At 71.6% G+C, this 55,162-nt stretch carries 51 protein-coding genes and 5 pseudogenes (1 of these 56 running past the window's edge); 21 read left to right on the plus strand and 35 right to left on the minus strand.

Annotated elements, in window-relative coordinates; all coding sequences use genetic code 11:
• A protein-coding gene (gene glgX, locus ACFY0P_RS21320) for a glycogen debranching protein GlgX (protein WP_388915119.1) crosses the window boundary here: on the minus strand, nt 1-768 show its 5' portion. The gene continues 1,341 nt to the left of window position 1, outside the view; only the first 768 of its 2,109 coding nucleotides appear in the window; its start codon is at nt 766-768; its stop codon lies off the left edge, out of view.
• 196 nt (nt 769-964) lie between these two features.
• On the opposite strand from glgX, the gene ACFY0P_RS21325 reads away from it, so the two are divergent.
• From ACFY0P_RS21325 to ACFY0P_RS21340, 4 genes are all read left to right on the plus strand, one after another.
• Nucleotides 965-1,780, plus strand: coding sequence for a Tat pathway signal sequence domain protein (locus ACFY0P_RS21325; protein ID WP_388915123.1), 816 nt, complete (start codon nt 965-967; stop codon nt 1,778-1,780).
• A gap of 58 nt (nt 1,781-1,838) precedes the next feature.
• Nucleotides 1,839-3,179, plus strand: a complete 1,341-nt coding sequence (locus tag ACFY0P_RS21330) for a copper amine oxidase (protein ID WP_388915126.1) — start codon at nt 1,839-1,841, stop codon at nt 3,177-3,179.
• A 102-nt stretch (nt 3,180-3,281) separates the two neighbouring features.
• Nucleotides 3,282-4,523 carry an SAV2148 family HEPN domain-containing protein gene (locus tag ACFY0P_RS21335; protein WP_388915129.1) on the plus strand — a complete coding sequence of 414 codons (1,242 nt, stop codon included), beginning with the start codon at nt 3,282-3,284 and terminating at the stop codon, nt 4,521-4,523.
• Nucleotides 4,524-4,638: 115 nt separating this feature from the next.
• Nucleotides 4,639-5,358, plus strand: coding sequence for a 3'-5' exonuclease (locus ACFY0P_RS21340; protein WP_388915131.1), 720 nt, complete (start codon nt 4,639-4,641; stop codon nt 5,356-5,358).
• 115 nt (nt 5,359-5,473) lie between these two features.
• On the opposite strand, the gene ACFY0P_RS21345 is transcribed toward ACFY0P_RS21340, so the two are convergent.
• Nucleotides 5,474-6,337, minus strand: a complete 864-nt coding sequence (locus tag ACFY0P_RS21345) for a phosphotransferase enzyme family protein (protein WP_388915134.1) — start codon at nt 6,335-6,337, stop codon at nt 5,474-5,476.
• Between the two features lie 292 nt (nt 6,338-6,629).
• Nucleotides 6,630-6,998: an IS200/IS605 family transposase gene (tnpA, locus tag ACFY0P_RS21350; RefSeq protein ID WP_388915403.1), complete on the minus strand. Its 369-nt coding sequence runs from the start codon at nt 6,996-6,998 to the stop codon at nt 6,630-6,632.
• Between tnpA and ACFY0P_RS21355 the strand changes: the two genes are divergently transcribed.
• Together ACFY0P_RS21355 and ACFY0P_RS21360 are read left to right on the plus strand one after the other, a co-directional pair.
• Nucleotides 6,987-8,228: an RNA-guided endonuclease InsQ/TnpB family protein gene (locus tag ACFY0P_RS21355; protein WP_388915137.1), complete on the plus strand. Its 1,242-nt coding sequence runs from the start codon at nt 6,987-6,989 to the stop codon at nt 8,226-8,228. The genes tnpA and ACFY0P_RS21355 overlap by 12 nt on opposite strands.
• 38 nt (nt 8,229-8,266) lie before the next feature.
• Nucleotides 8,267-8,725 (plus strand): annotated as a pseudogene (locus ACFY0P_RS21360) (extracellular solute-binding protein); the annotation flags it as partial.
• An 88-nt stretch (nt 8,726-8,813) separates the two neighbouring features.
• Here ACFY0P_RS21360 and ACFY0P_RS21365 read toward each other — a convergent pair.
• Entirely contained in the window at nt 8,814-11,060 is a 2,247-nt protein-coding gene (locus ACFY0P_RS21365; protein WP_388915140.1) for an MMPL family transporter, read from the minus strand.
• A gap of 393 nt (nt 11,061-11,453) precedes the next feature.
• On the opposite strand from ACFY0P_RS21365, the gene ACFY0P_RS21370 reads away from it, so the two are divergent.
• Together ACFY0P_RS21370 and ACFY0P_RS21375 are read left to right on the plus strand one after the other, a co-directional pair.
• Nucleotides 11,454-12,005 (plus strand): DUF1697 domain-containing protein, encoded by a 552-nt coding sequence (locus ACFY0P_RS21370; protein ID WP_388915143.1) that lies wholly within the window; start codon nt 11,454-11,456, stop codon nt 12,003-12,005.
• A gap of 60 nt (nt 12,006-12,065) precedes the next feature.
• Nucleotides 12,066-13,076 carry a ketopantoate reductase family protein gene (locus ACFY0P_RS21375; protein WP_388915145.1) on the plus strand — a complete coding sequence of 337 codons (1,011 nt, stop codon included), beginning with the start codon at nt 12,066-12,068 and terminating at the stop codon, nt 13,074-13,076.
• Nucleotides 13,077-13,266: 190 nt separating this feature from the next.
• On the opposite strand, the gene ACFY0P_RS21380 is transcribed toward ACFY0P_RS21375, so the two are convergent.
• The 15 genes from ACFY0P_RS21380 to ACFY0P_RS21450 form a co-directional block, all read right to left on the minus strand.
• Nucleotides 13,267-14,007, minus strand: coding sequence for a sirohydrochlorin chelatase (locus ACFY0P_RS21380; RefSeq protein WP_388915147.1), 741 nt, complete (start codon nt 14,005-14,007; stop codon nt 13,267-13,269).
• Between the two features lie 5 nt (nt 14,008-14,012).
• The gene (locus tag ACFY0P_RS21385) at nt 14,013-14,891 is read right to left on the minus strand and encodes an ABC transporter permease (protein WP_388915149.1); all 879 of its coding nucleotides are present in this window, start codon (nt 14,889-14,891) and stop codon (nt 14,013-14,015) included.
• The gene (locus ACFY0P_RS21390) at nt 14,878-15,663 is read right to left on the minus strand and encodes an ABC transporter ATP-binding protein (RefSeq protein WP_388915152.1); all 786 of its coding nucleotides are present in this window, start codon (nt 15,661-15,663) and stop codon (nt 14,878-14,880) included. The genes ACFY0P_RS21385 and ACFY0P_RS21390 overlap by 14 nt, the downstream gene beginning before the upstream one ends.
• Before the next feature lie 35 nt (nt 15,664-15,698).
• The gene (locus ACFY0P_RS21395; RefSeq protein WP_388915155.1) at nt 15,699-16,808 is read right to left on the minus strand and encodes an aliphatic sulfonate ABC transporter substrate-binding protein; all 1,110 of its coding nucleotides are present in this window, start codon (nt 16,806-16,808) and stop codon (nt 15,699-15,701) included.
• Nucleotides 16,809-17,039: 231 nt separating this feature from the next.
• Nucleotides 17,040-18,377: a sulfate adenylyltransferase subunit 1 gene (locus ACFY0P_RS21400; protein ID WP_388915158.1), complete on the minus strand. Its 1,338-nt coding sequence runs from the start codon at nt 18,375-18,377 to the stop codon at nt 17,040-17,042.
• A 2-nt stretch (nt 18,378-18,379) separates the two neighbouring features.
• Nucleotides 18,380-19,318: a sulfate adenylyltransferase subunit CysD gene (gene cysD / locus ACFY0P_RS21405; protein WP_388915161.1), complete on the minus strand. Its 939-nt coding sequence runs from the start codon at nt 19,316-19,318 to the stop codon at nt 18,380-18,382.
• The gene (gene cysC / locus ACFY0P_RS21410) at nt 19,315-19,890 is read right to left on the minus strand and encodes an adenylyl-sulfate kinase (RefSeq protein WP_388915164.1); all 576 of its coding nucleotides are present in this window, start codon (nt 19,888-19,890) and stop codon (nt 19,315-19,317) included. Before cysC ends, cysD begins: the two co-directional genes overlap by 4 nt.
• Nucleotides 19,887-20,606, minus strand: coding sequence for a phosphoadenylyl-sulfate reductase (locus tag ACFY0P_RS21415; protein ID WP_388915167.1), 720 nt, complete (start codon nt 20,604-20,606; stop codon nt 19,887-19,889). The genes cysC and ACFY0P_RS21415 overlap by 4 nt, the downstream gene beginning before the upstream one ends.
• A complete protein-coding gene (locus ACFY0P_RS21420) occupies nt 20,603-20,782 on the minus strand; it encodes a hypothetical protein (RefSeq protein ID WP_351328653.1) in 180 nt (59 codons plus the stop codon). The genes ACFY0P_RS21415 and ACFY0P_RS21420 overlap by 4 nt, the downstream gene beginning before the upstream one ends.
• The gene (locus tag ACFY0P_RS21425) at nt 20,779-22,476 is read right to left on the minus strand and encodes a nitrite/sulfite reductase (RefSeq protein ID WP_388915169.1); all 1,698 of its coding nucleotides are present in this window, start codon (nt 22,474-22,476) and stop codon (nt 20,779-20,781) included. Before ACFY0P_RS21425 ends, ACFY0P_RS21420 begins: the two co-directional genes overlap by 4 nt.
• 126 nt (nt 22,477-22,602) lie before the next feature.
• Nucleotides 22,603-22,686 (minus strand): putative leader peptide, encoded by an 84-nt coding sequence (locus ACFY0P_RS21430; RefSeq protein WP_309500612.1) that lies wholly within the window; start codon nt 22,684-22,686, stop codon nt 22,603-22,605.
• Nucleotides 22,687-22,790: 104 nt separating this feature from the next.
• On the minus strand, nt 22,791-23,369 hold the full coding sequence (locus ACFY0P_RS21435; RefSeq protein ID WP_388915171.1) for a GNAT family N-acetyltransferase: 579 nt from the start codon (nt 23,367-23,369) through the stop codon (nt 22,791-22,793).
• Nucleotides 23,370-23,411: 42 nt separating this feature from the next.
• A complete protein-coding gene (locus ACFY0P_RS21440; protein ID WP_388915174.1) occupies nt 23,412-24,746 on the minus strand; it encodes a hypothetical protein in 1,335 nt (444 codons plus the stop codon).
• 173 nt (nt 24,747-24,919) lie between these two features.
• Nucleotides 24,920-26,191 (minus strand): GAF domain-containing protein, encoded by a 1,272-nt coding sequence (locus tag ACFY0P_RS21445; RefSeq protein ID WP_388915177.1) that lies wholly within the window; start codon nt 26,189-26,191, stop codon nt 24,920-24,922.
• 444 nt (nt 26,192-26,635) lie between these two features.
• Complete coding sequence (locus ACFY0P_RS21450) at nt 26,636-28,273, minus strand: acyl-CoA dehydrogenase family protein (protein WP_388915180.1); 1,638 nt, start codon at nt 28,271-28,273, stop codon at nt 26,636-26,638.
• A 127-nt stretch (nt 28,274-28,400) separates the two neighbouring features.
• On the opposite strand from ACFY0P_RS21450, the gene ACFY0P_RS21455 reads away from it, so the two are divergent.
• Together ACFY0P_RS21455 and ACFY0P_RS21460 are read left to right on the plus strand one after the other, a co-directional pair.
• Nucleotides 28,401-29,546 (plus strand): YihY/virulence factor BrkB family protein, encoded by a 1,146-nt coding sequence (locus ACFY0P_RS21455; RefSeq protein ID WP_388915183.1) that lies wholly within the window; start codon nt 28,401-28,403, stop codon nt 29,544-29,546.
• A gap of 118 nt (nt 29,547-29,664) precedes the next feature.
• Nucleotides 29,665-30,339 carry a helix-turn-helix domain-containing protein gene (locus ACFY0P_RS21460; RefSeq protein ID WP_388915186.1) on the plus strand — a complete coding sequence of 225 codons (675 nt, stop codon included), beginning with the start codon at nt 29,665-29,667 and terminating at the stop codon, nt 30,337-30,339.
• Here the strand turns inward: ACFY0P_RS21460 and ACFY0P_RS21465 are convergent.
• On the minus strand, nt 30,325-30,723 hold the full coding sequence (locus tag ACFY0P_RS21465; protein WP_388915189.1) for a VOC family protein: 399 nt from the start codon (nt 30,721-30,723) through the stop codon (nt 30,325-30,327). The two genes, ACFY0P_RS21460 and ACFY0P_RS21465, sit on opposite strands and share 15 nt — an antisense overlap.
• 264 nt (nt 30,724-30,987) lie before the next feature.
• On the opposite strand from ACFY0P_RS21465, the gene ACFY0P_RS21470 reads away from it, so the two are divergent.
• The 4 genes from ACFY0P_RS21470 (at nt 30,988) to ACFY0P_RS21485 (ending at nt 33,505) form a co-directional block, all read left to right on the plus strand.
• Nucleotides 30,988-31,542, plus strand: coding sequence for a membrane lipoprotein (locus tag ACFY0P_RS21470; protein ID WP_388915192.1), 555 nt, complete (start codon nt 30,988-30,990; stop codon nt 31,540-31,542).
• Between the two features lie 31 nt (nt 31,543-31,573).
• Nucleotides 31,574-32,224: a ThuA domain-containing protein gene (locus ACFY0P_RS21475; protein ID WP_388915194.1), complete on the plus strand. Its 651-nt coding sequence runs from the start codon at nt 31,574-31,576 to the stop codon at nt 32,222-32,224.
• 160 nt (nt 32,225-32,384) lie between these two features.
• Nucleotides 32,385-33,251 carry an oxaloacetate decarboxylase gene (locus tag ACFY0P_RS21480; protein WP_388915197.1) on the plus strand — a complete coding sequence of 289 codons (867 nt, stop codon included), beginning with the start codon at nt 32,385-32,387 and terminating at the stop codon, nt 33,249-33,251.
• The gene (locus tag ACFY0P_RS21485; RefSeq protein WP_388915200.1) at nt 33,248-33,505 is read left to right on the plus strand and encodes a hypothetical protein; all 258 of its coding nucleotides are present in this window, start codon (nt 33,248-33,250) and stop codon (nt 33,503-33,505) included. The genes ACFY0P_RS21480 and ACFY0P_RS21485 overlap by 4 nt, the downstream gene beginning before the upstream one ends.
• A gap of 108 nt (nt 33,506-33,613) precedes the next feature.
• Here ACFY0P_RS21485 and ACFY0P_RS21490 read toward each other — a convergent pair whose 3' ends face one another.
• The 3 genes and pseudogenes from ACFY0P_RS21490 to ACFY0P_RS21500 all read right to left on the minus strand — a co-directional run.
• On the minus strand, nt 33,614-33,820 hold the full coding sequence (locus ACFY0P_RS21490; protein ID WP_388915203.1) for a hypothetical protein: 207 nt from the start codon (nt 33,818-33,820) through the stop codon (nt 33,614-33,616).
• A gap of 30 nt (nt 33,821-33,850) precedes the next feature.
• A complete protein-coding gene (locus ACFY0P_RS21495) occupies nt 33,851-34,915 on the minus strand; it encodes a LacI family DNA-binding transcriptional regulator (RefSeq protein ID WP_388915206.1) in 1,065 nt (354 codons plus the stop codon).
• A gap of 209 nt (nt 34,916-35,124) precedes the next feature.
• Nucleotides 35,125-35,343, minus strand: a pseudogene (locus ACFY0P_RS21500) (glycoside hydrolase family 43 protein); the annotation flags it as partial.
• A 16-nt stretch (nt 35,344-35,359) separates the two neighbouring features.
• On the opposite strand from ACFY0P_RS21500, the pseudogene ACFY0P_RS21505 reads away from it, so the two are divergent.
• Nucleotides 35,360-35,845: pseudogene (locus ACFY0P_RS21505) on the plus strand (cell wall anchor protein); the annotation flags it as partial.
• Nucleotides 35,846-35,904: 59 nt separating this feature from the next.
• Here the strand turns inward: ACFY0P_RS21505 and ACFY0P_RS21510 are convergent.
• Nucleotides 35,905-36,117 carry a zinc ribbon domain-containing protein gene (locus ACFY0P_RS21510; RefSeq protein ID WP_388915406.1) on the minus strand — a complete coding sequence of 71 codons (213 nt, stop codon included), beginning with the start codon at nt 36,115-36,117 and terminating at the stop codon, nt 35,905-35,907.
• Between the two features lie 318 nt (nt 36,118-36,435).
• Here ACFY0P_RS21510 and ACFY0P_RS21515 point away from each other — a divergent pair, with 318 nt between their 5' ends.
• Nucleotides 36,436-38,013, plus strand: coding sequence for a carboxylesterase/lipase family protein (locus tag ACFY0P_RS21515; RefSeq protein WP_388915209.1), 1,578 nt, complete (start codon nt 36,436-36,438; stop codon nt 38,011-38,013).
• Here ACFY0P_RS21515 and ACFY0P_RS21520 read toward each other — a convergent pair.
• Together ACFY0P_RS21520 and mmuM are read right to left on the minus strand one after the other, a co-directional pair.
• Nucleotides 37,987-38,267, minus strand: a pseudogene (locus ACFY0P_RS21520) (substrate-binding domain-containing protein); the annotation flags it as partial. The gene ACFY0P_RS21515 and the pseudogene ACFY0P_RS21520 overlap by 27 nt on opposite strands.
• A gap of 217 nt (nt 38,268-38,484) precedes the next feature.
• Nucleotides 38,485-39,402, minus strand: a complete 918-nt coding sequence (mmuM, locus tag ACFY0P_RS21525) for a homocysteine S-methyltransferase (protein ID WP_388915212.1) — start codon at nt 39,400-39,402, stop codon at nt 38,485-38,487.
• Between mmuM and ACFY0P_RS21530 the strand changes: the two genes are divergently transcribed.
• Nucleotides 39,401-40,333, plus strand: a complete 933-nt coding sequence (locus ACFY0P_RS21530; protein WP_388915214.1) for a PhzF family phenazine biosynthesis protein — start codon at nt 39,401-39,403, stop codon at nt 40,331-40,333. The genes mmuM and ACFY0P_RS21530 overlap by 2 nt on opposite strands.
• Before the next feature lie 4 nt (nt 40,334-40,337).
• Here ACFY0P_RS21530 and ACFY0P_RS21535 read toward each other — a convergent pair whose 3' ends face one another.
• Complete coding sequence (locus ACFY0P_RS21535; RefSeq protein WP_388915217.1) at nt 40,338-41,198, minus strand: hypothetical protein; 861 nt, start codon at nt 41,196-41,198, stop codon at nt 40,338-40,340.
• 216 nt (nt 41,199-41,414) lie between these two features.
• Between ACFY0P_RS21535 and ACFY0P_RS21540 the strand changes: the two genes are divergently transcribed.
• Nucleotides 41,415-42,824 (plus strand): RICIN domain-containing protein, encoded by a 1,410-nt coding sequence (locus tag ACFY0P_RS21540; protein WP_388915219.1) that lies wholly within the window; start codon nt 41,415-41,417, stop codon nt 42,822-42,824.
• 7 nt (nt 42,825-42,831) lie between these two features.
• On the opposite strand, the gene ACFY0P_RS21545 is transcribed toward ACFY0P_RS21540, so the two are convergent.
• Nucleotides 42,832-44,511, minus strand: a complete 1,680-nt coding sequence (locus tag ACFY0P_RS21545) for a rhamnogalacturonan lyase B N-terminal domain-containing protein (RefSeq protein WP_388915222.1) — start codon at nt 44,509-44,511, stop codon at nt 42,832-42,834.
• A 189-nt stretch (nt 44,512-44,700) separates the two neighbouring features.
• Here ACFY0P_RS21545 and ACFY0P_RS21550 point away from each other — a divergent pair, with 189 nt between their 5' ends.
• Together ACFY0P_RS21550 and ACFY0P_RS21555 are read left to right on the plus strand one after the other, a co-directional pair.
• A complete protein-coding gene (locus ACFY0P_RS21550) occupies nt 44,701-45,759 on the plus strand; it encodes a rhamnogalacturonan acetylesterase (RefSeq protein ID WP_388915225.1) in 1,059 nt (352 codons plus the stop codon).
• A gap of 81 nt (nt 45,760-45,840) precedes the next feature.
• The gene (locus ACFY0P_RS21555; protein WP_388915228.1) at nt 45,841-47,538 is read left to right on the plus strand and encodes a DUF2264 domain-containing protein; all 1,698 of its coding nucleotides are present in this window, start codon (nt 45,841-45,843) and stop codon (nt 47,536-47,538) included.
• A gap of 247 nt (nt 47,539-47,785) precedes the next feature.
• Here the strand turns inward: ACFY0P_RS21555 and ACFY0P_RS21560 are convergent, their stop codons facing one another.
• The 4 genes and pseudogenes from ACFY0P_RS21560 to ACFY0P_RS21575 all read right to left on the minus strand — a co-directional run bounded on the left by ACFY0P_RS21560 (nt 47,786) and on the right by ACFY0P_RS21575 (nt 51,100).
• Nucleotides 47,786-49,159: a hypothetical protein gene (locus ACFY0P_RS21560; RefSeq protein ID WP_388915231.1), complete on the minus strand. Its 1,374-nt coding sequence runs from the start codon at nt 49,157-49,159 to the stop codon at nt 47,786-47,788.
• 60 nt (nt 49,160-49,219) lie between these two features.
• A pseudogene (locus tag ACFY0P_RS21565) lies at nt 49,220-49,636 on the minus strand (alpha/beta hydrolase fold domain-containing protein); the annotation flags it as partial.
• 200 nt (nt 49,637-49,836) lie between these two features.
• Entirely contained in the window at nt 49,837-50,517 is a 681-nt protein-coding gene (locus tag ACFY0P_RS21570) for an alpha/beta fold hydrolase (protein WP_388915234.1), read from the minus strand.
• Nucleotides 50,510-51,100: a TetR/AcrR family transcriptional regulator gene (locus ACFY0P_RS21575; protein WP_388915237.1), complete on the minus strand. Its 591-nt coding sequence runs from the start codon at nt 51,098-51,100 to the stop codon at nt 50,510-50,512. Before ACFY0P_RS21575 ends, ACFY0P_RS21570 begins: the two co-directional genes overlap by 8 nt.
• A gap of 129 nt (nt 51,101-51,229) precedes the next feature.
• Between ACFY0P_RS21575 and ACFY0P_RS21580 the strand changes: the two genes are divergently transcribed.
• The gene (locus tag ACFY0P_RS21580; protein ID WP_388915240.1) at nt 51,230-52,522 is read left to right on the plus strand and encodes an MFS transporter; all 1,293 of its coding nucleotides are present in this window, start codon (nt 51,230-51,232) and stop codon (nt 52,520-52,522) included.
• On the opposite strand, the gene ACFY0P_RS21585 is transcribed toward ACFY0P_RS21580, so the two are convergent.
• From ACFY0P_RS21585 to ACFY0P_RS21595, 3 genes are read right to left on the minus strand one after another with little or no spacing between them, the layout of a single operon-like run.
• Nucleotides 52,501-53,301 carry an ABC transporter permease gene (locus ACFY0P_RS21585; RefSeq protein ID WP_388915243.1) on the minus strand — a complete coding sequence of 267 codons (801 nt, stop codon included), beginning with the start codon at nt 53,299-53,301 and terminating at the stop codon, nt 52,501-52,503. The two genes, ACFY0P_RS21580 and ACFY0P_RS21585, sit on opposite strands and share 22 nt — an antisense overlap.
• 5 nt (nt 53,302-53,306) lie before the next feature.
• Nucleotides 53,307-54,110 (minus strand): ABC transporter permease, encoded by an 804-nt coding sequence (locus tag ACFY0P_RS21590; RefSeq protein WP_388915246.1) that lies wholly within the window; start codon nt 54,108-54,110, stop codon nt 53,307-53,309.
• Between the two features lies 1 nt (nt 54,111).
• Complete coding sequence (locus tag ACFY0P_RS21595; RefSeq protein ID WP_388915249.1) at nt 54,112-55,113, minus strand: ATP-binding cassette domain-containing protein; 1,002 nt, start codon at nt 55,111-55,113, stop codon at nt 54,112-54,114.
• Nucleotides 55,114-55,162: the final 49 nt, after the last annotated feature.

The raw sequence follows: 55,162 nt of genomic DNA on the forward strand, positions 1-55,162 counted from the left end.
CAGCGCTCGGACCGCCGACTTGAACTCCAGGACCTGCTGGCCGCGGTCGCCCCAGGAGGCGTACGCGTTGTGCGGGGCGAAGAAACCGATGGTGTTGTAGCCCCAGTAGTTGTTCAGGCCCATGTCCACCAGCCGGTGGTCGTTCACGAACTGGTGGACCGGCATCAGCTCCAGGGCCGTGACGCCCAGCGCCGTCAGGTGCTCGATGACGGCCGGGTGGGCCAGGCCCGCGTAGGTGCCGCGCAGCTCCTCCGGCAGGCCCGGGTGGCGCATGGTCAGGCCCTTCACATGGGCCTCGTAGATCACGGTGTGGTGGTACTCGGTGCGCGGCCGCCGGTCGTCGCCCCAGTCGAAGTACGGGTTGATCACCACCGACGTCATGGTGTGCGGCGCCGAGTCCAGGTCGTTGCGCTTGTCGGGGTCGCCGAAGTGGTAGCCGTACACCTCCTCGCCCCAGCGCACCGACCCGCTGACCGCCTTCGCGTACGGGTCGAGCAGCAGTTTCGCCGAGTTGCAGCGCTGCCCGCGCCCGGGGTCGTACGGGCCGTGCACCCGGAAGCCGTACCGCTGCCCGGGCATCACGCCCGGCAGGTACGCGTGCCGTACGAAGGCGTCGCTCTCCCGCAGTTCCACCGCCGTCTCGGAGCCGTCGTCGTGCAGCAGACACAGCTCCACTCGGTCCGCGGCCTCGGTGAAGACCGCGAAGTTGGTCCCGGCGCCGTCGTACGTGGCGCCGAGCGGATATGCCTCTCCAGGCCAGACCTGCATGAAGTCGACTCTTCCAGGTGTGTCCCGCGCCCGGGGGCGCCTTGGTCATGAGTCTGCCCGAAAGTCATGGAACCCCATGTGACTTACACCCCTCTTACCCCGCGACCAGTGCACACAGCGGCCCATGTGGCGCTGTGTGCCGAACCAGTGGGGCAATCACGTACTCCCTGTGACCAAGGGGGAGTAGGGGGAAGATGTGCGCAATATAGTGCACCGCCATCTGGGCAAGGTGGTGGCCGGTGCGGGACTGGCGGTGGCGGGGACCGCCGTGATGGTCGGGATCACCCTGCCGGGCACGGCAGGGGCGAACGAGTCGGGAGGGAGCGACGGGAACGGCGCGGTCGCCGCGCAGCAGGCGGGCCGGGGACAGGACGCCGTCAAGCCGGGTGTGGTGGAACAGGCGCCGGCCGAGGGGAAGAAGGGCACGGGCAGCGACCCGCTGACCGACGACGAGACCAAGCGCGTCGAACAACTCGCTCTGACCAAGCAGATGTTCAGCGCCGGGGAGAACGTCGAGGGCCGGCGCGGCCCGGAGCGGCTCAGCGTCGATCTCGCCGAGCCGGACGCGAACGAACTGGACAGCTCGAACGCGCCGCGCCGCGCGGACGTGACGTTCTACGACTACCGGGACGACACCCTGGTCACCCGGACCGTCAACCTGGACACCGGCAAGGTCGAGCAGACCACCAGTCGTACGGGCGTCCAGCCGCCGCTCAGCCACGACGAGAACGTCGAGGCGCTCAAACTGCTCGTCGCCGACCCGCTCGGCGCCGGCCTGAAGGCGGACTTCAAGGACGCCACCGGTACCGAGCTGACCGACCCGGAACAGCAGCTGCTGCTCAACAGCGCGGTCTACCGCGCCACTCCGGGCGCCCAGCCCGCCGCGCTCGACAAGTGCGGCGAACACCGCTGTGTGCGGCTCTTCCCGAAGGTGAAGAACGGGCCCTGGATCGACGCCAGGTCGCTCATCGTCGACCTGAGCGCGCGCAAGGTCGTGAAGCTCGGCCGCTGAGCCGGCTCCTCGGTTCACCTTTCCGCCCTGCATCTCCCGTACCAGGAGTCACTTCGTCATGCACGTGAACCTGCGCGCGAGCACGCGCGCGCCCAGAATCAGCCATGCCCGCAGGACGGCCGCCGTGGGCCTGTCGGTGGCCGCGCTGGCCGCCGGTGCCACCACCGCGGCCGGACCCGCCGTCGCCCAGCCGAAGCGGGCCGCCGCGGCCGCCGCCGACTGCTCCGCGGCCTACCGCATCGAGCAGAAGCTCTCCACCGGCACCACCTGGCGGATGTGCTGGCGCTACGACAGCAAGGCCGGACTGGTCCTGGAGCACATCTCCTACCAGCCCAAGGGCGAGTCGGCCCCCATCAAGGTGCTCTCCAGCGCCCGCCTGGCCCAGATCGACGTCCCCTACGACGACGGCAGCGTCGAGTACGACGACCTGACCGGCTTCGGCTTCGCCCAGGGCCTGGTGCCGCTCGCCTCGGCCGAGTGCCCCGGCGGCACCATCAAGACCGTCAAGGTCCCCGACGCCTGGGACCCGGCCCACCCGAACGTCAACGGCCTGTGCACCACCACCCGTTCGCGCGGCCACGCGTACCGGATGCAGGCCGACACCGGCAACCGGGTGTACCAGGAGCAGGGCAAGGACCTGCTGGTCTACACCGTCAACAAGGTCGGCTGGTACGAGTACATGACCGAGTGGCGGTTCCAGGACGACGGCATGATCAACATGAACGTCGGCGCCACCGGCAGCCTCTCGCCGGGCGACTACGACGCCGGGGACGGCCGCGGCTGGCCGATCGGCAAGGGCGCCCACGCCTACGCCACCAGCCACGCGCACAACGTCTTCTGGAAGCTCGACTTCGACCTCGACGGCTCCTCCAAGAGCCGTATCGAACAGTACGACTCGGCGGTCAGCGCACCCGTGCACGGCCAGGAGGCGCCCACCAACAAGACCACCCGCACCGACGTCACCAAGGAACTCGCCGGTGACGCCAAGAACATGCGGTGGTGGCGGGTGGTCAGCACGGCCGGCAAGAACAAGGACGGGCACGCGCGCTCGTACGAGATCGTCCGGGGCGCCAGCAACACGTACCCGGGCCACGCGTTCACCTCGCACGACGTCTACTTCACCCAGTACGACAAGTGCGAGCAGTTCGCCAGCAACAACCCGGGCTGCGCGACCGGTCACCCCAAGACGGTCGACAAGTTCGTCAACGGGCAGACCCTCACCAACCCCGTGGTCTGGGTGAACGTCGGCTTCCACCACATCGCGCGCGACGAGGACCAGCAGCCGATGCCGGTCCACTGGCAGGGCTTCTCCATCGCCCCGCGCGACGTCACCGCTATGAATCCGCTCACTCCGGCGGACCTTGCTGATCAGAACGGACAGCCCGGAAACGGTAGTTGAGAAACGACCTGTCCATCCGGCTGCACCGCCGACCACTCCCGGAGTACCCTTCCTTGATCGTTGGCACAGGGAGAGCTCGGGGGAGCGGAAGGCGGTGCACGGGTGGGCTCGGGAGGCCTGGAGCTGCCCCCTGGTGACGAGGGTCACGAGGGGAACTCCACAGACGTCCCGCCCGGCGCGGTGTCCCTGGCCCGGCCGATGGACGCCACGGGCTCCATCGGGCCGGAGCTGGAGTGGGACGCCGACGCCTGGCTGGAGGTGCGTACGCGCGCCCAGCGGGCCGGCCGGGCCTACATCTGGCTGAACCTCGTCGAGCAGCGGATGCGCGCGGTCGTGGCCGCCGTGCTGCGGCCCATCTACGAACCCGTCCACGGCGACGAGTGGGTGGTCGCCGCGGCCGGTCCGGCCGGCCAGGAGTGGGTCCAGCGGGCGGTCGCGGTCCGCGAGGTCAGCCGCCGCAAGGGGTACCTGCTCGACCCCGCCGACGACAACGTGCTCAGCTTCCTCACCCTGCCCCAGCTGCGCGAGCTGATGGTGCAGCACTGGCCGTGCTTCGAGCCGTACTTCGACGAGCGCCGGGACGTCGAACTCGCCCTGGACGAGCTGGAGGTGACCCGCAACGTCGTCTCCCGCAACCGGGCGCTGTCCGGGGCCGTCCTCGACCAGGCCGAACGCGCCTCCGCCCGGCTCCTGGAGATGCTCGGCGCGGGCGGCGACGTGCCCTCGGCGCGCCGGCTGCCGGTCGACGCCGTGGAGGACCTGGTCGGCGACCGCTACGCGGACGTCGTGGCCGTCCACCCCGACCGGGTCCGCCTCATGCGCCAGTTCCCGGCCGAGGACCTCTTCGGCGGCGCCCGCCGCCTGGACGCCATCGGCATCGGTCTCAACCTGCTCGTGCAGAACTTCTCCGGCCGCCGCCTGGTCCGCCTCGCCGAGACCGGCTGCCGGGTGCGCCTCCTCTTCCTCAACCCCGCCTCCAGCGCGGTCAAGCGCCGCGAACGCGAACTCGGGATGAAACGGAGCGAACTGGCCCGCTCGGTCGAGATGAACATCCTCCACATGCGCCGGGTCCGCTCCCGGCTGCGCGACCCGGGTGCCTTCGAGATCCAGGTGTACGACGACACCCCCCGCTTCTCCGCCTACCTGGTGGACGGCGACGGCGCCGACGGCGTCGCGATCATCCAGTCCTATCTGCGTGGGGCGCGCGGTATGGAGTCACCCGTGCTGGTGCTCCGCAACGGCGGCAAGGTGGTCAAGTCGGACGATGCCGTGGAAACGGGCCTCTTCCCGACGTACCGCGAAGAGTTCGAGACGGCTTGGGCGGATTCGCGCCCGGTGTCCTGACGTGCGTGTGCGACGCTGACGCGCCGGTAAGCGGAACGCGGTCGTCTGATTGTCAGTGGCGCATGCGAGGGTGGAGACCACTGGGGGAAAGCACCACCAAGAAGGGGGGCCGCCGATGGGCTGGCACCAGGAGCTCCTGATCGGCTTCGACCTGGAGACGACGGGTACGGATCCGCGCGAGGCACGGATCGTCACGGGGGCCGTGATCGAGGTCAGGGCCGGGCAGGAACTGGGCCGCCGCGAGTGGCTGGCGGATCCGGGCGTGGAGATCCCGGCCGGCGCGGTGGCGGTGCACGGCATCAGCAACGAGCGGGCGGCGGCGGAGGGCAGACCGGCCGACCAGGTCGCCGACGCCCTCGCGGACGTCCTCACCGGCTACTGGAAAACCGGTGTCCCGGTCGTCGCCTACAACGCGACCTTCGACCTCACCCTGCTCTCGGCGGAACTTCGCCGGCACGGACTCCCGTCCCTCGCCGACCGCCTCGGCGGCCTCGACCCGGCGCCGGTCGTCGACCCGTACACCATCGACCGCTGGGTCGACCGCTACCGCCGCGGCAAGCGGAACCTGGAAGCGGTCTGCGCCGAGTACGGCATCACCCTCGCCGCGGCCCACAACGCCTCGGCCGACGCCCTCGCCGCGGCGCGCCTGGCCGGTGCGATAGCCGAGCGCCACCCGAAGATCGCGGCGCTGGGTCCGGCGGAGCTGCACCGGCGCCAGGTGGAGTGGTACGCGGAGTGGGCTGCGGACTTCCAGCAGTTCTTGCGGCGCAAGGGGGAGGCCGACGCGGTGGTGGACGGGGCATGGCCGTTGCGGGAGCTGGCCGACGCCGTCTGAGTGCCGGGCTGGTCACGTGGTTCGTGTGCCGCGGGCCGGTGGGGGCTGAGCGCGCAGCTCCTCCCCCAGCCTTCGGCCGGGGGTACCCCCAGCGCCCCTGAAGGGGCGCTGGGGTTCAGAAGGGATACCACCGCACCGACTCGTCGCCCTCCCGTAGCGACGCCACCCGGCGCTCGAATTCCGCCAGGGCCTTCGGGTTGCTCGGGGCGTGCTGGGCGACCCATGCGCAGCTGGCCGTCTCCCGGGCGCCGCGCAGTACACCGCAGCCCTCCCACTCGCGTACGTCCCACCCGTAGGCCGTGACGAACGAGTCGTAGGCGTCGGCCGGCATCCCGTACCTGTCCCGGGACAGTGCCATCACCACCAGGTCGTGCTCGCGCAGGTCCGAGGAGAAGGTCTCCAGGTCGACCAGGACCGGGCCGTCCGGGCCGACGTGCACATTGCGGGGGAGCGCGTCCCCGTGGATCGGCCCCGGTGTCAGGTGGGGCGTCAGCGCGGCCGCGGCCGCGGCGAAACCGTCCCGGCGCTCCCGGAGGTACGCCGCGTCGGCGGGGTCGATCGCCCCGCCGGCCAGCCGCAGCCAGCGCTCCACACCGTCCAGCAGCTCGCGGGGCGGCAACGCGAAGGGAGGAGAGGGCAGGGCGTGCACGATCCGCAGCAGTTCGGCCAGATCCCGCGGCTCGGCCGGCCGCGCCGGATCCGGCAGCCGGTGCCACACCGTCACCGGGTGGCCTTCGACGAGGAGCGCCTTCGGCTCGGCGGCGCGTACGGCCGGCACGTCCGCCTCCGCCAGCCACGCGGCGATCTCCAGCTCCCGGCGGGCCCGGTCGAGGAGCTCGGCGTCCCGGCCGACCTTCACCACCAGGTCCCCGGCGGCGAACACCGCGTTCTCGCCCAGGGCCAGGAGCGCGGCGCCGGCCGCCGCACCGGGCAGCACACCCGCCGCGGCCAGTACGTCCCGCGCCCTTGCCTCGTCCATCGCCCGCCTCCGTGTCCGTTCCCGGCGCCCGCGCGCCCGCCGCTGTGCGGGTGCACACGGCGTCGTCTTCTCGCCATCCGGCCGTCAGTCTCGCATCCGCGGAGGCCGGACCGGGTGCGCGGTGCCTTGACGGGCGTATCGCAGCGAAGTTGGCAGACGGCGACCTTCGGCGACGGCATCTACCTTTGGCCTTGCGCAGGGTTCTCCCGTTCACGGCGGAGGTGAAGGGCATCTCAATATTGCTCTGCCTACGGCTTTTGGACGAGGATCTGCGCCGTTGGCCTTGGTCAGGTCATACGGGGCGCTGCTGGTTCTCGATGTACTGGCGTACGACGGTCAGCGGTGCTCCGCCGCAGCTTCCGGCGAAGTACGAGCCGGACCAGAAATGTCCGCCCCGCAGGTACCGGCGTACGTGCGCGTCGTACTCCTTGCGCAGGTAGCGGGAGGAGACGCCCTTGAGGGAGTTGACCAGTCTGGAGAGCTGGACCTTGGGCGGATAGTGCACCAGGAGGTGCACGTGGTCCTCTTCGCCGTTGAACTGCTTCAGCTCGGCCTCGAAGTCCTGGCAGACCTCCCGCATGATCTCCTCGCACCTGGTCAGCATGGGCATCGTGCCCGACTCGCGCTGACCCCTGCGCAGATCCGGCTCATGGACGACCAGGCGCACGCGGCCCGCACCCTGTGGAACCTGCTGCACGACTGGTGGACGATGCTGCCCAAGGACAAGCGTTCTCTGGCTGCCGCGGACACGGCGATCCGCCAGGCCCGAAGCGAGATCGACTGGCTCGCCGTCCTCCCCGCCCAGGCCGCGCAAGCCGTACTGAAGACGTACTTCCAGGCATGGAAGAACTGCTGGGACGGCCGCGCCGACGCGCCGAACTTCAAGGCCCGCATCCGCACGGTGATGTCCGTGGACATCCCGCAGGGGCGAGACTTGAACATCACCCGCGTGCACCGCCGCTGGGGCATGGTCACCATCCCCGAGATCGGCCGGGTCCGGTTCCGCTGGACCAAGGACCTTCCCGTGGGCAAGCGTGCCGACAAGGAGAACCGGATCAGCGGGGCGCGGCTGGTCAAGGACGAGCTCGGCTGGCACATCGCCTTCCGCGTCCAGACCCTCGAAGCAGGGCCCGAGCCCCACCAGGGAACCGAGGTCGGCATCGATGCCGGGGTGAACCTGCCCCTCGCTCTCTCCGACGGCGACCACCAGGACCACGGACGCCCGCCCCGCCTCCCCGACGGGACAGCCGACCGGGACAAGTGGCTGAACCCGCGGGAGAAGGCCAAACTGCTTGGCCTGGAACAACGCGCCGCCAGGCGTCAGCACCACCGCAAGCGCGGGGAGAAGGCCTCCCGCCGCCTGCGGCACACCTACGACCAGATCAAGCGGCTCCGCGCAACAGCCACGCGCCGCGCCGTTGACTGGCAGCACAAGACCACTACCAGCATTGCCAAGCGGTACGGCACTGTCGTGGTCGAACAGCTCACCATCAAGAACATGGTCAAGTCCGCCAGGGGCACCATCGAGGAACCCGGTAGGAACGTCGCGCAGAAGTCCGGCCTAAACCGCTCCATCAGCCAGGAGGCATGGGGCCGCACCGTGACGATGCTGACGTACAAGACCGCCCGCCACGGAGGCACCCTGCACAGGGTCCCCGCCCCCGGCACCTCCCTGTGCTGCTCGGCCTGTGGTTTCACCACACCAGGCAGTCGGGAAGAGCAGGCCACGTTCGTGTGTAAAAACCCCGACTGCGGGTGGTCGGGCAACGCCGACTGGAACGCAGCCCGGAACATCCTGCACCTGTACCGGATGGGCCACGCGCTCATCCCGGCTGCCGGGAGGGCAGTCGTCAGGCGTCCCCGTGGCGTCAAGCCCGCCGCCGCAAGGTAGGCAGGAGTCTTCCTCGTTCGCGAGGGAGAACACTTCAACGTCAGCAGATCGTCCAGCAGGCGCCCGAGGGCTTCGACTGGGAGGTGCTGCCCGCCCCGGCCGGTGCCGACGGCCTCGCCCAGGGCGTCAGCCCGCAGACGCTGTCCATCGCCGCGGACAGCCCCCACAAGAAGGAGGCCGCCGAGTTCATCGACTTCCTGCTGCGGCCGAAGAACATGGTCCGGCTCGCCCTCGGCGACTGGATGCTGCCCACCGGCACCCAGGCCCTCGAGGACCCCGCCCTGCACACCGCGAAGTACGGCTGGGCCACCGGCACCGCCCTGGCCGGACACCTCAGCCCGGCCCCCGCCCAGACGGTCCGCGGCTACCCCGAGTGGAAGGACAAGGTGGCCACCCCGGCCCTCCAGGAGTACTACAGCGGGGCCATCGGCCTCGGCGAACTCCGCCGGCGCCTGGAGCAGGACGGCGACCTGGTGCTGGCCCGCTACCAGCGCTGAGGCGCACAAGGGGACAGGGCCCGTCGGCTCCCCCGGAGACCGACGGACCCTGTGTCGAAGGGTGTTGCGGCACGTGTGGCCGCACGGCTCAGACCGGCAGTCGCTCCTGCTCGCCCCGCGCCACCGGCGCACCGGCCTCCGGCGACTCGTCGTGCGTCAGGTCCGGCAGCCACCGCAGCCAGCTGGGCAGGTACCAGTTCCGTTCGCCGAGCAGGGCCATCACCGCCGGGAGCAGGACGCCCCGGATGACGGTCGCGTCGATGAGGACCGCGGCCGCCAGGCCCACGCCCATCTGCTTCATGGACTGCATGGACAGGGTGCCGAAGATCGCGAACACGGCGACCATGATGACGGCCGCGCTGGTGACGACCCCGGCCGTGGTGACCACGCCGTGCTGGATCGCGTCCCTGGTGGACCGGCCGCGCAGCCGGGCCTCGCGGATCCGGGAGACCACGAACACGTGGTAGTCCATGGACAGTCCGAACAGGATCACGAAGAGGAACAGCGGCAGCCAGGTGACGATCGCGCCGACCCCCTCCGCGCCCACCAGCGAGGCCCCCCAGCCGTGCTGGAAGACGGCGACGAGGATGCCGTAGGCGGCGCCCACCGAGAGCAGGTTGAGGAGGATCGAGGTGACCGCGACCGTCAGCGAGCGGAACGACAGCAGCATCAGGAGGAAGGCGAAGACCACCACGAAGGCGAAGACCGGGACGACCGAGCCGAGCAGCTGGTCGTTGAAGTCCTGGTTGCCCGCGACGTTTCCGGTGATGGGCGCCTGCAGGCCGTCGACCTTGCCGAGTGTGGCCGGCCGTACCTCGTCGCGCAGCTTCTGCAGGCTCTTGCCGGCCTTGTCCAGGTCGGAGCCGCCGACCAGCGGCACGGTGATCAGGGCGACGTTCTGGGCGTCGTGCAGCTTGATGTCGACCGGGCCGCGCGAGGCGCCCGAGCTGATCGCCCGCTCCTTGAAGTCGGTCAGCGCCTGCCTGACCTCGGGGGCGTTGATGTCCTTCGCCCTGACGACCACCTCGGCCGGCTCGGAGCCGCCCGGGAAGGCCTGGTTGACGCGGTCGTAGGTCTGCACGATCGGCAGCGAGTTCCCGAACTCCTGGTCCAGGGTGAGCTGCGAGGTCTTCATGCCGAGGGCGGGAGCGGCGACCGCGAGCAGCGCGCCGACCGCGACGACCACGGAGACCAGCGGCCTGGCGAGGACGCCCCGCAGCACGGCGGTCCAGAAGCGGCTCTCGGCGGGGCCGTGGGCCCGCTTGCGGCGGCGCAGGAACGGTATACGACCCTTCTCCACCCGCTGTCCCAGCAGGGAGAGCAGCGCGGGCAGGACGGTCACGGAGCCGACCATGGCGACCGCGACGACCATCAGGGAGGCGAGGCCCATCGCCTCGAACTCGGCGAGGCCGGTGAACAGCATGCCCGCCATCGCCACGCACACCGTGACACCGGAGACGATGATCGCCCGGCCGCTGGTGGCGGCGGCGATCCGGAGCGCGGCGTCCGCGCCCCGGCCGGCCTCCCGCTCCTCGCGCTCCCGGCGCAGGTAGAACAGGCAGTAGTCGACGCCGACGGCCATGCCGACCAGCAGCATCACGGAGTTGGCGGTGTCGCTCATCGGCTGCAGATGGCTGACCAGGCCCATCAGGCCCATCGTCGCCATGATCGCGGTGATGGCCAGACCTACCGGCAGCAACGCCGCCACCAGCGCGCCGAACGCGATCAGCAGGATGCCGAAGGCCACCGGCACGGCGGAGTACTCGGCCCGCTGGAAGTCCTTGCCGAAGGCGTCGTCGTACTGCTTGTTCATACTGGCGCCGCCGATCTCCTCGATCCGCAGCGTGCCGTGCGCCTTCTGCACCCCGGCCACCGCGTCCAGCACCGGCTCGACCCGGTCGCCGGCGGTCTCGGCTTCGCCCCGCATGTCGAACTGGACCAGCGCGCTGCGGCCGTCCTTCGAGATCGTCCCGGTGGTGTACGGCGAGGTGATCCCCGTGACCTTGCCGGTGCCGTCGACGGCCTTCACGACATCCGTGACGGCGGCCTTGAACGCGGCGTCCGTGGCCTTGACCGACGGGTCCTTGGCCTGGATCAGGACCGTCTCGCTCGCGGGTTCCTTGATGCCGGCGTCGTCGATGATCTTCGCGGCGGTATGGGTCTCGCCCTTGAGCTGGTCGCTCTCGTCGACGTCGACCCGGCCGGCCGCAGAGCCGAGCCCCATCGCCAGGACGACGAACAGCACCCATATGCCGACGGCGGCCCAGCGGTGCCGGGCGCTCCAGCCGCCGGCCCGGGCGGCCAGCCCCCGCACCCGCCTCTCTCCGTTCCCCATGACGGGATCCATGACGGACATCCCCCTCGTGTGCGGTGACGGCCCCGGCCGCCACGATGTCTTCACGACTTCCTTCGTTCGATTCGAAGGTATGGGCCCGATAAGACCGACTCCTCGTGCTGCCCGGTGAAGTCCGGCGGCCGCCACTCGTCGCCGAGGAGGATGTCGGGCCCTTACATCTATCCACCCATCTCGGGGGTGATGATCAGGGACGTCCCTTCCGACGACGAGGATCCTCTTTGTGATTACGAAACCTTGTTGAACAAGTCACAGGTGCGTGTAGGAGTTGATCCGGACCGGTCCGATCGGCCAGAGTTTCGGGCAGCCCGGCTTGCCCGGCGCGGCCGTCGTGCCAACCCCCACGGGGCACGACGGCCGTTCTAAGGTGTTCGAATGACGACGTATGCGGCGCTGCTGCGCGGGATCAACGTGGGCGGCAACAAGAAGCTCCCGATGGCCGAACTGCGCGCGCTGATGACCGGGCTGGGGTACGACTCCGTCCAGACCTACCTGCAGAGCGGGCAGGCGGCCTTCGCCTCCGCCCACGGGGACGCCGGCTCCCTGGCGGCCGAGCTGACCGGGGCGATCGAGGAGCGGTTCGGGTTCTCCGTCGACGTACTCGTCCGCGACCACGCCTACCTGAAGGCGGTCGTGGAGAACTGCCCGTTCCCGGCCGCCGAACTGGCGGGCAGGCAACTGCACGCCACCTACTTCTCCGAGCCGGTGACCGCGGAGCGCTACGCGGACATCGATCCGGCCGTCCACCTCCCGGAGGAGTTCCGTCTCGGCGACCGCGTGCTCTACCTGTACGCCCCGGACGGCCTCGGCCGCTCCAAGCTCGCCGAGGCGCTGTCCCGCCCCCGGGTCAACAAGGGGCTGATCGCCACGACCCGGAACTGGAACACGGTGGTCAAACTGGTGGAGTTGACGACCCCGGGAGCGTGACCGCCCGCCGCAGTGCCCCTGCCCCGGGGGCGGGGCCGACGCCTGTGCGAGGCTCGTCCCATGCGCTACATCATCATCGGAGCAGGGGCCGTCGGCGGTGCCGTCGGCGGGCGGCTGGCCGGCGCGGGACACGAGGTCGTCCTGGTGGCACGGGGTGCGCACCACGCGGCGCTGCGGGACGCCGGGCTGCGGCTGAAGGTGCCGGACGGCGACTACACGCACCGGCTGCAGGCCGTCACCGGGCCCGCGGAGCTGGGCGAGCTGCGGGCGGACGACATACTCCTGCTCGCCGTCAAGACACAGGACACCGTCTCCGCCCTGCACACCTGGGGACCGGCGCCGGTCGCGGGCGGTGGCACGGCGGCGCGGCGGCTGCCCCTGTTCTGCGCCCAGAACGGCGTGGAGGGCCAGCGTCTTGCCCTGCGGGTCTTCCGGCACGTGTACGGCGTCTGCGTCTGGCTGCCGTCGACCTACGTCGAACCCGGCGTCGTCTCCGCGGGCGGTGCCCCGCTCACCGGCATGCTGCACCTGGGCCGCCACCCGCACGGTGTCGACGGGACCGCCCGGCTGGTCGCCGCCGACCTCGAGAAGTCGTACTTCGAGGCGCCGGTCGTGCCCGACGTGGCGCGCTGGCAGTACGCCAAGCTGCTCTCCAACCTCGGCAACGCGCTGGAGGCGGTCGCCGGGCCCATCGCCGACGACGAGGCCGCGACGCTGTTCGCGAGAGTGCGCGCCGAGGGTGAGGCCGTGCTCGACGCCGCCGGGATCGCGTACGCGAGCGTCGAGGAGCAGAAGAAGGTACGCGGCCACAAGGTGGACCTGGTTCCGCTGGCCGGCGCACCGCGCGGCGGTGGCTCCTCGTGGCAGTCCCTCAGCCGCGGCACCGGAACCATCGAGGCCGACTACCTCAACGGCGAGATCGGGCTGCTGGGCCGCCTGCACGGCGTGCCGACCCCGCTCAACGACCTCCTGCAGCAGCTCGCCAACACCTTCGCACGCGAGCGCCGGGCGCCCGGCTCGATGCCGGTCGGGGAACTCGCCCGCCTCGCCGAGGAGGCCGCAACCGTCTGATCAACTGCCCAATGGGGACAAGTCGTTGGGAATCCGAACCGGTAAAGGCCCTGGTGTGACACGTTCGCCGGGCGCGACGCAGAAGTATGTGCCGGTCACGGTGCGACGCTCGCGAGAGCCCGCCGCGGGCCGGCTTGTTCGCGGTCCGACGGACAGGGGAGCGCCGGACCGCGAACACCGAGCCCGTCGCTCAGGCCCCCACGGCCGCCAGGGCCGGGGTGCGCGCCGCGTCGTACCGCTCCAGCAGCACCCGCGCCACCTCCGGCGCCGGACCGAGGACCTCGGCCAGGACGTCCGCCTCCGCCGCGCCCCGCGCGATCCGGTCGGGCAGGAAGCCGGGGGCGAGGACGTACGGGGCCACCGCGACCCGGGCGCAGCCCAGTTCCCGGAGCTCGCGTACCGCGTCCTCGGTGCGGGGGAGGGCCGCGGAGGCGAACGCGGGCCGCACGGCGCACCAACCGGTGTGCCGCCACTCCCGCGCGAGATGTGCGATCACCGCGATCGCCTCCGGGTCGGAGGACCCCGCCGAGGCCAGGACGACCCCGGTCGAGGACTTGTCGGCGGGGGTCAGCCCCGCCTCGTACAGCCGCCGTTCCAGGGCCGACAGGAGCAGCGGCGACGGGCCCAGCACCTCCGCCTGCCGGATCCGCAGCTGGGGCGGCGCGTCCCGCAGTACCGCCGGGATGTCCGCCTTCGCGTGGAAGGCGCGGGTCAGCAGCAGCGGCAGGGCCACGACGTCACGGACGCCCTCCGCCGCCAGGGACTCCAGCACCCCTTGCACGGACGGGATGTTGAAGTCCAGGAAGCCCGTCTCCACGCGCAGCCCGGGCCGCAGCGACCGTACCCGGCGTACCAGGGCGTGCACGGTCGCGGCGTGCCGCGGATCGCGGCTGCCGTGGGCGATGACGAGGAGAACGGGCTTCGTACGCATGGACCTCAGCTCTTCACCAGCAGGCCGCGGCTGCGCAGCACCCACCGCTCCAGCGGGCTGAAGATCAGCAGGTCGATCGCGATGCCGACGAACAGGATCAGGATGATGGCCTCGAACACCATGGCCATGTCGCTGGCGGTGCGGGCGTTCTCCAGGAGCTGGCCGAGGCCCACGCCGAGGTCGGGGAAGCTCGCGATGATCTCCGCCGCCATCAGCGAGCGCCAGGAGAACGCCCAGCCCTGCTTCAGCCCCGCCACATAGCCGGGCATGGCGGCCGGCAGCACGACGTGCCAGATGCCCTTGACGCCGGTCGCGCCCATGGTGCGCCCGGCCCGCAGGAACAGCGGCGGCACCTGGTCGACGCCGGACACCAGGCCGTTGGCTATGGAGGGGACCGCGCCGAGCAGGATCACGGCGTACATCATCGAGTTGTTCAGGCCCAGCCAGATCACGGCCGGCGGCACCCACGCCACCGACGGCAGCGACTGGAGGCCGGACAGGATCGGGCCGATCGCCGCGCGCACGAACCTCACCCGCGCCACCAGCAGCCCCAGCGGGGTGCCGATGACGAGCGCGAAGAGGAAGCCGAGCAGGCCGCGGCTGACGCTGGTCCAGATGTAGCCGAGCAGGTCGCCCTTGAGCCAGGCGTCCTTGAACGCGTCGCCCACCGCCGTCGGCGAGGGCAGCTTGGACGGGTCGTCGACGACCGGGACGAGGAGCGTCCAGACCACGAGGACCACGGCGAGCGCGATGATCGGGGGCAGGATCTTGCTGGTGAAGGTCTGGCGGAGGGTCGGGCGGCTGGTGGCCGTCGTCTCCAGGGCGTCGAGGCCGGCCTCGACGCTTCCGGCGTCCTTGGCCGGCGTCGTCTCAGTGCTGGCCATGGCGGCGGATCTCCCCACGCAGTACATCGGTGATCTCAAGGGACAGTTCGGCCACGGGCGCGTCCTCGATGCGGCGCGGCTGCGGGATGCCGACCTCCCACTCGCGGGCGATCCGGCCCGGCCGGGACGACAGCAGGATCACCCGCTGGGCGAGCCGCACCGCCTCGCGCACGTTGTGCGTGACGAACAGGACGGACACACCGGTCTCCTGCCAGATCCGGGTCAGCTCGTCGTGCAGCACGTCCCGGGTGATGGCGTCCAGGGCCGAGAACGGCTCGTCCATCAGCAGGAGTCTGCTCTCCTGGGCGAGCGAGCGGGCCAGCGCCGCCCGCTGGCGCATACCACCGGACAGCTCGTGGACGCGCTTGCCGTACGCGCCCTTCAGCCGGACCAGTTCGAGCAGTTCCTCCGCCTTGTCCCGGCGGTCGTTCTTGGGAACCCCCCTGAGCTTCAGGGCGAGTTCGATGTTCTTGCCCGCGGTCAGCCACGGGAAGAGGGCGTGCTCCTGGAACATCAGGGCGGGCCGCCCGTCCGTCGCGATGGAGCCCGCGGTGGGCTTGTCGAGCCCCGCCACCAGGTTCAGCAGCGTGGACTTGCCGCAGCCCGAGGCTCCCAGGAGGGTGACGAACTCGCCCGGCGCGACATCGAGGGTGATGTCGTCCAGGACGAGCTGCTGCCCGCCCGGAGTCGCGAAGGACTTCGAGACATGCTCAAGGCGTGCCGCGTACTCGACCGACTCGCCGGCCTTGGCGAGTGTCGTGGTCGTGGCCATGGTCGTCACCTCCTGGGATCTCGTCGGGACCGGCGTCAGTTGCTGCCGAGACCGGCGGCGTCGACCGTGCTCTGGCCGTCGGCCTTCAGCACCTTGTTGAGGATCGTCAGGTCGTAGATGTTCTTCAGCAGCGGGTCGGTGAGCAGACCGGCCTTGACGGCGTGCTGGGCCTCGGTGTTGAGGGTGGAGGCCAGCGGGTCGTCGGTGAACTTGATGGACGACCAGGCCGAGTTCAGGACGTCGTCGGGCAGTGCCTTGCCGGAGTCGATCGCCAGCTGCTTGTTGGCGGAGGCCTTCGCCGCGTCCGGGTTGGCGTTGATCCACTTGTTGGTCTCGACCGAGCCCTTGAGGACCGCCTCGACGACCTTCGGGTGCTCCTTCAGGAACTTCTGCGACACGATGATGTTCGTGATCACGAACTTCTTGTCGGGCCACAGCGAGGACTCGTCGAGCAGGACCTTGCCGCCCTCGGCGACCAGCTTGGACGCGGTCGGCTCCGGCACCCAGGCGCCGTCGATCGAACCGGCCTTGAAGGCGTCCGGGGTGATCTTGTTGTCGGTGCGGACGACCGTGACGTCACCCTTGCCGCTCTGCGCGTCGACCTTCCAGCCCTGGTCGGCGACCCAGTTGAGGAACGCCACGTCCTGCGTGTTGCCCAGCTGCGGGGTCGCGATCTTCTTGCCCTTGACGTCCGCCAGCGACTTGATCTTCTTCGGGTTGACGACCAGCTTCACGCCGCCGGACGCCGAACCGCCGATGATCTTCAGGTCGGTGCCGTTGGACTTGGTGTAGCCGTTGATCGCCGGGGAGGGGCCGATCCAGCCGATGTCGATGGAGCCCGAGTTGAGTGCCTCGATCTCGGACGGGCCCGCGTTGAAGATGGCGTACTTGGCCTTGGTGGCGCCGAGCTCCTTCTGGAAGAAGCCCTTCTGGTTGCCGACCAGCGCGGTCGCGTGGGTCAGGTTGCCGAAGTAGCCGATCTTGACGGTGTCGAGGCCGTCGATCTTCTTGGACCCGGCGGCGACCTTGGTGGTGTCGCTCTTGTCGGAGTCCGACCCGTAACCGCAGGCGGCGAGCGTGAGCAGGGGGAGCGCGGCGAGCGCGGCTATGCCGCGGCGAAGGAGCGTTGAGCGGTTGGCAGGCACGGGAGGCTTTCCTCTCGTTGGCCCGGCGGTCACGGTCTCTCAGGTCGTGGCCGGGAGGTCGGCAGGTCTTCGTCGCATCCGGGACGGCGGGTGGGGGGCCAGGGCGCGCAGGCAGTGCGCGTACGTCAGCACGCACATCGCGCCACCCCGCCCTGCCCGCTGCCGAGGTCGCCGCTGCCGACGCGGCCGCCCTCCTTCGCGAACGTCGAGTAGACGTCGGTCATCGTCACGTCAGAAGTCCCAGCCGTCGTCTTCGGTCTCGTCCTTGACCGGCTCGGGGGAGGCGAACGACTCGCCGACCATGCCCGCGGTGAGCGTGGTGCCGTCGGCGGGGTCGATCAGGATGAACGAGCCTGTGCGGCGCGAGTCGGCGTAGGAGTCGACCGGCAGCGGCTCGGCGGTGCGGATCTTCACCCGGCCGATGTCGTTGGCGACGAGCTGTCCCGGGTGCGGGTGCAGGGACAGGTCGTCGAGCGTGAGACGGGAGGGGATGTCCTTGACGATCGCCTTGACCGTGCGGGTGCCGTGCTTCAGGAGCACCCGGTGGCCGACGGTCAGCGGCTGGTCGGCGACGTGGCAGACGGTCGCCTCGACGTCCTGGGTGGTCGCCGGGGCGTCCTTCGTCGGGACGATCAGGTCGCCGCGCGAGACGTCGATGTCGTCGGTGAGCAGGATGGTCACCGACTGCGTCGTCCAGGCCGTGTCGACCGGCTCGCCGAGGAGGTCGATGCCGGAGATCGTCGACGTACGGCCGGACGGCAGGACCGTGACGGCCTCGCCCACGCGGAACGTGCCGGCCGCGATCTGCCCGGCGTAGCCCCGGTAGTCCGGGTGCTCGGCGGTCTGCGGGCGGATCACGTACTGCACGGGCAGCCGCGCGTGGCAGTGGCTCAGGTCGTGGGCGACCGGGACGGTCTCCAGGTGCTCCAGGACGGTCGGGCCGCCGTACCAGTCCATGTTCGCGGACGGCTCCACGACGTTGTCGCCGACGAGCGCCGAGATCGGGATCGCGGTGACCTCGGGGACGCCCAGTTCGGTGGCGTACGCCGTGAACTCCTCGGCGATCCCCGCGAAGATCGGCTCCTGGTAGTCGACCAGGTCCATCTTGTTGACGGCGAGGACGACGTGCGGGACGCGCAGCAGGGCGGCGATCGCGGCGTGCCGCCGGGTCTGCTCGACGACGCCGTTGCGGGCGTCGACCAGGATCACGGTCAGCTCCGCGGTGGAGGCGCCGGTGACCATGTTGCGGGTGTACTGCACGTGGCCGGGTGTGTCGGCGAGGATGAACCGGCGCTTCGGGGTGGCGAAGTAGCGGTAGGCCACGTCGATGGTGATGCCCTGCTCGCGTTCGGCGCGCAGTCCGTCGGTGAGGAGGGCGAGGTCGGGTGCGTCCTGGCCGCGTGAGGCGGAGGCGCGCTCGACGGCCTCCAGCTGGTCGGTGAGGACCGACTTGGAGTCGTGCAGGAGCCGTCCGACCAGGGTGGACTTGCCGTCGTCGACGGAGCCCGCGGTCGCGAACCGCAGCAGGGTCGTCTCGGCGAGGCCGAGTTCCGTGGTGCCGGTGTTCATGCTTAGAAGTACCCCTCGCGCTTGCGGTCTTCCATCGCGGCCTCGGAGAGCTTGTCGTCGGCACGCGTGGCGCCGCGCTCGGTGAGCCGGGAGGCGGCGATCTCGGCGATCACCTTCTCGATGCTGTCGGCGTCGGAGTCCACCGCGCCCGTGCAGGACATGTCACCGACGGTCCGGTAGCGGACCTGGCGCTTCTCCACGGTCTCGCCGTCCTTCGGGCCGCCCCACTCGCCGCCGGTCAGCCACATCCCGCCCCGCTGGAACACCTCGCGTTCGTGCGCGTAGTAGATCCGGGGCAGTTCGATCCCCTCGCGGGCGATGTACTGCCAGACGTCCAGCTCGGTCCAGTTGGACAGCGGGAAGACGCGGACGTGCTCGCCGGGGGCGTGCCGCCCGTTGTAGAGGTTCCACAGCTCGGGGCGCTGGCGGCGCGGGTCCCACTGGGAGAACTCGTCCCGCAGCGAGAACACCCGCTCCTTCGCGCGCGCCTTCTCCTCGTCCCGTCGGCCGCCGCCGAAGACCGCGTCGAAACGCTCGCTCTGGATCCTCTCCGTCAGGGGCACGGTCTGGAGCGGGTTGCGGGTGCCGTCCGGACGCTCCTTGAGCACACCGCGGTCGATGTAGTCCTGCACGGAGGCCACGTGCAGCCGCAGCCCGTGCCGCTCGACCGTACGGTCGCGGTACTCCAGGACCTCGGGGAAGTTGTGCCCGGTGTCCACGTGCAGCAGTGAGAAGGGGATCGCGGCGGGCGCGAACGCCTTCAGGGCCAGGTGCAGCATGAGGATGGAGTCCTTGCCGCCGGAGAACAGGATCACCGGCCGCTCGAACTCGCCCGCCACCTCGCGGAAGATGTGGACCGCCTCGGACTCCAGCGCGTCCAGGTGGGACAGGGCGTACGGGGTGCCCGTGCCCTCCCCGTGAGCCGCCACGGTCGCCGTCATGCCAGTCCCTTCCCGCTCAGCAGGGCGTGCACGGACGCCGCGGACTCCTGCACGCTCTGGTGCTGCGACTCGATCCGCAGATCGGGCGTCTCGGGCTCCTCGTACGGGTCGTCGACGCCGGTCAGCCCGGTCAGCTCACCCGCGGCCTGCTTGGCGTACAGACCCTTCACATCGCGTACGGAGCACACCTCGACCGGGGTCGCCACGTGCACCTCGACGTACGCGGTGCCGTTCTCCTCATGGCGCTTGCGCACCGCGTCGCGGCTGTCGGCGTAGGGGGCGATCACCGGGACGAGCGCCTTGACGCCGTTGCGGGCCAGCAGTTCGGCGACGAAGCCGATGCGCTGCACGTTGGTGTGCCGGTCCTCGCGGCTGAAGCCGAGGCCCGCCGAGATGAACTCGCGGATCTCGTCGCCGTCGAGCACCTCGACGAGGTGGCCCTCCTCGCGGAGCCGGCCTGCCAGCTCGTACGCGATGGTGGTCTTGCCGGCACTCGGCAGACCCGTGAGCCAGACGGTGGCTCCGGTCGTCACGTGGTTCTCCTGGTTCGTCGAAGGCCCGGTGGTCGTCATCCGTGCAGTCCGCACTCGGTCTTGGCCCGCCCCGCCCAGCGGCCGGCGCGCGCGTCCTCGCCCTCCAGCACCCGGCGGGTGCAGGGCGCGCAGCCGACGGAGGTGTAGCCGTCCATCAGCAGGGGGTTCGTCAGCACCCCGTGTTCGGCGACGTAGGCGTCCACGTCGTCCTGGGTCCAGCGGGCGATCGGGGAGATCTTGACCTTCTGCCGCTTCTCGTCCCAGCCGACGACCGGGGTGTTCGCCCGGGTCTCCGACTCGTCGCGGCGCAGCCCGGTGGCCCAGGCGGTGTAGTTCTTCAGGCCCCGCTCCAGCGGCTGGACCTTGCGGAGCCTGCAGCACAGGTCGGGGTCGCGGTCGTGCAGCTTCGGGCCGTACTCCGCGTCCTGCTCGGCGACCGTCTGGCGGGGGGTGAGGGTGATGACGTTGACGTCCATCACGGCCTCGACCGCGTCCCGGGTGCCGATGGTCTCCGGGAAGTGGTAGCCGGTGTCGAGGAAGACTACATCGACTAGGGCGTCGCCCTTCTGGACACGGGACGCCAGGTGGGCCACCACCGCGTCCTCCATGGAGGAGGTCACGCAGAAGCCCTTGCCGAAGGTGTCCACCGCCCACTGGAGGATCTCCAGGGCGGAGGCGTCTTCGAGGTCACGGCCGGCCTGCTCGGCCAGCGCCTTCAACTCCTCGGTCGTTCGCTCTTCCTGAGCGGTGGTCATATCTGTTCCCCTCCAGCTTCGGAGTGCTTCAGCCCCCGGGCGAGCAGCCCGAGGAACTTCAGCTGGAATGCGCGGTTGCAGGCCGCGCATTCCCAGGCGCCGTGGCCCTGCTCACTGGGACGCAGGTCCTCGTCGCCGCAGTAGGGGCAGTAGAAGGGGGCGGCCCGCTCGCTCATGAGAGGGCCTCCTCACTGGCGCGGGCCGCCCAGGCGGCGAACCGCTCCCCGTCCGCGCGCTCCGCCTGGAAGCGCCTGAGCACCCGCTCGACGTAGTCCGGCAGCTCCTCCGAGGTCACCTTGAGACCGCGGACCTTGCGGCCGAACCCGGCCTCCAGGCCGAGCGCGCCGCCCAGGTGCACCTGGAAGCCCTCGACCTGCTCGCCCGCGTCGTTCAGGACCAGCTGGCCCTTGAGACCGATGTCCGCGACCTGGATACGGGCGCAGGCGTTCGGGCAGCCGTTGACGTTGATGGTGAGCGGCTCGTCGAACTCGGGCAGCCGGCGCTCCAGCTCGTCGATCAGGGTGGAGCCGCGCTGCTTGGTCTCGACGATCGCGAGCTTGCAGTACTCGATGCCGGTGCAGGCCATGGTGCCGCGCCGGAACGAGGACGGCCGGGCGGTCAGGTCCAGCGCCTCCAGGGCCTCGACCAGCGACTCGACCTGGTCCTCCGCGACATCGAGGACGATCATCTTCTGCTCGACGGTGGTCCGCACCCGGCCCGAGCCGTGCGCCTCGGCGAGGTCCGCGACCTTCGCCAGGGTGGCGCCGTCCACCCGGCCGACCCGCGGGGCGAACCCGACGTAGAAGTTGCCGTCCTGCTGCCGGTGCACACCGACGTGGTCCCGCCAGCGCGACACGGGCTCGGCCGGCGCGGGGCCGTCCACGAGCTTCCGCTCGAGGTACTCGTCCTCCAGAACCTGGCGGAACTTCTCCGCGCCCCAGTCGGCGACCAGGAACTTCAGCCGGGCGCGGGTGCGCAGCCGCCGGTAGCCGTAGTCCCGGAAGATGCCGATGACACCCGCCCAGACGTCCGGGACCTCCTCCAGCGGCACCCAGGCGCCGAGCCGGACGCCGATCTTCGGGTTGGTGGACAGGCCGCCGCCGACCCACAGGTCGAAGCCGGGGCCGTGCTCGGGGTGCTCCACCCCGACGAACGCGATGTCGTTGATCTCGTGCACCACGTCCAGCAGCGGTGAGCCGGAGATCGCGGACTTGAACTTGCGCGGCAGGTTGGAGAACTCCTTGCTGCCGATGTACCGCTTGTGGATCTCGTCGATCGCCCAGCTGCCGTCGATGATCTCGTCCTCGGCGATGCCGGCCACCGGCGAGCCGATGACGACACGCGGGGTGTCGCCGCACGCCTCGGTGGTGGACAGGCCGACGGCCTCCAGGCGCTGCCAGATCTCCGGCACGTCCTCGATGCGGATCCAGTGCAGCTGGATGTTCTGCCGGTCGGTGATGTCCGCGCTGCCCCGGGCGAACTCCTGCGAGATCTCGCCGATCACCCGCAGCTGCCGCGTGGTCAGCCGGCCGCCGTCGATCCGGACCCGCAGCATGAAGTACTTGTCGTCCAGCTCCTCCGGCTCCAGGACGGCGGTCTTGCCGCCGTCGATGCCGGGCTTGCGCTGGGTGTACAGGCCCCACCAGCGCATCCGTCCGCGCAGGTCGTTGGGGTCGATCGAGTCGAAGCCGCGCTTGGAGTAGATCGTCTCAATGCGTGTCCGCACATTGAGACCGTCGTCGTCCTTCTTGAACTGTTCGTTGCCGTTGAGCGGGGTGTAGTGCCCCATTGCCCACTGACCCTCGCCGCGGTGACGGCTCACCTTGCGGCGGGGCGCGGAGGCGGCAGGGTTCTGCGGGGTGGCGGCCATGGCGATATACGTCCTTCGGACAGGTGGGAAGAGGCTCTGACCTGCGCCTGCGGGCGCATACGGGCACAGGTGCGCAACGTTGCGCTAGGAGAGGTCTGGACAGGACAGCGCGGCGGTGCTGTGCTCTCAGCCCGCCGGACAGATGGCGCTGGACATGCGGCCGAGGTCGACGTGCCGCCGACTCACCAAGGCAATTCCAGTTCCAGACATGACGGAAGCGTGTCACGCGGATCTCCGGCCAGTCCACCATCGTCCGCGATTCGGACCAATCTATTCTGAATATTGAGACAGAGTGTTGTGGGTCACGCCGGGTTTCACGCGGTGGTGTACGCCCCGGGCCACGGTCCGGGCGCCGAGACGTCCGGTTCCTCCTCGACCTTCGTGTCGAAGAGCCGGAAGCCTCGCCGCTGGTAGTTCGCCATCGCGTGCTCGCCGTCCAGACTGCAGGTGTGCAGCCACACCCGCTTGGTCGGCGGCAGTCCGTCCCACCGCTCCGCCAGGTCCCAGGCGCGCGCGGCGCCGTACGAGAGCAGGTGACCGCCGATGCGGCGGCCCCGGAAGGCTGGGAGCAGGCCGAAGTAGACGATCTCCACCACACCGTCGTCCTGCGGTTCGAGTTCCACGTAGCCCGCCGGGGTGCCCCGGTCGTATGCGACCCAGGTCTCCACGCCCGGCCGCGCCAGGTGCTGCCGCCAGCGGGCGTGGCTCCAGCCCAGCCGGTCGGTCCAGCGGATGTCACCGCCGACCGAGGCGTACAGGAAGCGGCTGAACTCGGGGGAGGGGACCTCGGCGCGGACGATCCCGACCGAGTCGCCGTCCGGGGCGGCGGCGGGCAGGAGGTCGGCCGGGGAGGTCTGCTCCAGGGACCAGGTGGTCACGACGATGCTGCTCATGGGGCCAGGCAATCATCCCGGCCCCGGACGTGTCGACGGCCGTTATCCGAGTGACGCGTCGATCGAGCGAAGCGGCACCGAGAACAGCATGCGGTCCGTGACCGACCACACCTCGCCGGTGTCGGGCGCGTAGGAGAGCGATCCGGTGCCCTCGGCCCAGCAGCGGTGCGAGGCGTCCGAGCCGCAGCGGGCTCCGTCCGCGCCCCTGGTGTCCTGCCGCCACAGGCTGCCGTGCCCGTCCATGGCGCCCGGCAGGTGCCCGACGTACCACTCGGAGCCGGTCGCGCCCGGCGGCCGGTAGGACAGGACGCCCCGGATCTCCGAGGCGCCGGTCCGGTACGCCTCGACCGCGTCCGCCCGGCCCGAGGTGTCCGTGGCGAGCAGCCCGCCACGCTTCGGGTTCTCGTCGAACGCGTACCGCCACAGCCGGGCGTGCTGGTCGCTGCCGGCGGGCGTCCACTCGCCGAGGACCAGGCTGTCCGGAGCCGTGCCCCGGTCCACGGAGAGCGCGCTGGGACAGGGCGCGCCGGTCCGGGAGCAGGCCCCGGCGGTGAAGCGGTACGAGCCCACGGCGGGCATCACGTACCGGAAGCCGTCGGCCGACCAGCCGCCGGGCACCCGGCCGACCGTGTCGGTCAGCACCGAGGTGCGCTGGATGCGGTTCAGGTCGTAGACGTAGAGCGCCTGGGCACTGCCCTGGACGGTGGTGACCAGGAGCTTGTCCTGGTACCAGGCCATGCCGGAGATCTGCGAGGTCAGCCCCCGGTAGTCGCTGCCGTCGGCGCTGGGCACGGTCAGCAGGACCCAGGAGTAGGAGGGGTGGGCCGGGTCGTTCGCGTTGATCACCGCGACCCTGGCCAGGCCCCGGGAGGCGGCGGGGCCGGTGGAGGTGCTGTGCGTCCAGCCGGCCAGGACGACGCGGTTGGCGCCCCACAGGCCGTCGTCGTCCGCGTCCGAGGAGGTGGTCACCGAGGCCGGCTGCCAGTCGTCGGTGAGGGTGTCGGTGGGGTCCCAGCAGTACGCCTCGGCGACGGCCGGGGTGACCGGCAGCGAGTCCCGGTCGTCCGAGTCGCAGTCGGCCGCCTCGCGCAGGGTGTGGTCGGAGGCGGCCAGCACGTCGGCGACCCCGACCGTGCCGCCCATCGCCGAGGCGAGCCGGTCCAGCGAGCGGCGCGGTACGAGGTGCTCTCGGAGCTGCAGCCGGGAGGTGTCGGCGGTGGCGGTCAGTGGCTTCAGCGCGCCGGGGTCCTCGGCGACCGTGGCCTGCGAGGCGCTGACGATCGTGGCCGCCGCGGTGAGCGCCAGCGCGGTGCCGGCCAGGGCAGCACGCAGGGCCGTGCCCCGTCTGCGCCGCCGGTGTCTGCCGCGATGCTTCATGTCTCCTCCCGAGGCGGGCCAACTGCGCCTGATGGTCAAAGCGTTGACCGAGGAGCAGGTGGGGAGCCCGTACCCGGGATGCTACGGCAGCCGGAGCCGTCGTACCTCGAAGACCCAGCAAATATGCGGAAGATACCTCCCTGGATGCCCCGGATGCGTTAAATACGGCTGTGTTAAATACGGTCGGGTGTCCGGGACGCCGTCACCGCCGGGGCGGTCGAGTACGGGAGCAGGTCGCGCGGGTCGTCGGGGAGCAGCACCTCGATCTCGGCGTCCTCGCGGAAGCGGTAAGGCCGGTGTTCGAGAAGTGCCCCGAGGTACCGCCGGATCCTGGACATCTCGGCACGTACGGTCACGGTCCGCGAGGCGTCCCCGAAGACGTCCTCGGCCAGCCCGGCCGCGCTGCGCCCGCCCCGCCGTACCGCCAGCAGGTACAGCAACTCGGCGTGCCGGGGACTGAGTTCATGGGACCACGAGCCCGCGCCGCCGCCGACCGTCACGGAGGGCCGGCGCGGCCGGGCCAGGTCGAGGACGAGCCGGTCCCCGCCCGCCGGCGCCGGCTCGTCCACCGCCCGCAGCAGCCAACCCCCGGCCAGCGGCTCCACCGCGCACAGCCCGAGCGCCGGCAGCCACCGGCGGCCCGGTGACAGCGACTTGGGCAGCGCGAGCCGCCGTGGATACGGCATGCCGGTGATCGCCGCGGTCCAGCCGTCGGCGTCCACCACCAGCGCTCGCCCGCCCAGCCGGGCCAGCACCGGCGCCGCGACCGCCCGCAGCCGCTCCAGCGCGTCCAGGTGCAGCTCCCGCAGCCGGGCCTCGGCGAGCTTCGCCACCGAGTTCACCCAGGCCAGGGTGGCCGGATGCATCGTCTCCAACGGGCCGCTGACGTCCACCACGCCGAGCAGGCTGCCGTCCCGGGGATCCGTGATCGGGGCGCCGGAACACGTCCAGGAGACATGCGAGCGGACGAAGTGCTCGGCGGCGAACACCTGCACGGGCCTGCGCACCACCGCCGGGGTCCCGACCCCGTTGGTCCCGACGACGTCTTCGCGCCAGTCCGCGCCCAGTTCGAAGCCCAGCCCGTCCGCCTTGCGCAGCACCGGCGAGGACCCCTCGCGCCACAGCACCCGGCCGTCGGCGTCCGCGACCACCATGATGTGCTGGGCGACGTCCGCGACCGAAAGCAGCCCCTCGCGCAACACCGGCAGCACGTCCTTGAGCGGTGACTCCTCACGTCTGCGCCGGACTTCGTCGGCGGACAGCAGCCCCGAACGGAAGTCGTGGTCGGGGTCGACGCCGCTGCGCAGCATCCGCCCCCAGGACTGTTCGATCACCGGCCGGGGCGAGACGCGCCCACGCTGTCCGGCGAGTCTGGCCTCGCGCACCTCGTTCAGTACCCGCGCCGCCTGCGCCGCGTTCTTCGCGGCGAGTCGCGCCACGTCCATCGGCGGGTTCCCCACTGAGGTCCTCCCGGATACGCCTCGAAACAGGCATCGATGAGTCGCTGTCAAGCCGTCCGGGCGGCGGTTTCCGGTCCGACTGCGCGTCTTATACTGCCGTTTTCCGGTGCCGGAGGCACACAGTCCACACACAGTCACCGATATGTTGCAACCCCTTGCAACCCTGGTGAACGGCCCGGGGGTGGCCGAAACTTGAGCCGACGCCGTGGCGTCAGTGGCCTGATATGGGCCGAAGAGGCGGGGGTGGTGCCGTGTCGGCGCAGCACCACCCCCGCCGCAGCCTGCGGCGCCTTGGCCGTGCGCGACAGGGGGTGCGTTGTCGCGGTGTGCCGGCGGCTGACGGTTGTGGGGGTTGCTCGCGCAGTTCCTCCCCCAGCCTTCGGCCGGGGGGACCCCCGGCGCCCCTACAGGTAGGGCAGGTCCCGGATCTCAGAAGGTCACCCGGGATCGGTCCACCACCGCCGTGAGGTCCAGGCCGCCCGGCAGCGTGCCGAAGGTCGAGCCCCAGTCGTTGCCCAGCCGCGACGCGCAGAAGGCGTCCGCGACCTCCGGCGGGGCGAAGCGGACCAACAGGGAGCCCTGGAGGACCGTCGCCAGGCGTTCCACGAGCCGGCGGGCGCGGGACTCCATGCCCTCCAGGTCGGCCAGTTCGGAGAAGAGGTCCTTGACCGCGCGGTCCAGGCGGTGGTCGGCGCCGTGGGCGCGGCCGATCTCCCGGAGGTAGGCGTCCAGTGCGCCCGGCTCGCGTTGCAGCGCGCGGAGCACGTCCAGGGCCTGGATGTTGCCCGCGCCCTCCCAGACCGAGTTGAGCGGGGACTCGCGGACCAGCCGGGGCAGACCCGACTCCTCCACGTAGCCGTTGCCGCCCAGGCACTCGGCGGCCTCCACGACGAGCGGCGCGCAGCGCTTGGTCACCCAGTACTTGGCGGCCGGCAACGCCAGCCGCAGCAAGGCCCGTTCCGACTCGCTCCCGTCGTCGTAGGCGGCGGCGAGCCGCAGCGCGAGGGTGGTCGCCGCCTCCGACTCGATCGCGAGGTCGGCCAGGACGTTGCGCATCAGCGGCTGGTCGGCGAGCTTCGTGCCGAAGGCCTCGCGGTGCGTGGCGTGGTGCACGGCCTGCGCCACCGCCTGCCGCATCAGTCCCGCCGAGCCGAGGACGCAGTCCAGCCGGGTCGCGGCGACCATCTCGATGATGGTCCGCACCCCGCGCCCCTCCTCGCCCACCCGCCGGGCCCAGGTCCCGTCGAACTCGACCTCGCCCGACGCGTTGGACCGGTTGCCGAGCTTGTCCTTGAGCCGCTGGAGGAGGAAGACGTTGCGGGTGCCGTCCGCCAGGACGCGCGGCACGAGAAAACAGGTGAGGCCGTCCGGTGCCTGGGCCAGCACCAGGAAGCCGTCCGACATCGGAGCCGAGCAGAACCACTTGTGCCCGGTCAGGGCGTACGTCCCGGCCTCGGCGAGCGGGGCGGCGGCGGTCGTGTTCGCCCGTACGTCGCTGCCGCCCTGCTTTTCCGTCATGCCCATGCCGAAGAGGGCGCCCGCCTTCCGTGTGGCGGGCCGCAGCTCTCGGTCGTAGATCACCGAGGTCAGCAGCGGCTCCCACGCGGCGGCCAGCTCCGGATCGGTGCGCAGCGCGGGTACCGCCGCGTTGGTCATCGACAGCGGGCAGCAGTTGCCGGCCTCCACCTGGGTCCAGACCAGGAAGGCGGCGGCCCGCCGGACGTGCCCGGCCGGTCGCACCCAGCCGGTGGTCAGGCCCGCGCCGACGCCCTTGCCGAGCAGCCGGTGCCAGGCGGGATGGAACTCGACCTCGTCGATCCGGTGGCCGTAGCGGTCGTGGGTGCGCAGCCGCGGCGGGTGCTCGTTCGCCTGTGCCCCCCACTCCTGCACCTGCCCCGAGCCGGCCGAGACGCCGATCTCCGACAGCTCGGCGCGCACCTCGTCGAGCAGCTCCGGGTCGGTGTGCCGCTCGACGGCCTCGACCAGCGCCCGGTCGGCACCGAACAGGTCGTACCCGACCAGCGGGGGCGGCTGGTTGGTCACGGTGTGCGTGGTGTTGCCTGCCATGTCAGCGAACCTACCCGGGAAGGCGGCGATGGCATCCAGCCTGACACAACGGCCCCGCTCACCGCCCCCGCCCCGGCCGGAGCCCCGGGAGGTGAGGACGGCCCCGGACGGCGGATACCGTTAGGGCGTGCAGCCAGCAAGCGATACCCCCGAGCGGCCCTCCGGCCGGCTCCACCGGGCCAGAGCTCTCTACCGGAACGTCTCCAAGCGCAGGACGGCCTGGCTGCTGCTCAAGGACACCGTCAATTCCTGCATGGAGTACCGCATCCTCGGCCTCGCCGCCGAGGCCGCCTTCTTCACCCTGCTGTCCGTCCCGCCGCTGCTGCTCAGCCTCATCGGACTGCTCGGCTACGTCGACGCCTGGACCGGCGCCGACACCATCGCCAGCCTGGAGAGCAACCTGCTGGAGGCCTCCCGCACGGTCCTGTCGGACAAGGGCGTCAAGGAGATCGCCGAGCCGATCCTGCACGACGTGATGCGGGGCGGCCGCCCCGACGTCATCTCCATCGGCTTCCTGTTCGCCCTGTGGTCGGGTTCCCGCGCGGTGAACGTCTTCATCGACACGATCACCGTGATGTACGGCCTCGACGGCGTCCGGGGCATCGTGAAGACCCGGATCGTCTCCTTCCTGCTCTTCATCGCCGCGCTGCTGATCGGCTCGGTCGCGCTCCCGCTGATGGTGGCCGGGCCGGACGCGGTGGTCGGGATCGTGCCGTGGTCGGAGACGCTCGTCCAGGTCCTGTACTGGCCGGTCGTGATCGTCCTGTCCATCGTCTTCCTGACCACGCTCTACCACGTCTCCGTGCCGGTGCGCTCGCCGTGGATCGAGGACGTGCCCGGCGCCCTGGTCGCCCTGGCCATGTGGGTCCTCGGCAGCTTCCTGCTGCGCATCTACCTGACCAACACCATCGAGGGCGCGACGATCTACGGCTCCCTCGCCGCGTCCGTCGCCGTGCTGCTCTGGATCGGCGTGTCGGCCTTCGCCGTGCTGGTCGGCGCCGCCGTGAACGCCGCGATCGACCGGGTCTGGCCGGCCGCCGCGACGGCCGCGGCGCGCGCCGCCAACGAGCGGCTGCGGGAGGCCCAGGTCGCCGAGTACGTGGCCCGCGCGTCCGCGGCGGCCCGCGAGACGGGCCCGGACGACCCCGACGACCCGGACATGCCGTCGGAGTTCCCGGAGCGCTGGTCCCGGTTCCTGCCGCCGGAGGACGTCACGTCGCGGTTGCGGGCGCATGTGAAGAGCAGCCATCCGCATCACAAGCCGGAGGCCTGAGGGCCGACGCCGGGTTCGGTTCGGGGGATCGCTTTGTCGGCGGGGTGAGGGCGCGTCGTCGTCGCCCGCGCAGCTCCTCCCCCAGCCCCCCTGAAGGGGCGCGTCTACGCTGGCGTCCGTGTACAAGGAACGGGCGTCCCGGCTCCCCGGTGCGGTCGTCTGGGTGAACGCGCCCGGCGAGGGTGGCGCCGGGCGGGTGCTGCCCGACGGCTGTATGGATCTGCTCTGGCACGACGGGCGGCTGCTGGTCGCCGGGCCTGATACGCGCGGGTACGTCACCGGGGGCGGCGGAGGCGGATGGACGGGCCTCCGTCTCTATCCCGGTACCGCGCCCACCCTCCTCGGCGTGCCGGCGTACGCACTGCTCGATCAGCGGGTCGAGCTGAGTGACCTGTGGCCGGCCGGGGAGGTGCGGCGGCTGCGGGACCGGGTCGCGGGTGCGGGTGATCCGGCCGCCGCACTGGAGGAGATCGCTCTGGAGCGGGTCGTCCCGCCCGATCCGCCGCTGCGGCGGCTCGTCGAAGCCCTGGACGCCGGGTGGCCCGTGGCGGCGGTCGCCGACGAACTCGGTCTTGGTGCACGCCAGTTGCACCGCCGAAGTCGTGCCGCCTTCGGCTACGGGCCCAAGACGCTCGCCCGGGTGCTGCGGATGCAGCGGGCGCTCGCGCTCGCCCGGGCCGGGGTTCCGCTCGCGGAGACGGCGGTCCGGGCGGGGTACGCGGATCAGCCGCATCTCTCCCGGGACGTACGGGAGCTGGCGGGGCTGCCGCTGAGCGGACTACTCGGCGGGTAGCGGGGCGAAGAGGTCGACGCCGTTGCCGTCGGGGTCGTGGACCGTGGCGTACCGCTGGCCCCAGAACGCGTCCCAGGGCTTGAGCTCGCCGTGGTACCCGGCGCCGACCAGGTCGTCGTAGAGCGCGTCGACCGCGGCGGGGGAGTCGCAGCGGAAGGCGAGTGACACGCGGCCGCCGTCGGCCGGCGGGCGCCAGGCCGGGTGGAAGGAGCGGATCGTCTCCTCCGTGTCCAGGGCCAGGGTGAGCCCGCCGGGCAACTCCGCCTCGACGTGCGGCTGTTCCTCGGCGCCGGGCGGGAAGACCAGGCCGAGACGGCGGTAGAAGGCGAGGGAGGCGGCCAGGTCGGAGGTGACGAGACCGAGCACCGCGAATCGTGGAGTCATGCCCTCACCGTAGGCGGCGGCCCGTCGCCGGTCTTGAAGGAATCGGACACCCGGTTCGGTGGAAGGTCACCGGGCCGTGCGGGGTGCCGACGGTGAAGGAGAGCGACACCGGACCCTCGGAGCGGGCCAGGTCCGTGCCCAGGCCCGCGAGCAGAGGGCGGAGTTCCACGGGGTCGGGGGCGGTCGCCGGCACCGCGGGCAGCGGGGTGGCGGCCCGCCGGAAAACCGGTCCCCTGTGGAACGCCTGTGCGGCACCATGGGCGCATGATCCGTGCCGTGCGCGTCCTGCCGCCTCTGCTCCTCGCCGCCGCCCTGCTCACCGGGTGCGGCACCGAGAAGGCGGGACCCGGCGCCTCCGGGGATTCCGGTGCCCCCGCCGACCCGGCCGAACTGGCCTCCAAGGCCTCGGCGTTGGGGATGGCCCCGGAGATGGTCTACGTCACCGACGCGCCGGGCTTCACCCTCGCCCAGCAGTCCGTCGGCGTGCAGGGCGACGACGGCTTCTCCGCCTCTTACGCGGACAAGGCCGGCGCCGTCATCCACCTCTACACCGACCACCTGCGCTACGCCGGGCAGCACAGGTACGAGGTGTCGGAGAAGGGCTGCGTGGTGTGGCTGGAGGGTGAGGGCGGGGTCTCCGACGCGGTGCTGGCCAAGGCGCTGCGCGCCGTCCACCGCCCCACCGCCGCCGAACTCGACACCCTGCTGCCCACCCCCGACCCGGCCTTCACCGACGACCAGCCGGTGCAGCGCGGCGACCTGCCGACCAACGGCGACGGCGGGCCGCCCGACAACAGCGTGCCGACGCCGGGCCTTTGAGCCGGCCCCGGCCGTGGGCGATCATGCGGGCATGGCCCCCCGACTGCTCGTCCACACCCGCACCACCGGCTACCGCCACGACTCCATCCCCGACGCCGTCGCCGCCGTACGGGAGTTCACCGGTGTCGACGTCGACGCCACCGAGGACCCGGCCGCCCTCGAGCAGCCCCTGGACGGGTACGCGGCCGTCGTCCTCCTCTCCACCAGCGGCGAGATCCTGACCCGGGCGGGGCGGGCGCGGCTCGCCGCCTACGTGGAGGCGGGCGGCGGCTTCGCCGGCGTGCACGCGGCGGCCTGCACCGAGTACGACTGGCCGTACTACGGCGAACTCCTCGGCGCCCGCTTCGACCGCCACCCGCAGTACCAGCCCGGCCGGGCGCTCGTCGAGGACCACGACCACCCCGCCACCCGGCACCTGCCCGCCGTCTGGGACTTCGCCGACGAGTGGTACGACTTCCGCGACAACCCGCGCGGCCGGGTCCGGGTCCTGCTGCGCGCCGACGAGACGTCGTACGACGGCGGCGGGATGGGGGACGACCATCCGCTGGCCTGGTGCCGCGAGCAGGGGGCCGGACGGGTGTTCTACACCGCCCTCGGTCACGCCCGGGAGGCCTATCGGGATTCCGGCTTCCTGGCCCACCTGTACGGGGGTGTCGCCTGGGCCGCACGACTGGTCCAGTGACGTTTCTCCGGTGAACCGGATCCGCCATTGGGGTGAGTAAAGGTCGCGCACGGAGATAGTCACGTGCGTATCTAGAGATGCTCTTGTCTTGGCAAAGGGCTGTAGAGACGCGGAGGCCGTTCGTGCCGTCGCGCCACCCACCCACAGGAGGAGCCGGACCTTGACTTACGGGAAGAAGCTGCGCGAGCAGATCGCCGGGCCGGGGACCACCCCGCTGATCGGCGTGTACGACATGTACTCGGCGTCGATCGCGGCCAAACACTACGACGGGATGTTCGTCTCGGGCTTCGGCTTCGCCGCCTCGTACTACGGCCTGCCGGACATCGGGTTCATCGCCTGGCCCGACATGGTGGCCTTCGTCCAGCGGCTGCGGGGCGCGTTCCCGCACCACCATCTCCTCGTCGACATCGACGACGGGTACGTCGACCCCGAGGTCGCCTGCCACGTCGTGGAGGGGCTGGAGCGGATCGGCGCCTCCGGGGTGATCCTGGAGGACCAGAAGCGGCCGCGCCGGTGCGGGCACGCCGACGGCAAGCAGGTGCTGCCGCTGGAGGAGTACCTGGAGAAACTGGAGAAGGTCCTGGCGACCCGCCAGGACCTGGTGGTCGTGGCCCGCACGGACGCCACCGACGAGCACGACATCCTGCACCGCGCGGAGCGGCTCGCCGCCACCGACGCCGACGTGGTCCTCGTCGACGGGGTGCGCAGCGAGGAGTGGATCCGTCGGATCCGCAAGGTCGTAGGCGACAAACCGCTGCTCTTCAACCAGATCGCCGGCGGCAAGTCGCCCCGCCTCTCGCTCACCGAGCTGGACGACCTCGGCGTCGACGTCGCGATCTACTCCACGCCCTGTCTGTTCGCCGCGCACGAGGCGATGGACTCGGCGCTGAGCGAGCTGAAGTCCGCGGACGGCCGACTGCCGTCGGTCGACGCGGCCGGCGGCGTGGGTGTCAAGGCCTCCACCACCCTGCTGGAGCGCAACATCGCCCGGGAACGGCTCGACGAGCCCGAGGGCGTGGGCGTGTGACGGACACGGGGGTGCGGCTGCGGGCGGCCGTGGTGGTCGCCGCAGCCCTGCTGGCCGGAGGCGCGGCACCGGCCTGTGCCGGCGGGAGCCTGATCACCGTGCTCGACAACTCCCACGCGGACTCCATCCTGGAGGTGGACCGCACGGCCAACATCCAGGCCGGGAGAGGAACGGCAGGCAGCGACCACGACGGCAGCGCCGTGGACGCGATCCAGGCGTTGCTGGGAGAGCCGCGTCAGAACGACGACGACTGAGCGGCCGGCCGGACCGGCCGCGCGAGCCGGCCGGGGCCGGATCGGCCGGTGGGGAGCTGCGGGACCGTTGTGTCCGGTCGCGCAGCTCCCGCGCCCCTTTGGGGCGCCTCAGTCCTCGTTCAGGTCCGGCTGACCGTTCTCGTCCAGTTCCACGTCCTCCTTCGGGTCGTGTTCGTCGGTCGGGGTCGCGGCCACCGTGGCGTGGTGCTGGGCCGGGGCGACCGTCAGGGTCGTGGCCCGGGCGGTGCCCAAGGCCGTGGTCACGGCGGCTGCGGCCAGAGCACAGGCCGCAGCGGTGCGCAGAGTGAGTTTCATGCCCTGGAAACGATCTTGATGAGGGTGCGGTCACCGACGTACGGCCGAACGGGCCGCCGGCGCCGCCGTGCTCGCCCGCTCCACCAGCCGGGTCGACAGCTCCGTCCGGGTGCCCTCCGGACGGTCCCCGTGCATCATCCGTACCAGCAGCCGCAGGGCGGTCGCGGACATCTCCGCAAGGGGCTGGCGGACCGTGGTCAGCGCCGGGGTCCCCCAGCGCGCCTCGGGCAGATCGTCGAAGCCGACCACGCTGATGTCCGCCGGCACCCGCAGCCCGCGTTCGGCCAGTGCCGTGTAGACCCCGAGCGCCATCCGGTCCGAGCAGACGAACACGGCGGTCGGCGGCTCCGGCAGGTCCAGCAGTTCGTGCATACGCTGCCGGGCCGTGTCCTCGTCGAAGCCCGCGTGCCGGACGTACTCGCCGCGATGGCGCAGCCCCGCCGAGGCGAGCGCCGAGCGGTAGCCGGCCGTCCGGGCGCCGCTGCACATCCGGCGCCGGTTGCCGGCGATCACCGCGATCCGCTCATGGCCGAGGGCGAGCAGGTGCTCTGTCGCGGTGACCCCGCCCTGCCAGTTCGCCGCCCCGACGGAGACCACGCCCGCCGGGGGTTCGTGGACCGGGTCGATCAGTACGTACGGGATGCGGTGGTGGTCCAGCCAGGCGTACTGCGCCGCGGTCAGCTCGGCCAGGTCGAACAGCACCCCGGAGGAACCGCGTGCGGTGAGCTTGTCCAGCCAGCCGCGCTCCGGGCGGCCGGACCGTGTCCGCCCCGGCCCCGCCGACACGATGACCTCCAGACCCGCCTCGTACGCCGCCTCCTCCACCCCGTGCAGCACGGCGCCCGACCACGAGCTGTCCAGCGCCTGCACGACCAGGTCGATCAACGTGGGGGACTTCGTCGCGTCGAACCGCGGTCTGCGGACGTAGCCGAGCCGTTCGAGGGCCTCGGTGACCCGGCGGCGGGTCTCGGGGGCCACGTCGTCACGGCCGTTCACCACCTTCGACGCGGTCGGCACGGAGACGCCCGCCTCGCGGGCCACCACCGCCAGCGTCGGACCGGTCGCCGCCACGCTCGTACCTCCGGCACGGACCATGGGGAACCCGCCTCTCCGGCCCGCCCTTGGGCCAACGAAAGTAACGAAAGTTGCGACCAACGCTGCTTCCGCGGTCTGCTTGCAAGCCATGCAGTAAGCGCTTCCTACGATAGGTGCGCGTCAACACGACGTGAAGACCTGGGAATTCGCGGGATCTCCGCATACGGGACTTTCGAAACCTCGAACAGGGCGGGTCGGAGTTTGCGGGGTTATGCCGGTGTGCAGGTGACTCGGAAGTCCGTGAAGTCCGCGGTGAAGGAGGCGTCGACGAGGTCCACGGCGTGGATCGCGGCCATGGCGCCGGTGAAGCGGAGACGGGTGCCGTGGTCGTCGGAGAGGCGAGTGAAGTCGAGGGGCGGGCCGATGGGCCGGCGGGGGCCGTCGGCCGCGTACCAGAAGCGGGCGTCGGTGCGGTGCACTGTGACGCCGAGGGTGAGGGGGCTGGTGGCGTCGACTTCCTATACGGCTGCGCGGCGGGCCTCGTTCTCGTCCCGGGTGGAGGTCGGCGGCACCGAGGCCGACGCCGCGTGCGCCGCCGCCATCCTCAACGCCTGGTCGACGACGCTGACCACGGTCACCGGAAACGCCGACCGGTTCCTCGCGGCCGGCCTCTACGTCTGGCCGTTCGCCAACGCGTGCGAGCTGATGCGCGACTACGACGGCTTCGACCTCGCCGCCGCCCAGGAGATGCTGGCCAACGTCTTCCCCCCGCTCAACAACAGCTTCCCGACCAACCACCACGACACCTGCATCACCAACTACTGGGCCAACTGGGACCTGTGCACGATGGCCTCGGTCCTGGCCATCGGGATCCTCAACGAGGACGGCGCCAAGTACGACCAGGCCGTCTACTTCAAGTCGGGTGCGGGCAACGGCTCGATCGAGCACGCCGTGCCCTACCTGTACACCGACTCCGACGGCTACGCCCTCGACTTGCTCCTCGGGCTGAAGCCCGAGGATTCTGGCCTTCTCGACCGGAGGCTGTGCCGCTACGCGGCACGGTTTCCAGTCGAGAATCCGTGGCTTCCTGTTTCCTCGCGCTGTGCCGGGATCGCTCCCGGTCTCACCGGCGCTCTGCAGGCTGATACCGCCAGTCCGGCGGCCGTCTTCACGTTGAGTGCGGCGTTGTGGTCCCGGTCGTGGACGGTGCCGCAGGCCCTACAGGTCCATTCCCGCACGTGCAGGGGTTTGGGCCCGTCCACGGCGCCACAGGTGGAGCAGATCTGGGAGGTCGGTTCGAACCGGCCGATCTGCCGTCAGCTCCGGCACTCCCTGATCAGCCCGTGGCTCCAGCGACATCTCTCTCGGCCTTCCCACCCACAACAGGGGAGACCAACGACCCAGGCCTGCTCGAATCACGCATTCCTCAACAGAGTCCTGAAGGCCGGAGCACTGCGAATGAATCCCGGTAGCCGCCCGTAGCCGCCCGACCGCCGTGTGTGCCGGAATACGGGGAGCAGATGTGATGCTCTTGGCGTACCGGCGTACCGGCACGCGCGGCGGGAGGAGCTGGTGGGCGGATGACGGCGGACCGAACGGGCCCGAAGGATCTCGACGGGCCGATGGAGCCTGTGGCCGGCACCCCCTACGGGGCGGTACGCGGCAGGTGGGAGGACGGGGTCGCCGTCTTCCGCGGTATCCCCTACGCCGCCCCGCCCTTCGGGGAACACCGGTTCCGTCCGCCCGTGCCGCCCGAGCCCTGGAACGGCGTCCGGGACGCGGGCGCGTTCGGGCCGACGGCACCCAAACCGCCGTACTCGCAGGCGTTCGCGCAGTATCTGTCCGACCCGGTGATCCCCGGCGACGACTGCCTCAACCTCAACGTGTGGACCCCGGAGCCGGGCCCCGGTGCCCGGCTCCCGGTCCTGGTCTGGCTGCACGGCGGTGCCCTGACCAGGGGATCCTCGGCCGTACCGGTGTACGACGGGCACGCGTTCGCCAGGGACGGAGTCGTCCTCGTCTCGGTGAACTACCGCCTGGGCGTGGAGGGCTACGGCCTGTTCCCCGAGACCCCGCCCAACCCCGGCCTGCGCGACCAACTCGCCGCCCTGCGCTGGGTCCACGAGACCATCGCGGCCTTCGGCGGCGACCCGGCCCGCATCACCCTCTGCGGCCAGTCCGCAGGCGCCATCAGCACCGGCGTCCTGCTCGCCGCCCCCCAGACCCAGGGCCTGATCCGCCGCGCCGTCCTGCAGAGCGGCCCGCCCGAGGCCGCGGAACGCGACAAGGTACGGCGCATGGTCCGCCGGATGGCCAGCCGCCTCAGGATCCCCGCCACCGCCCGCGCCTTCGCCGAGGTCGACCGCGAGCTGCTGCTGCGCACCCAGGCCGAGGTGGGCCGGCTCGGCAGCCCCGTCCTCGGCGGCCCCGCCTTCGGGATCGTCGTCGACGGCGACCTCGTCCCGCGTGACCCGCTCCAGGCCCTCCTCGACGGCGAGGCGGCCCACGGCGTCGACCTCCTGATGGGCTGGACCCGCGACGAGTACCGGCTCTGGCTGGTCCCCGGCGGCCTCATCGACCACGTCGAGCGGCTCGGCCCGGTCTCCTTCGCCGGTGCCATGGCCCGCTGCCGCGTCGGCCACGAGGTGCCGCGCGGCTACCGCAGCCTGCATCCCGAGGCCGGCCCCGCCGAGACCGTCGGCCAGATGGTCACCGACCACCTGCTCCGCCTCCCGCTGCACCGGCTGGCCGAGGCCCGCCCCGGCTCCTCCTACCTCTACGAGTTCGCCTGGCCCTCCAACCGCCCCGGTCTCGGCGCATGTCACGCCCTCGAACTGGGCTTCGTGTTCGACACCGGGGAGGACCCCGACTCGGCCCGGCTGGCGGGCGCGGGCGCCCCGCAGGAGCTGGCCGACGCGATGCACGGCGCCTGGGTCCGCTTCGCCACGACCGGCGACCCCGGCTGGGAGGCCTGGGACGACACCCACCCGGTCCGTGTCATCGGCGACGGCGAGCCCCGTACCGTGTCCGGCCCCCGGGACGCGGAGTTCGCCCTCTGGGCACCCGGCGCACCTCCGCCGCACCCCGAACGAACGCCCGAGCTGGCCCTGGCGGTACGCCGGCTGCGCCGCTCAGTGGCCGCCGTACGGCGCCACTGAGTCCCGTACGACCACGTGCGTGCCGAGCAGCAGGTGCTCGTCGGCCGACTCCCCGCGGTGCCCGAGCGCGGTCCGCACGGCGAGCCGCCCGAGCTCCTCGTAGGGCACGTGCACGGTGGTCAGGGCGGGTGCAGATCACGGGCGAACGGCATGTCGTCGTACCCGGCCAGCGACACGTCCCCCGGCACCGTCAGGCCCGCCTCGTGCAGGGCGGTCAGCGCGCCCGCCGCCACCATGTCGGTGGCGGCGACCACCGTGCACGCGCGGCGACGTCCCGTATGGTGCTCCGCCCCGCCTCTTCGCTCTTCCTGGTCAACCCCACCCCAGCCAACCGGTTCCGAGGGGACACTAGCGCCCCCGTAGGGGCACTGGGGGTACTCCCGGCCGAAGGCCGGGGGAGGAACTGCGCGACCAGCCCAGAACGACCCGCAGTCGCGTACCGGCAGAACCCCTCCGGCGAACAGGCGACCCTCAAACCACCCGGGCAATCCCGGCGATGGCCTCCGGCCCCACCCGGCAGCACCCCCCGATCAACCGGGCCCCCGCCTCCCGCCACCCCGCCACCTGCCCGGCGTCGAACAGGGACCGCCCCGTCCACGCCCGAGCCTCCGCGTCCCACACCTCCCCGCTGTTGGGATAGACGACCACCGGCTTCCCCGTCACCCGCGCCGCCACCTCCACCGCACGGTCGACGTCCTCCGGCGCGCAGCAGTTCACCCCCACGGCGATCACCTCGTCCACGGCGGCGGCCAGGGCGAACGCCTCCTCCAGCGGCTGCCCCGCCCTCGTCCGCCCGCCCGCCACGCTGTACGACAGCCAGGCCGGTACCCCCAGCCCCCGGACCGCCCGCAGCAACGCGGCCGCCTCGTCCGCGTCCGGCACGGTCTCCAGCGCCAGCACATCCGGCCCCGCCCCGGCCAGCACCTCGAGCCGAGGCCGGTGGAACCGTTCCAGCTCGTCGACGCTCAGCCCGTACCGCCCCCGGTACTCGGAGCCGTCGGCCAGCATCGCCCCGTACGGCCCGACCGACGCGGCCACCCACAACGGCCGTACGATCCCTTCCTCCCGCGCCCGCCGTACCGCGTCGCGCCCCAGCTCCACGCTCAGCGCGAGCAGCCGGGCGGCCTCCTCGTGCGGGATCCCGCGCTTGCCGAAGCCCTCGAACGTGGCCTGGTAGCTGGCGGTGATCGCGACGTCGGCGCCCGCCCTGAAGTACGCGAGGTGCGCGTCGGTGACCGCGTCGGGCCGGTCGGCCAGCAGCCGCGCCGACCACAGCTCGTCGCTCAGGTCGTGCCCGGCGGACGCCAGCTGGTTGGACATGCCACCGTCGAGCACCACCGTCCCGGCGGCGAGGGCGTCGGCGAGGCTGGGGGAGTTGTCGCTGGTCATGCCCCCGACGCTAGTCGACCCGGCACCGGAACCGCCATGGCTGCCCGCGCCCGACGGCGCCAAGGCCGCCTCCTCTACGCTCGGTCCCGTGACCCTCACCATCGTCCGTGCCTGCCTGCGCGACGGCCGCGGGGGCAGCCCCACCGCGGTCCTGGACGACACACCGCTCACCGACGACGAACGCCGCGAGGTACCCGTCCGTGCCGGTACGTCCCACGCCGTGTTCCTCTCGGCGGACCGGGACGGCGGTGGGGTCGCGCTGCGCTTCTTCACCGCCGAGGGCGAACTCCCCGGCTGCGGCCACGGCACGATCGCGGCGCTGGCCGTCCTCGCCGCCCGCTACGGCACCCACGAGGTCACCCTGCGGACCCGGGGCGGCACCCTCGAAGGCCGCGCGATCCGGCACGAGGACGACGACGGCCGCCTGGAGGCCTGGTTCGCACCGGGCCGGGTCGGCCTGCGCGCCCCCGAGGCCGGTGAACACGACGAAGTCCTGGCCGCCCTGGGCATCGCCGGGCCCTCGCCCGGCTGTGTCGTCGCCGCCCTGGGACGGCCCCGGCTCCTCGTCCCGCTGCCCACCCGGTCCGCGGTCTCCGCCCTGGCCCCGGATCTCGGCCGCCTCCGCACCGCCTGCGACCGACTGGCCCTGCTGGGCTGCTACCTCTACTCGGCCCCGACTCCCGAAGGACGGGTGACGGCCCGCATGTTCGCCCCGTCGATCGGTGTCCCGGAAGACATCGCCAACGCCAACAGCACGGCCTGCCTGGCCGCCCACCTCGCCCGCGAGGGCCTGCGGAGCGTCACCGCCGACATGGGCGACCCACTCGGCACTCCGGCGACGATCAGAGCCGTCGCACGCCACGAGACGGACGGCCCGGCGCTCCTCGTGGGCGGCGCGGCGGAGATCACCCGCGACCTGGCGCCGGGTTAGGCGGTCAGCCCGCGTGCCGCCTGCTTCTGCGGCGGCCCTCGCGCTTCGTGCGCCGGGTCGCCGGGACCACCAGGCCGCCGAGGAGGCCGAGGGCGAGGGCGTAGGGCCACCAGCCGAAGGGCTGCGCCGAGTCGGAGGCGGTGCGGGTGGTCACCGTCGGGGGAGCGGTGGGCGTGGTGCCGGTGGTGTCCGCCTTGGTCGAGGCCTTCGCCGACTCCGCGGTCAGGACCACGTCGTTGCCGTCGCCGCCCCGGTAGGTGAGCCGGTAGACGGTGTCGGCCAGCTTGACCGCGGTGCCCTCGGCGAGGCCGTCGAAGGTGCCGGTGGTCGGGGCCTTGCCGGTGTGGTCGATCACGGTGATGCGGCGGGCCGGGTCGGTGCCCACGGCGGACATGTCGAGGGCACCGGCCAGGGCGACGCGGCCCGACACCTTCAACGGCCTCCTCTGCAGGGCGAGTTCACCCCGCTTGTGCTGGGCGTAGTCCCCCCTCACCGTCACTCCGGTCGCCACCAGGCTGTCGTTGGTGACGGAGCCCAGCACGGTGCCGTACGGGTGGTTGCCGCCCTGGGTGCGCACGACCTGCCGTTGCCGTGCCTTCGGCAGGGTGAAGTCGCTGTCCCTGGTGAGGATCAGGGTGCCGCCGCCGCGCACGGTGAGCGTGCCCTCGCCGTGCAGGACGCCGTCGTACGTCGTCGTCCCGGCGGGCACGGTGACGACCGTGTCGCCGGTGAGGGTCACGTCCCGGTCGGCGAGTACGTCGGCGGTGACGTCCCGGGCACCGGCGGCGAGGACGGGAGGAGCGGAGGCCAGCAGGGCGGCCAGGGCGCCGGCGGCCGCTGCGGTGGTGTGGAGAAGGGTGCGCACGTCATCGGAGACGTCCCGGGCGGTGCTGGATAACAGAAAACCGAGCCCGGACCGCGTGCCGTCGGAAATCGCTTTCCCCCACGTCTCGTCAGACCCGTTGACCTCCTCGTAACACGCCCTTACCTTTTCGGCGATCACAACGTTCGTCATGACAAATGCCGTTCGGGATGACGAACGGTCGGACCGGAACTTCCCCCCTCAAGGAGCGTGTGTGAGATGAGACGTGCGTACGCGATCCTGCTGTCCCTGTGCCTGGCGGTGATCGGCGCCCTGGCCATCGCGGGTCCGGCCGCGGCCGCCGCCCAGACCGTCACCAACGGGACCCAGTTCACCGATACTTCGGGGAACATCGTCCACGCCCACGGCGGCGGGGTCATCAAGGTCGGGAGCTACTACTACTGGTTCGGCGAGGACCGCAACTCCGACAACACCTTCAAGTCCGTGGACGCCTACCGTTCCACCGACCTGAAGACCTGGGAGTTCCGGGGCCACGTCCTCACCCAGTCCTCCGCCTCCGAGCTCGGCACCGCCTACATCGAGCGTCCGAAGGTCATCTACAACGCCTCCACCGGCAAGTTCGTGATGTGGATGCACAAGGAGAACGGCGTCGACTACAGCCAGGCCCGCGCCGCCGTCGCCGTCTCCGGCACCGTCGACGGAACCTACACCTACCAGGGCAGCTTCCAGCCGCTCGGCCAGTACATGTCCCGCGACCTCACCACCTTCGTCGACACCGACGGCACCGCCTACATGGTCTCGGCGGCCAACGAGAACGCCGACCTGCACATCTACAAGCTCACCGCCGACTACACCGCCATCGACAGCCTGGTCGCCAACCCCTGGGCCGGCGCCAGCCGCGAGGCCCCGGCCCTCTTCAAGCGGGGCGGCGTCTACTTCATGCTGACCTCGGCCGCCACCGGCTGGAGCCCCAACCAGCAGAAGTACGCCACCGCCACCTCGCTCGCCGGCCCCTGGACCTCCTGGACCAACGTCGGTGACTCCACGGCGTACGGCTCCCAGACCGCGTACGTCCTGCCGATCAGCGGCACCTCGGGCACCTCGTACCTCTACATGGGCGACCGCTGGGGCAACTCCTTCGGCGGCACGGTCAACGACTCCCGGTACGTCTGGCTGCCGTTGACCTTCCCGACCGACACCTCGATGTCGATGTCCTGGTACCCGGAGATCTCCGTCGACACGGCCGCCGGCACGGTCAGCGGCACCAGCGCCACGTACAACACCCTGATCGCCCGGCACAGCAGCAAGTGCGCCGACGTCCCGAACCAGTCCCTCTGGGAAGGCATCGCGATCAGCCAGTACACCTGCAACGGCGGTACCAACCAGAAGTGGTGGTTCAAGGACCTGGGCACCGGCTACTACGAGCTGATGGGCCGGGGCAGTTCGCTCTGCCTCCAGGAGAACGCGACCGACGTCACCCAGGAGGACTGCACCGGCGCCACCGCCCAGCAGTGGTCGGTCGTCACCTCCGGGTCGTACGTGAACATCAAGGCCCGTACGTCCGGCGAGTGCCTGGACGTGAGCGGCGCGTCCACCGCCAACTCGGCCGCCATCATCACGTACACGTGCAACGGCGGTACGAACCAGCAGTGGACCCGCGGTACGTGACGTCAGGTCAGCTCAGAAGGTCGATCGCGTCGATCGAGGTGCCGGCGCTGAGGTAGGACGTCGTCCCCGAGCCGCTCGCCACGTAGATCTTCAGCGTGTTGTAGGCGCTGGTGTCCATCAGCCAGGCGGACGCCGGCACGCTGTAGGTGAACGTGTGGTTGTTGCCCCGGTACGAGCCCACCGTCAGCGACCGGGTGCTCGGCTGGGTGGGCGGGGAGGGGACGGCGGAGGTCCAGGTGTCGTTGACGACGACCTGCGGCCGGCCGTTCGCGTAGGCCGTCGTCACGCCGATCCGCAGGGTGTGCGCGGCGGCGGCCTGGGCGGCCGTCAGCCTGAAGTAGACGACGATCCCGCTGTTGACGTCCTTCCACAGGTAGCAGGGGAAGGCCGAGGTCTCCGTGCCGCTGCCGATGACCACGTTCCCGGTCCAGGACGCGGCCCGTACGTCCGACGGGTGCATGTACGTCATCAGGTCGGCGTTCTTGAAGCCGCCCGGCGTGCCGTCCCAGTTGTTGATCCGCCAGATGGCGGTGGCGTTGCTGGGGTCGTTGGAGGAGGGGACGGCGATGGTGTTGAGGGTGGTGGTCGCACCGGCGGAGACGGTCACCGAGCCGGTGTAGACGGCGAGTTCGCCCTTGAAGACGGTGAGGGTGTACGTCCCGGGCAGCACACCCGCGATCGAGAAGTAGCCGTCCGACGAGCGTGCCGAACCCCAGTACTGCGCGGCCGAGTTGGCGAGGCCCACGGTGTACGCGTACGCGGTGTCCCGCCCCGAGATGCCGACGCCCGCGACCCGGCCGCGCCCGGCCGCCGCCACGTACCCGGAGATGCCCAGAGAGTCCGCCCACGAGGTGGTCAGGGTGCCCGGGTAGAGGGACGAGGAGGGGGCGCCGCCGTCCGTGAGGGCGATGACGTACGGGCCCTGCAGGCCGTAGCGCTCCGACTCGGTCTGGTTCTCGCCGTAGTACAGGATCTCGTACAGCCCGCCGCCGTCGGCGCTCTGGTGGCGCAGCAGCGAGCGGTAGAACGGGCCGCCGGAGGCCTTCTCGTGGTTGCTGCGCACGATCCACAGGCCGACGCTGCCGGTCGTCCAGCCGATGTAGTCGTAGTCCATCACCCGCAGCTTCGAGTAGTGCTTGGCACGGGTCTGGCCGTCGGACTTCTCGAAGACGTCCGCGGACTCGACGACGGTGGGCGCGTAGGTGTAGGAATCCGGCTCGTCGTTGAGGAACAGACCGGCCTTCACACGCACGATGTACCGGGTGGCGGTGACGGACGAGTCGGCCTTGTCGGTCCACAGGTAGACGTTGTTCTCACCGCTGCGGGCCGCGTAGTAGTGCTTCAGCGTGCCGTACGCGACGGAGATCAGGATCGTCGACCCCGACTGGGCGATGGTCACCGTGGACGTTCCCAGACCCGACTCGACGTGCGAGTTCTTGCCGCCGTAGCCCTGGTACTCCGTGCCCTTGTAGACCAGCGAGGTCAGGTCGCCGTTGGTCTTGCTGACCTTGAAGACCAGGCCGGCGCCGGTGTCCACGACGTAGTTGGAGCCGTCGTCCGACCAGCCGAAGCTCGCGGCAGCGGCGGTGGTGGCGAGCGGTCCGGCGAGGGCGGCGCTGCCGGCGGCGGCCGCGCTGCCGAGGACGAAGGTGCGGCGTCCGAGCGGTCTCCCGGTGGATCCGGACATGGGGGTGCCTCCTTCGGTGGGGCGGGGGTGCGGGTGAGTGTGAGAGTGACAGTTGAATCGATTTCGCGAAAGGGCTTTCGCTGACACGGGGTTGGCAGTTTGCCGAAATCGGTCCATGGACTGGAAAGCGCTTGCCAGTTGGGGGTACGGTCCGCGCCAGGTCATGTCGCCACGACGGAGGAGTCCCGAGTGAGACGTTTCAACGGTGTCCGTGCCGCCGCGCTCGCGGCGGCCGCCCTCGCCGCCTGCCTGACGGCCGCCCCCGCCGCCCGGGCCCACGACCGGCAGCCGCCCCTCGGCATCGAGAACTGCACCGCGACCGCCTGCCACTTCGACGTCCCGCCGGGCGACTACGACGTGACGGTCCGGCTCGGCGGCGCGGCCGCGTCCGGTACGAGCATCGGCGGGGAGACCCGCCGCTCGCTCCTCCCCGAGACGGCGGTGGCCGCGGGGCGGCACATCACCCGCAGCTTCACGGTCGACGTCCGCACCCCCGAGGGCGAGCCGACGGGCCCGGACGGAACCCCGGGTCTGGACCTCACCGTCGGCGGTTCGGCCCCCGCGCTCGCCGACATCCGCGTCACCCCTTCTCCGCGGCACACCAGGAAGGTGTTCCTGGTAGGCGACTCCACCGTCTGCGACCAGCCCGCCGACCCCTACTCCGGCTGGGGCCAGCAGCTCCCGCAGTACCTGCGCAGGGGGGTCGCCGTCGCCAACTACGCGGACTCCGGCGAAAGTACGGTGACCTACCTCCAGAACCCGCAACTCTGGGGTACCGTCCAGCCGTTGATCCGCCCGGGTGACCTGGTTCTCATCCAGCTGGCGCACAACGACAAGACGACCGACGAGGCGACCTACCGGGCGAATCTGGAGACGCTGGTGGCGGGCGTACGGGAGAAGGGCGGGCGGCCGGTGCTGGTCACACCGATCGTGCGCCGCTGGTTCAATGCCGACGGCACGCTGAACAACGACATCGCGCTTCTGGTCAACGGGCTCGGCGTCAATCATCCTGAGGTGATCCGCTCGGTCGCCGCCGCCGAGGACGTTCCGCTGATCGACCTCACGGCGAAGACCAAGGCGCTGGTGGAGTCCCTCGGCGTGGAGGGCTCCAAGGCGCTGTACCTGTACAACGAGAAGAAGGACAACACGCACACCTCCGCGCACGGAGCCACCGTCTACGCGGGCCTGGTGCGCGACGAACTGCTCGCCCAGCACCTGGTGCCCCGAGGCACCGTGCGGGCGGGATGAGCCCCTGGGGCGTCCCGACCGGAACCGGGGCGCCCCAGGTCCGCACGGCCCGAGGACCGGTACGAGCGAGAAAGAGCACCGATGCAGCTGCCTCCCGAGGACCGCGGCCCCAGCCCGCGCACCGGCTACACCCGCGCCCACTGGGAGGCCGCGGCCGACGCGCTGCTCGCCGCCGTCGAGCCGTACGCCACCCCGGACCGCGCCCTCTACCACCTCCCCGGCGACCACCAGAGCTGGTCGGGGCACCTCTCCGACGGCCTGGAGGGCTACGCCCGCACCCTGCTCCTCGCCGCCTTCCGCCGCGACGAGACCGCGCTCCAGCGGTACGCGGACGGACTCGCGGCCGGCGTGTCGGGCGTCTGGCCGCGCATCGAGGACCGCAGCCAGCCGCTGGTCGAGGCCGCCTCGATCGCCCTCGCCCTGCGTCTGACCCGCCCGCTGCTGTGGGACCGGCTCGACGACGCCGTACGGCAACGGGCCGCGGCCTGGCTCACCGACGCGCTGACCGCCGAACCCTGGCCCTGCAACTGGGAGTTGTTCCCGGTGACGGTCGGCGGCTTCCTCGGCGAGATCGGCCACGAGCCGGAGGCCGCGCACAAGGCGGTCGACCACGGCCTGGCCCGCATCGAGGAGTGGTACGTCGGTGACGGCTGGTACACGGACGGCGACGGCCGCAAGTACGACTACTACAACGGCTGGGCGATGCACCTCTACCCGGTGCTGCACGCCTGGCTCGCCGGCGACGAGAGCCTGCTCGACCTGTACGGCGGCCGCCTGGAACGCCATCTCGCCGACTACGCCGGCCTGTTCGGCGGCGACGGCGCCCCCATGCACCAGGGCCGTTCCCTGACGTACCGCTTCGCGACCACCGCCCCGCTGTGGCTGGGCGCCCTCACCGGCCGTACGCCCCTGTCCCCCGGGGAGACCCGGCGACTGGCCTCCGGAGCCCTGAAGTACTTCCTGGACCGGGGGGCCGTGGACGCCCACGGACTCCTGACCCTCGGCTGGCACGGCCCCGACCCCGCCGTCCTGCAGGGCTATTCGGGCCCGGCCTCCCCGTACTGGGCGAGCAAGGGCTTCCTCGGCCTGCTGCTCCCGCCGGACCACGACGTGTGGACGGCGACCGAGGAACCGGGCCCGGCGGAGCGAGCCGACGCGGTCACCCCGATCACCCCCGCCAACTGGCTGCTCCAGAGCACGCGTTCGGACGGGATCGTCCGGCTCCACAACCACGGCAGCGAGGACGTCCGCTACGGCCCCTACTACACCCGGCTCGGCTACTCGACCGTGACCGGGCCCTCGGCGTCGTACGACAACAGCGTGATCGTCGGCGACGACCCGAGCCGGACGGGCATCGAGCCGCTGGGCGTGGGAGCGGGCTGGGCGGCCTCGCGGCACTCGGCCGGTGCGGGCGCCCGGGTGACGAGTGCGGTGCTCGCGCACGGGGCCGTGGAGGTGCGGGCGTTCCTGGTGGCCGGGGCCGAGCCCGGGACGCCGGTGCGGGTGACCGGCTGGGCCGCGCCGGAGGGGCTGCGGGCCGAACTGCTGCCCGCCGTGGGCCTCGACGACGCGCTGACCGGGGTCACGGGGGAGGGCCCGACCCTGTTCGTGGCGCTGAGCCGGCTCACCGGGGCGGCGGACGCCGGGCCGTTGGGGGAGACGGTGACCGTGCGCGCCGAAGGGGCGCGGGAGCTGACCGTTGTGTGGAGCGGGGGCTCCGGGCTGAGGGTTCGGTGGCAGGGCGACGGAGTGGATGTGGAGCACGTCGGGCGGGGCTGAGCCGCGGCGGGCATGATGCCGATCACGGGGTGGAGGGACGGACTGCTCGAACTGCTCGCCCACCCGGACTGGAAGGCGCGGGCGCGCCGAACATGTACGGAACGCCGCCGTCCACCCACGCGTCCCGGTACGGCTGCTCGTCCCACTCCTGCTGCGCCACGACACCGCCGGGCGGGGCGCCGAGAATCCGGCGCTGCCCGAGGAGGTCATGCGCCGGTGGTCGAGTCGGTCGGCGGGGCCGCACGCGTCACGGCGTGATGCGGGCGATCCGCAGCGTCGTCGTGGTCGGCGACGCGCCGCTCAGCGGGCTGCTGTAGGTCGGGGTGACGGGCGCGTAGGCCCAGGTGAGGGAGCCGTCCCTGAGGACCGCGATGTCGCCGGTGAACCGCGCGCTCACCACCTTGTCGGCGCTGATGGGCGTGCCGCTCCAGTTCACCAGCCGCAGGTGCGTGCCCGTGAAGGTGCCGGTGCAGGTGCCGGCCGAGCACGTGGCGTTCTTCAGGGACTCCCAGGTGAGCAGGAGCTTGTCCTTGCCGTACGGGGCCAGATGGACGTCGACGTTCTCGACGGTCTTGGCGCTGGTGAGGTAGACCGCCCTGCCGGGACCGGAGTCGCGGTTCTTCAGGAACGCGATGGCGACCTGGTGGGTGGCGGTCTTCGGGGTGACCGTCCAGCCGCGGCCGCTGCTGTCGTCCGGGTTCTTCCTCGCGGAGGCGGCGCCCCGGGAGGCGAACGCGGTCGCGTACCTGCCGGTGGACGACTTCACCAGGTCGCCGGTGCGGCTCGGGAAAGTACCACCGCAGTACCCCGCCCAGCACTGCTCCCGCTGCACGACCGGGGCCACGTCCGGGGCGCCGATGCCGGTGGAGACGAACAGGCCCGAGCGCCAGTCGTCGAAGCAGAGGGAGGTGAAGGCGCCGGAGGCCTCGGCGTGCAGGGCGATGCCCTCGTTGTGGCTGCAGCCCCAACTCCATCCGCCGCTCAGCTTCTTGCCCCCGGCGCTGACGTACGACAGCTTGTCGCCGAAGTGCCCGTCGGCGAGGCCGCCCGCGCCGTGCACCACGAAGTAGGCGCCGTACTTGGAGCCGTTCCAGGTGAGCCGGCCGTCGAGGGTGGGGGAGGTGTCGTGGGAGGCGGTACCGGTGAGCTTGGTGGTCCAGGTCCTCTTTCCGCCCGTGTAGCGGACGATCGCGGCCGCCGTCTCCTTCCACTTGTTGGTGTCGGAGACCCGGGTGAGCAGCGCGAACCCGTTGGCGTGGGCGACCAGACCGCCCACCTCCTGCGCGCCCTCGACGACCGTGTCGGCGCCGGACCGCTTGCCGGCCGCGGTGAGCGGGGTGACGTGCACGCCGTCGGCGGCGGGCCAGGCGACCCGGATCGTGCCGTCGGGGGCGACGGCCGTGGCGGTTCTGTTCCACTCCCGGGTGTTGTTGTAACCCGCCGATAGATAGGGGTACTTGGCGCTCAGGCTCACCGCCGTGGAGGTGACATCGAGGTCCGGGGTCGTCGCCGTGGCGTACCAGGCGCCGGCCAGCAGACCGCCGGCGGCGAGGAGCCCGATCGCGGGCTTTCGGCAGGCGTGGACCAGGTGGTGACGTGTGGTGCGTGGTGCAGTTGTCATGCCGTGTGGTTGCCGCCGGGTCCCGGGAGGTTGCCATGCCGGTGGACGCCTCGGCCTCCCCTAGGCCCGGTCGGTTCCCAGGGAGTGGCGCAGGAACGCCGTGGCCTGGTCGATCGCGCCACGGGCGGCCTCGGACTGGCTGAGCGAGTTGAGCAGCATGAAGTCGTGGACCGTGCCGTCGTAGCGCATCGTGGTCACCGGGACGTCGGCCGCCCGGAGCCTGGCGGCGTACGCCTCGCCCTCGTCGCGCAGCACGTCGGCCTCGTCGACGATCAGCAGGGCGGGCGGCAGGCCGTCGAGTTGCTCGGTGGTGGCGTGGTTGGGGGAGGCGGTGATCTCCGCGCGCTGGTCCGGGTCGGTCGTGCAGGCGTCCCAGAACCACTCCATCAGCCTGCGGCTCAGGTAGTAGCCGGTGGCGAACTGGTCGTAGGAACCGGTGTTCATCGCCGCGTCCGTGACCGGGTAGGACATCGACTGTCAGGAAGTCCGGGAGGGGCATGGCGCCGAGCGCACAAGGCGGACGATCATCGCGACGCGCCGGCGCCGTGCGGTGGCCGCGGCGGAGCCTGCGCCCTGGGTCAGCCCCTCGGTGAAGACCTGCTGTCCACCATGATCACGGCTTCTCCGCCGCTGCATTCCAGGCGTGCGGCCGGTCGCCCTGTGACATCCCCGCCGTGTCACCCGGTCCCGCGCAGTGTCTCCCTGACGCGGTCGGCGAACCCGGCCGGGTCTTCGAGGGCACCGAGGTGGCCGCCCGGGAACTCCGTGAAGGCCGCGCCCGTGTGCTCGGCGACGAACTCCGCCGTGCGGTGCAGGAGTTGGCCCTTCGAGGCGATTCCGGCCGCGATCGTGAGGCGGGGCAGGGCGGCCGGTGGGCGGTAGGTGGTGAAGGGACGGAGGACATGGGCGAGGAAGACGGCCAGCGGGGTCCCCGGAGTCGGGCGTGAGCTGTCGAACTGCTCGATCAGTTCGGCCCGCAGCCGCTCCCCGTCCGGCAGCAGGGTGACGCACGGCGGCTCGTGCGCGATGACGTGCCGGAGCCGGTCCGGGTGGCGGGCCAGCAGGTCGAGGGCGGTGATCCCGCCGGCACTGGTGCCGAGGACGTACGCAGGCTCGCCGTCCGCGAGTACCTCGGCCAGCACCCGGTGCGCGCCCTCGCTCCAGTCCCGTACGGTCTGGTCGGCGACGGGGTCCCCGAGGTGGCCGTGGGCGAGGCCCAGCGGGTCGTACGTCACGACCGTGAAGTGTGCGCCGAGACGGTCCGTGAGCGGGCCCAGACCCATGGGGTGCCCGGCGCCGCCCGGGAGCACGAGCAGCACGGGGCCGCTGCCGGTGACGTCGTAGTGCAGGTCAGACATGGTGGTCGGTCTCCTCGCGGGGCCAGTTCTCGAGTGCGATGTGCAGGGCGTCGATCGCCCGGTCCCAGGACGCGCGGACATCGCGCGGCGCGCTGAAGCCGCCCGAGGCCTCCAGGGCGCAGTAGCCGTGGAAGGTGGCGCGCAACAGGCGGACGGCGTCGGTGAGATCGGGCTCGGCCAGGCCGTAGCCGCGCAGCATGCCGTAGGTGATCTCCACGGTGCGGCGCATGGCGGGGTCCCCGGGGTCGACGAGCGTGGGGTCGATGCGGATCTGGGTGGCCGCGTAGCGCCCGGGGTGGGCGAGCGCGTACGCGCGGTACGCGTCGGCGTAGGCGGCCAGCGCGTCCCGACCGGACCGGCCGGCCACGGCGACGGCGATCCCGTCGATCATCTCGCCGCCCGCGCGAAGGGCGAGCCGGTGGCGCAGGTCCTGGAGGTTCCGGACGTGCGAGTAGAGGCTCGCGTCCCGCACGCCGAAGCGGCGGGCCAGCGCGGACAGCGAGACCTGCTCGAAGCCGGCCTCGTCCGCCAGCTCGGCCGCCGCGGCGACCAGCCGGTCGGCGGTGATTCCGGCACGTGCCATGTGATGCCTCCTTCCCACCTCCGGCTAGGGCTCCTAGTAGAAATCCTAGAGAGCCTAGGTTCTGGGCTGCAAGCGATTACGGCGCCTGCCCGGCGGCATAGGGTCTGCGGAGAGGCGGAAGGGGGAGCCGTGGCACACGGCGCGCGGCGGGTGGCGCGGGCGGCGGCGCGCAGGCGCGCGGCGGACGGCCGACCACTCTGGAGACAGCGGGACTTCGGGTTCTTCTGGCTCGCCCAGACCCTCTCCGTCCTCGGCGACTCGTTCAGCCTGATCGCGCTGCCCCTGCTGGTGCTCCAGGCGACCGGCTCGGTGGCCCGGATGGGCCTGCTCACCGGTGTCGGCGGGGCCGCGATGGTGCTCGCGGCGGTCTTCGCCGGCGTGGTCGTGGACCGGGTGGACCGGCGCAGGCTCCTCATCGCCTGCGACCTGGTCCGCATGGTCCTCTACGGCCTGGTCCCGCTCGTCTGGCTCGCCGGGCCGCAGCTGTGGCTCCTGTATGTGGTCCTGCCCCTGTGCGAGGCCGTCGGGATGCTCTTCGCCGTCGGGTACGTCACGGTCGTCCGCGGGCTGGTCGGTACCGGCCGGCTCACGGAGGCCAACGGCCGGTTGAACGCCACGGCGGCCGCGGCCGGCGTCCTGGGCCCGCTCGGCGCGGGACTGGTCGCCGCCTGGACGGGACCGGCCGACGCCGTGGCCGTGGACGCGGCCAGCTACGCGGTGTCGGCGAGCTGCCTGCTCCTGGTGCGGCTGCGGGAGCGCGCCGGGGACGACCGGGTGCCCGAGGACACGAGCCTCGGGCGCGACCTGCGCACCGGGATCTCCTACCTCGTCCGCCATCCCGTGCTGCGCTCGCTCACCGGGCTGCTCTCCTTCTTCAGCTTCCTCACCCTCGGCATCAACGACCTGGTGATCTACCACCTCAAGCACGATCTCGGCCACGACGACGGGACGGTCGGCACCGTCCTCGCGGTCGGCGCGGTCGGCACGATCACCGGGGCGCTGCTGGTCGCCCGGCTCCGCCGGCGGCTCGGCTTCGGGCCGACCTGGATCGGCGCGACCGCCGTGTGCGGACTGGCCTTCGCCGGGCTGGGCTGGGTCCGCACGGTACCCGCCGTCGCCGCCCTGAGCGCGATCTACCTGGCCTGTGTGGGCATGGCGGGCACCTGTTCCATGTCACTGCGCCAGGAGATCACCCCCGAGCCCCTCCTCGGCCGCGTCACCTCCGCGCACTGGACCCTCCAGTACTCGCTGGCGCCCATCGGCGCGGCCGTCCTCACCTGGGCGGCCGAGCAGTACGGCACCGCCCGCGTCGCCGCCGTCGCCGGGGTCTGCTGCGCACTGACCGGCCTCGCCGGGCTGTGCACCCCGATCCGGGGCGCCGGGCGCGCCCCGGCGTCAGGTCAGCCGTTCACCCCCGTGTAGTGCCCGAGCGCCCACCGCCACAGCCACCTCGACGCCAGGTACGCCAGCAGCCCGACCAGGGGCGAGCCCGCCGCCAGCCAGTAGGGGACGACGGCGGAGTGGCCGTGGCCGGTGAGGACCGCGGCCGGGAGATAGGCGACGAAGGCGAGCGGAAGGCCGTAGGTGAGCAGTCCGCCGACCGCCCGGGGCAGCACGTTCAGCGGGTAGCTGCCGAAGGTTCCGAGGAGCTCCTCCAGCCAGCGGCTCCAGTAGTCGGCGGCCGGGTAGCGCAGCGAGGCACAGGCCACCACCGTGAACAGGGCCGCCTCCAGCAGCATCCCGCCCAGCACCGCCGCGATCAGGTACGAGACGCGGCCCGCCGACCAGTCGAGGTGACTGCGGCCGAGCGCGCCCGCCATCAGGCCGGCGGCCACCGTCAGGTCGCCGATCGCGTTGGTGGGGAAGTACTCCAGCTGCACCTGCCGGTAGACGGGCAGCGGACGCAGGAGGTAGGCGTCGATCCTGCCCTCCTGGATGTACCGGCCCACACCGTGCACCCGGCCCAGCAGCAGCACGAACAGACCGTGCGCCAGCATCCGGGTGGCCGGGATGAGCAGGACGTCCGAGCTGTCCCAGCCGCCCATCCCGGTGAACCGGGTGAGCAGCACCGTGGCGAACACGATCACCGACACCTGCCAGACCGCGCCGATCGCGATCATCATCAGGAACTCGGTGCGGTACTCCAGCTGCGCACGGAAGTTGAGGCGCGTGATGCGCCAGGCGATCCGGACGGCGTTCAACGGCCTCAGCCTCCCTGGGAGATGACACGGCGGGCGGCTCGCCGCCACACGAAGCGGGTGAAGAGATGCAGCGCCACGACCCAGCCGGCCTGGACGCCGAGCTGGAGACCGGCGTCCGACAGCGGGATCCGGCCCACGTACAGCGACAGCGGCACACTCAGCGTCGCCTGGAAGGGCAGGAAGGAGCTGAGCGTGATGAACCAGTGCGGGAAGAACCACAGCGGGGCGTACACCCCGGACAGCAGGTTCTGCGCGAAGACCAGGATCAGCATCGCGGCGCCGTTGCGCAGCGTCCAGAAGCAGAACTGGTCGATGAGGAGCATGACGTAGTACAGGACCAGCTGACCGAGCAGCAGACTGAGCGCGAACACCGCGGCCACCGCCGCCGAGCCCGGGGGATCCGCCACCCCGACCGCCAGACAGACCGCGTAGCCCGCCAACGCCCAGGTCAGCCCGTACAGTTGCTCGCCGACCGCGCGCAGTGCGTGGTAGCGCTGGGGCGGCAGCGGGCGCAGGTACCAGTAGACGATGGTGCCGAAGTGCATGTGCTGCATGACCGAGTCCCGGCCCGCGTACTGGTCCAGCTCCCGCAGCCGGGAGGCGAGCACGGCCAGCACCGCGTAGGTGACCGCCTGCCCGCGGTCCATGCCCGCGGTCGTACCCGACTGGGCGTACAGGCCGCGCCACAGCGAGGCGACCAGCACCACCTGCACGGTCAGCCGCAGCAGGACCCCGGTCATCCGGGGCGGTGTGTACAGCTCGCCGAGCGGGGTGACCCGGGCGGCGCGCCAGGCGTACAGGAGGGCCATCTCAGACCGCCTCGGCCTTCGCCTGCACGTAGGCCGCCCGCATGACGTCCTCCAGGTCCGCCTCGTCCACCGCGACGCCCGTCACCTCGTACCGCTCGATGACCTGCTTCAGCGCCTCGTGGACCGTGGGCGCCGCGGCGCCGTCCGGGCCGAACACCACCTGCGGGCCCTCCCGGTGGACCAGGGCGATGCCGGGCAGCGGGCCGACCGGGGTGTGCGCGTCGGCGAGGGTGGCCCGCACCTGCCAGGTCGAGCCGAACCGGCGGCGCATCTCGTCCAGGGTGCCGTCGAGCACCAGCCGCCCGTGGTTGACCAGCACCACCCGCTCGGCGAGCCGTTCGACCTCGGTCATGTCGTGCGTGGTGAGCAGGACGGTACGGCCGCGCTCGGCCACCTGGTACCGCAGGAACTCGCGGACCTGCTCCTTCACCACCACGTCCATGCCGATGGTCGGCTCGTCCAGGAAGACGACCGGGGGATCGTGCAGCAGGGCGGCCGCGAGGTCGCAGCGCACCCGCTGGCCGAGCGAGAGGTGCCGGACCCGGGTGTCCCAGAAGCTGGAGAGTTCGAGGAGGTCGTCGAACTCCCGCAGGCGCGCCGCGTGTTCGGTTTTCGGCACCTCGTAGATGTCCCGCAGGATCGCGAACGACTCCCGCACCGGCAGGTCCCACCACAGCTGGGTCCGCTGCCCGAACACCGCGCCGATGTTCCGGGCGTTGCGCTCCCGCTCCCGGTACGGCACCACGCCCGCGACCCGGGCCTCGCCCGAGGTCGGGGTGAGGATCCCGGTGAGCATCTTGATGGTGGTCGACTTGCCCGCGCCGTTCGGGCCGAGCAGGGCGAGGAGTTCGCCCGGGGCGACGTCGAAGGAGATGTCGGAGACCGCGTGCTTCTCGACGCGCTCGGGGTTGACCAGGGACCGCAGGGCGCCCGCGAAACCCGGGCGCCGGACGGTGGTGTGGAAGGTGCGGGACAGACCGCGGACCTCGATGTTTCCGGCCACGCTGGGGCCCCTCTCGTTCCGTGCACGACATACGGCCGGTCGGCTTGTG

It is taken from the genome of Streptomyces sp. NPDC001714 (genome assembly GCF_042892755.1).
In the GTDB taxonomy this organism is placed as follows: domain Bacteria; phylum Actinomycetota; class Actinomycetes; order Streptomycetales; family Streptomycetaceae; genus Streptomyces.

Bases quoted from the DNA above. Each gene is read 5' to 3' on its own strand.
- ACFY0P_RS21490 (WP_388915203.1), bottom strand. From the start codon at position 33,820: ATGAAACTCACTCTGCGCACCGCTGCGGCCTGTGCTCTGGCCGCAGCC.
- ACFY0P_RS21400 (WP_388915158.1), bottom strand. From the start codon at position 18,377: ATGAACACCGGCACCACGGAACTCGGCCTCGCCGAGACGACCCTGCTG.
- ACFY0P_RS21590 (WP_388915246.1), bottom strand. From the start codon at position 54,110: ATGGCCCTCCTGTACGCCTGGCGCGCCGCCCGGGTCACCCCGCTCGGC.
- ACFY0P_RS21355 (WP_388915137.1), top strand. From the start codon at position 6,987: ATGGACGACCAGGCGCACGCGGCCCGCACCCTGTGGAACCTGCTGCAC.
- ACFY0P_RS21380 (WP_388915147.1), bottom strand. From the start codon at position 14,007: ATGCGTACGAAGCCCGTTCTCCTCGTCATCGCCCACGGCAGCCGCGAT.
- ACFY0P_RS21450 (WP_388915180.1), bottom strand. From the start codon at position 28,273: ATGGCAGGCAACACCACGCACACCGTGACCAACCAGCCGCCCCCGCTG.
- ACFY0P_RS21470 (WP_388915192.1), top strand. From the start codon at position 30,988: ATGATCCGTGCCGTGCGCGTCCTGCCGCCTCTGCTCCTCGCCGCCGCC.
- mmuM (WP_388915212.1), bottom strand. From the start codon at position 39,402: ATGACCAGCGACAACTCCCCCAGCCTCGCCGACGCCCTCGCCGCCGGG.
- ACFY0P_RS21555 (WP_388915228.1), top strand. From the start codon at position 45,841: ATGCAGCTGCCTCCCGAGGACCGCGGCCCCAGCCCGCGCACCGGCTAC.
- ACFY0P_RS21365 (WP_388915140.1), bottom strand. From the start codon at position 11,060: ATGGGGAACGGAGAGAGGCGGGTGCGGGGGCTGGCCGCCCGGGCCGGC.
- ACFY0P_RS21440 (WP_388915174.1), bottom strand. From the start codon at position 24,746: ATGAAGCATCGCGGCAGACACCGGCGGCGCAGACGGGGCACGGCCCTG.
- ACFY0P_RS21445 (WP_388915177.1), bottom strand. From the start codon at position 26,191: ATGGACGTGGCGCGACTCGCCGCGAAGAACGCGGCGCAGGCGGCGCGG.
- ACFY0P_RS21530 (WP_388915214.1), top strand. From the start codon at position 39,401: ATGCCCCCGACGCTAGTCGACCCGGCACCGGAACCGCCATGGCTGCCC.
- ACFY0P_RS21390 (WP_388915152.1), bottom strand. From the start codon at position 15,663: ATGGCCACGACCACGACACTCGCCAAGGCCGGCGAGTCGGTCGAGTAC.
- ACFY0P_RS21475 (WP_388915194.1), top strand. From the start codon at position 31,574: ATGGCCCCCCGACTGCTCGTCCACACCCGCACCACCGGCTACCGCCAC.
- ACFY0P_RS21345 (WP_388915134.1), bottom strand. From the start codon at position 6,337: ATGGACGAGGCAAGGGCGCGGGACGTACTGGCCGCGGCGGGTGTGCTG.
- ACFY0P_RS21340 (WP_388915131.1), top strand. From the start codon at position 4,639: ATGGGCTGGCACCAGGAGCTCCTGATCGGCTTCGACCTGGAGACGACG.
- ACFY0P_RS21545 (WP_388915222.1), bottom strand. From the start codon at position 44,511: ATGTCCGGATCCACCGGGAGACCGCTCGGACGCCGCACCTTCGTCCTC.
- ACFY0P_RS21385 (WP_388915149.1), bottom strand. From the start codon at position 14,891: ATGGCCAGCACTGAGACGACGCCGGCCAAGGACGCCGGAAGCGTCGAG.
- ACFY0P_RS21430 (WP_309500612.1), bottom strand. From the start codon at position 22,686: ATGTCTGGAACTGGAATTGCCTTGGTGAGTCGGCGGCACGTCGACCTC.
- ACFY0P_RS21435 (WP_388915171.1), bottom strand. From the start codon at position 23,369: ATGAGCAGCATCGTCGTGACCACCTGGTCCCTGGAGCAGACCTCCCCG.
- ACFY0P_RS21515 (WP_388915209.1), top strand. From the start codon at position 36,436: ATGACGGCGGACCGAACGGGCCCGAAGGATCTCGACGGGCCGATGGAG.
- ACFY0P_RS21540 (WP_388915219.1), top strand. From the start codon at position 41,415: ATGAGACGTGCGTACGCGATCCTGCTGTCCCTGTGCCTGGCGGTGATC.
- ACFY0P_RS21575 (WP_388915237.1), bottom strand. From the start codon at position 51,100: ATGGCACGTGCCGGAATCACCGCCGACCGGCTGGTCGCCGCGGCGGCC.
- cysD (WP_388915161.1), bottom strand. From the start codon at position 19,318: ATGACGGCGACCGTGGCGGCTCACGGGGAGGGCACGGGCACCCCGTAC.
- ACFY0P_RS21465 (WP_388915189.1), bottom strand. From the start codon at position 30,723: ATGACTCCACGATTCGCGGTGCTCGGTCTCGTCACCTCCGACCTGGCC.
- ACFY0P_RS21375 (WP_388915145.1), top strand. From the start codon at position 12,066: ATGCGCTACATCATCATCGGAGCAGGGGCCGTCGGCGGTGCCGTCGGC.
- ACFY0P_RS21420 (WP_351328653.1), bottom strand. From the start codon at position 20,782: ATGAGCGAGCGGGCCGCCCCCTTCTACTGCCCCTACTGCGGCGACGAG.
- ACFY0P_RS21560 (WP_388915231.1), bottom strand. From the start codon at position 49,159: ATGACAACTGCACCACGCACCACACGTCACCACCTGGTCCACGCCTGC.
- ACFY0P_RS21330 (WP_388915126.1), top strand. From the start codon at position 1,839: ATGCACGTGAACCTGCGCGCGAGCACGCGCGCGCCCAGAATCAGCCAT.
- ACFY0P_RS21425 (WP_388915169.1), bottom strand. From the start codon at position 22,476: ATGGCCGCCACCCCGCAGAACCCTGCCGCCTCCGCGCCCCGCCGCAAG.
- ACFY0P_RS21495 (WP_388915206.1), bottom strand. From the start codon at position 34,915: ATGGTCCGTGCCGGAGGTACGAGCGTGGCGGCGACCGGTCCGACGCTG.
- cysC (WP_388915164.1), bottom strand. From the start codon at position 19,890: ATGACGACCACCGGGCCTTCGACGAACCAGGAGAACCACGTGACGACC.
- ACFY0P_RS21370 (WP_388915143.1), top strand. From the start codon at position 11,454: ATGACGACGTATGCGGCGCTGCTGCGCGGGATCAACGTGGGCGGCAAC.
- ACFY0P_RS21570 (WP_388915234.1), bottom strand. From the start codon at position 50,517: ATGTCTGACCTGCACTACGACGTCACCGGCAGCGGCCCCGTGCTGCTC.
- ACFY0P_RS21415 (WP_388915167.1), bottom strand. From the start codon at position 20,606: ATGACCACCGCTCAGGAAGAGCGAACGACCGAGGAGTTGAAGGCGCTG.